62 protein-coding genes and 1 tRNA gene (1 of these 63 running past the window's edge) are annotated in these 44,652 nt (G+C 56.8%); 8 read left to right on the top strand and 55 right to left on the bottom strand.

The window, feature by feature from the left end:
- Positions 1-153 precede the first annotated feature (153 nt).
- The 8 genes from M0P56_RS11480 to M0P56_RS11445 form a co-directional block, all read right to left on the bottom strand.
- Positions 154-230, bottom strand: a tRNA-Met gene (locus M0P56_RS11480).
- A gap of 158 nt (positions 231-388) precedes the next feature.
- A complete protein-coding gene (locus M0P56_RS11475) occupies positions 389-1,432 on the bottom strand; it encodes a L,D-transpeptidase family protein (protein WP_291510157.1) in 1,044 nt (347 codons plus the stop codon).
- Positions 1,429-1,587: a hypothetical protein gene (locus M0P56_RS11470; RefSeq protein ID WP_291510164.1), complete on the bottom strand. Its 159-nt coding sequence runs from the start codon at positions 1,585-1,587 to the stop codon at positions 1,429-1,431. The genes M0P56_RS11475 and M0P56_RS11470 overlap by 4 nt, the downstream gene beginning before the upstream one ends.
- Before the next feature lie 79 nt (positions 1,588-1,666).
- Positions 1,667-2,932 (bottom strand): serine--tRNA ligase, encoded by a 1,266-nt coding sequence (serS, locus tag M0P56_RS11465; protein WP_291510156.1) that lies wholly within the window; start codon positions 2,930-2,932, stop codon positions 1,667-1,669.
- On the bottom strand, positions 2,925-4,256 hold the full coding sequence (locus M0P56_RS11460; protein WP_291510155.1) for a replication-associated recombination protein A: 1,332 nt from the start codon (positions 4,254-4,256) through the stop codon (positions 2,925-2,927). Before M0P56_RS11460 ends, serS begins: the two co-directional genes overlap by 8 nt.
- 27 nt (positions 4,257-4,283) lie before the next feature.
- On the bottom strand, positions 4,284-5,357 hold the full coding sequence (locus M0P56_RS11455) for an OmpP1/FadL family transporter (RefSeq protein ID WP_291510154.1): 1,074 nt from the start codon (positions 5,355-5,357) through the stop codon (positions 4,284-4,286).
- 18 nt (positions 5,358-5,375) lie between these two features.
- On the bottom strand, positions 5,376-6,068 hold the full coding sequence (gene lolA, locus M0P56_RS11450) for an outer membrane lipoprotein chaperone LolA (protein ID WP_291510153.1): 693 nt from the start codon (positions 6,066-6,068) through the stop codon (positions 5,376-5,378).
- Positions 6,040-8,349, bottom strand: a complete 2,310-nt coding sequence (locus M0P56_RS11445) for a DNA translocase FtsK (protein WP_291510152.1) — start codon at positions 8,347-8,349, stop codon at positions 6,040-6,042. The genes lolA and M0P56_RS11445 overlap by 29 nt, the downstream gene beginning before the upstream one ends.
- Before the next feature lie 261 nt (positions 8,350-8,610).
- Here M0P56_RS11445 and trxB point away from each other — a divergent pair, with 261 nt between their 5' ends.
- Both trxB and M0P56_RS11435 read left to right on the top strand, forming a co-directional pair.
- Entirely contained in the window at positions 8,611-9,579 is a 969-nt protein-coding gene (gene trxB / locus M0P56_RS11440; protein ID WP_291510151.1) for a thioredoxin-disulfide reductase, read from the top strand.
- Positions 9,580-9,582: 3 nt separating this feature from the next.
- Positions 9,583-10,161, top strand: coding sequence for a Smr/MutS family protein (locus M0P56_RS11435; protein ID WP_291510150.1), 579 nt, complete (start codon positions 9,583-9,585; stop codon positions 10,159-10,161).
- 16 nt (positions 10,162-10,177) lie between these two features.
- Here the strand turns inward: M0P56_RS11435 and M0P56_RS11430 are convergent, their stop codons facing one another.
- From M0P56_RS11430 to ispD, 5 genes are read right to left on the bottom strand one after another with little or no spacing between them, the layout of a single operon-like run.
- Positions 10,178-10,387 carry a heavy-metal-associated domain-containing protein gene (locus M0P56_RS11430; protein ID WP_291510149.1) on the bottom strand — a complete coding sequence of 70 codons (210 nt, stop codon included), beginning with the start codon at positions 10,385-10,387 and terminating at the stop codon, positions 10,178-10,180.
- Between the two features lie 55 nt (positions 10,388-10,442).
- Positions 10,443-10,913: a heavy metal-responsive transcriptional regulator gene (locus M0P56_RS11425; RefSeq protein ID WP_291510148.1), complete on the bottom strand. Its 471-nt coding sequence runs from the start codon at positions 10,911-10,913 to the stop codon at positions 10,443-10,445.
- Positions 10,914-10,969: 56 nt separating this feature from the next.
- Entirely contained in the window at positions 10,970-12,058 is a 1,089-nt protein-coding gene (gene truD / locus M0P56_RS11420; RefSeq protein ID WP_291510147.1) for a tRNA pseudouridine(13) synthase TruD, read from the bottom strand.
- Positions 12,051-12,530 (bottom strand): 2-C-methyl-D-erythritol 2,4-cyclodiphosphate synthase, encoded by a 480-nt coding sequence (gene ispF / locus M0P56_RS11415; protein WP_291510146.1) that lies wholly within the window; start codon positions 12,528-12,530, stop codon positions 12,051-12,053. The genes truD and ispF overlap by 8 nt, the downstream gene beginning before the upstream one ends.
- A gap of 4 nt (positions 12,531-12,534) precedes the next feature.
- Positions 12,535-13,245 carry a 2-C-methyl-D-erythritol 4-phosphate cytidylyltransferase gene (ispD, locus tag M0P56_RS11410; RefSeq protein ID WP_291510145.1) on the bottom strand — a complete coding sequence of 237 codons (711 nt, stop codon included), beginning with the start codon at positions 13,243-13,245 and terminating at the stop codon, positions 12,535-12,537.
- Between the two features lie 152 nt (positions 13,246-13,397).
- On the opposite strand from ispD, the gene mfd reads away from it, so the two are divergent.
- The 4 genes from mfd to gorA all read left to right on the top strand — a co-directional run bounded on the left by mfd (position 13,398) and on the right by gorA (position 20,252).
- Positions 13,398-16,847, top strand: coding sequence for a transcription-repair coupling factor (mfd, locus tag M0P56_RS11405; protein ID WP_291510144.1), 3,450 nt, complete (start codon positions 13,398-13,400; stop codon positions 16,845-16,847).
- A complete protein-coding gene (gene serB / locus M0P56_RS11400; RefSeq protein WP_291510143.1) occupies positions 16,844-17,962 on the top strand; it encodes a phosphoserine phosphatase SerB in 1,119 nt (372 codons plus the stop codon). The genes mfd and serB overlap by 4 nt, the downstream gene beginning before the upstream one ends.
- A gap of 137 nt (positions 17,963-18,099) precedes the next feature.
- Positions 18,100-18,843: a glutathione peroxidase gene (locus M0P56_RS11395; protein ID WP_291510142.1), complete on the top strand. Its 744-nt coding sequence runs from the start codon at positions 18,100-18,102 to the stop codon at positions 18,841-18,843.
- A 59-nt stretch (positions 18,844-18,902) separates the two neighbouring features.
- Positions 18,903-20,252, top strand: coding sequence for a glutathione-disulfide reductase (gorA, locus tag M0P56_RS11390; RefSeq protein ID WP_291510141.1), 1,350 nt, complete (start codon positions 18,903-18,905; stop codon positions 20,250-20,252).
- 53 nt (positions 20,253-20,305) lie between these two features.
- Here gorA and M0P56_RS11385 read toward each other — a convergent pair whose 3' ends face one another.
- The 8 genes from M0P56_RS11385 to radC form a co-directional block, all read right to left on the bottom strand.
- Positions 20,306-21,118, bottom strand: coding sequence for an S-methyl-5'-thioinosine phosphorylase (locus tag M0P56_RS11385; RefSeq protein ID WP_291510140.1), 813 nt, complete (start codon positions 21,116-21,118; stop codon positions 20,306-20,308).
- Positions 21,118-21,666, bottom strand: a complete 549-nt coding sequence (locus M0P56_RS11380; protein ID WP_291510139.1) for a hypoxanthine-guanine phosphoribosyltransferase — start codon at positions 21,664-21,666, stop codon at positions 21,118-21,120. The genes M0P56_RS11385 and M0P56_RS11380 overlap by 1 nt, the downstream gene beginning before the upstream one ends.
- A 7-nt stretch (positions 21,667-21,673) precedes the next feature.
- Positions 21,674-22,051 (bottom strand): DsrE/DsrF/DrsH-like family protein, encoded by a 378-nt coding sequence (locus tag M0P56_RS11375; RefSeq protein ID WP_012536107.1) that lies wholly within the window; start codon positions 22,049-22,051, stop codon positions 21,674-21,676.
- A gap of 111 nt (positions 22,052-22,162) precedes the next feature.
- Positions 22,163-22,519: a YtxH domain-containing protein gene (locus M0P56_RS11370; protein ID WP_291510138.1), complete on the bottom strand. Its 357-nt coding sequence runs from the start codon at positions 22,517-22,519 to the stop codon at positions 22,163-22,165.
- 23 nt (positions 22,520-22,542) lie between these two features.
- On the bottom strand, positions 22,543-22,896 hold the full coding sequence (locus tag M0P56_RS11365; RefSeq protein ID WP_291510137.1) for a hypothetical protein: 354 nt from the start codon (positions 22,894-22,896) through the stop codon (positions 22,543-22,545).
- A 163-nt stretch (positions 22,897-23,059) separates the two neighbouring features.
- Positions 23,060-23,806 (bottom strand): phosphatase PAP2 family protein, encoded by a 747-nt coding sequence (locus tag M0P56_RS11360; RefSeq protein WP_291510136.1) that lies wholly within the window; start codon positions 23,804-23,806, stop codon positions 23,060-23,062.
- A 3-nt stretch (positions 23,807-23,809) separates the two neighbouring features.
- Positions 23,810-24,175 (bottom strand): diacylglycerol kinase, encoded by a 366-nt coding sequence (locus tag M0P56_RS11355; protein WP_291510135.1) that lies wholly within the window; start codon positions 24,173-24,175, stop codon positions 23,810-23,812.
- Positions 24,172-24,846 carry a DNA repair protein RadC gene (gene radC / locus M0P56_RS11350; RefSeq protein ID WP_291510134.1) on the bottom strand — a complete coding sequence of 225 codons (675 nt, stop codon included), beginning with the start codon at positions 24,844-24,846 and terminating at the stop codon, positions 24,172-24,174. Before radC ends, M0P56_RS11355 begins: the two co-directional genes overlap by 4 nt.
- Before the next feature lie 32 nt (positions 24,847-24,878).
- On the opposite strand from radC, the gene coaBC reads away from it, so the two are divergent.
- The gene (gene coaBC, locus M0P56_RS11345; RefSeq protein ID WP_291510133.1) at positions 24,879-26,132 is read left to right on the top strand and encodes a bifunctional phosphopantothenoylcysteine decarboxylase/phosphopantothenate--cysteine ligase CoaBC; all 1,254 of its coding nucleotides are present in this window, start codon (positions 24,879-24,881) and stop codon (positions 26,130-26,132) included.
- Positions 26,129-26,581 carry a dUTP diphosphatase gene (dut, locus tag M0P56_RS11340; RefSeq protein ID WP_291510132.1) on the top strand — a complete coding sequence of 151 codons (453 nt, stop codon included), beginning with the start codon at positions 26,129-26,131 and terminating at the stop codon, positions 26,579-26,581. Before coaBC ends, dut begins: the two co-directional genes overlap by 4 nt.
- A gap of 113 nt (positions 26,582-26,694) precedes the next feature.
- Here the strand turns inward: dut and rplQ are convergent, their stop codons facing one another.
- The 34 genes from rplQ to rpsL form a co-directional block, all read right to left on the bottom strand.
- On the bottom strand, positions 26,695-27,069 hold the full coding sequence (rplQ, locus tag M0P56_RS11335) for a 50S ribosomal protein L17 (RefSeq protein WP_291510131.1): 375 nt from the start codon (positions 27,067-27,069) through the stop codon (positions 26,695-26,697).
- Between the two features lie 30 nt (positions 27,070-27,099).
- Complete coding sequence (rpoA, locus tag M0P56_RS11330; RefSeq protein ID WP_291510130.1) at positions 27,100-28,119, bottom strand: DNA-directed RNA polymerase subunit alpha; 1,020 nt, start codon at positions 28,117-28,119, stop codon at positions 27,100-27,102.
- A 22-nt stretch (positions 28,120-28,141) separates the two neighbouring features.
- Positions 28,142-28,768, bottom strand: a complete 627-nt coding sequence (gene rpsD, locus M0P56_RS11325) for a 30S ribosomal protein S4 (RefSeq protein WP_291510129.1) — start codon at positions 28,766-28,768, stop codon at positions 28,142-28,144.
- 20 nt (positions 28,769-28,788) lie between these two features.
- Positions 28,789-29,184, bottom strand: a complete 396-nt coding sequence (gene rpsK / locus M0P56_RS11320) for a 30S ribosomal protein S11 (protein WP_291510128.1) — start codon at positions 29,182-29,184, stop codon at positions 28,789-28,791.
- Positions 29,185-29,201: 17 nt separating this feature from the next.
- Positions 29,202-29,558, bottom strand: a complete 357-nt coding sequence (gene rpsM / locus M0P56_RS11315) for a 30S ribosomal protein S13 (protein ID WP_291510127.1) — start codon at positions 29,556-29,558, stop codon at positions 29,202-29,204.
- 63 nt (positions 29,559-29,621) lie between these two features.
- Positions 29,622-29,735 (bottom strand): 50S ribosomal protein L36, encoded by a 114-nt coding sequence (gene rpmJ, locus M0P56_RS11310; protein WP_009568281.1) that lies wholly within the window; start codon positions 29,733-29,735, stop codon positions 29,622-29,624.
- Positions 29,736-29,744: 9 nt separating this feature from the next.
- Entirely contained in the window at positions 29,745-29,963 is a 219-nt protein-coding gene (gene infA, locus M0P56_RS11305; RefSeq protein WP_010639668.1) for a translation initiation factor IF-1, read from the bottom strand.
- Positions 29,964-30,620, bottom strand: coding sequence for an adenylate kinase (locus tag M0P56_RS11300; RefSeq protein WP_291510126.1), 657 nt, complete (start codon positions 30,618-30,620; stop codon positions 29,964-29,966).
- A gap of 2 nt (positions 30,621-30,622) precedes the next feature.
- The gene (secY, locus tag M0P56_RS11295) at positions 30,623-31,954 is read right to left on the bottom strand and encodes a preprotein translocase subunit SecY (RefSeq protein WP_291510125.1); all 1,332 of its coding nucleotides are present in this window, start codon (positions 31,952-31,954) and stop codon (positions 30,623-30,625) included.
- A complete protein-coding gene (gene rplO, locus M0P56_RS11290; RefSeq protein ID WP_291510124.1) occupies positions 31,954-32,391 on the bottom strand; it encodes a 50S ribosomal protein L15 in 438 nt (145 codons plus the stop codon). The genes secY and rplO overlap by 1 nt, the downstream gene beginning before the upstream one ends.
- Positions 32,391-32,573 carry a 50S ribosomal protein L30 gene (gene rpmD / locus M0P56_RS11285; RefSeq protein WP_291510123.1) on the bottom strand — a complete coding sequence of 61 codons (183 nt, stop codon included), beginning with the start codon at positions 32,571-32,573 and terminating at the stop codon, positions 32,391-32,393. The genes rplO and rpmD overlap by 1 nt, the downstream gene beginning before the upstream one ends.
- Positions 32,566-33,096: a 30S ribosomal protein S5 gene (rpsE, locus tag M0P56_RS11280; protein ID WP_291510122.1), complete on the bottom strand. Its 531-nt coding sequence runs from the start codon at positions 33,094-33,096 to the stop codon at positions 32,566-32,568. Before rpsE ends, rpmD begins: the two co-directional genes overlap by 8 nt.
- A gap of 12 nt (positions 33,097-33,108) precedes the next feature.
- Positions 33,109-33,462, bottom strand: coding sequence for a 50S ribosomal protein L18 (rplR, locus tag M0P56_RS11275; protein ID WP_291510121.1), 354 nt, complete (start codon positions 33,460-33,462; stop codon positions 33,109-33,111).
- An 18-nt stretch (positions 33,463-33,480) separates the two neighbouring features.
- The gene (gene rplF, locus M0P56_RS11270; protein ID WP_291510120.1) at positions 33,481-34,005 is read right to left on the bottom strand and encodes a 50S ribosomal protein L6; all 525 of its coding nucleotides are present in this window, start codon (positions 34,003-34,005) and stop codon (positions 33,481-33,483) included.
- Between the two features lie 13 nt (positions 34,006-34,018).
- Positions 34,019-34,414, bottom strand: a complete 396-nt coding sequence (gene rpsH, locus M0P56_RS11265) for a 30S ribosomal protein S8 (RefSeq protein WP_291510119.1) — start codon at positions 34,412-34,414, stop codon at positions 34,019-34,021.
- 9 nt (positions 34,415-34,423) lie between these two features.
- Positions 34,424-34,609, bottom strand: a complete 186-nt coding sequence (locus M0P56_RS11260; RefSeq protein ID WP_012536091.1) for a type Z 30S ribosomal protein S14 — start codon at positions 34,607-34,609, stop codon at positions 34,424-34,426.
- Positions 34,610-34,622: 13 nt separating this feature from the next.
- Complete coding sequence (rplE, locus tag M0P56_RS11255) at positions 34,623-35,165, bottom strand: 50S ribosomal protein L5 (RefSeq protein WP_291510118.1); 543 nt, start codon at positions 35,163-35,165, stop codon at positions 34,623-34,625.
- 14 nt (positions 35,166-35,179) lie between these two features.
- A complete protein-coding gene (rplX, locus tag M0P56_RS11250; protein WP_291510117.1) occupies positions 35,180-35,500 on the bottom strand; it encodes a 50S ribosomal protein L24 in 321 nt (106 codons plus the stop codon).
- Between the two features lie 9 nt (positions 35,501-35,509).
- Positions 35,510-35,878: a 50S ribosomal protein L14 gene (rplN, locus tag M0P56_RS11245; RefSeq protein ID WP_291510116.1), complete on the bottom strand. Its 369-nt coding sequence runs from the start codon at positions 35,876-35,878 to the stop codon at positions 35,510-35,512.
- Complete coding sequence (rpsQ, locus tag M0P56_RS11240; protein ID WP_291510115.1) at positions 35,875-36,150, bottom strand: 30S ribosomal protein S17; 276 nt, start codon at positions 36,148-36,150, stop codon at positions 35,875-35,877. Before rpsQ ends, rplN begins: the two co-directional genes overlap by 4 nt.
- Positions 36,147-36,344, bottom strand: coding sequence for a 50S ribosomal protein L29 (gene rpmC, locus M0P56_RS11235; protein ID WP_291510114.1), 198 nt, complete (start codon positions 36,342-36,344; stop codon positions 36,147-36,149). The genes rpsQ and rpmC overlap by 4 nt, the downstream gene beginning before the upstream one ends.
- Positions 36,341-36,757 carry a 50S ribosomal protein L16 gene (gene rplP, locus M0P56_RS11230; protein WP_291510113.1) on the bottom strand — a complete coding sequence of 139 codons (417 nt, stop codon included), beginning with the start codon at positions 36,755-36,757 and terminating at the stop codon, positions 36,341-36,343. Before rplP ends, rpmC begins: the two co-directional genes overlap by 4 nt.
- 12 nt (positions 36,758-36,769) lie before the next feature.
- A complete protein-coding gene (rpsC, locus tag M0P56_RS11225) occupies positions 36,770-37,432 on the bottom strand; it encodes a 30S ribosomal protein S3 (protein WP_291510112.1) in 663 nt (220 codons plus the stop codon).
- Between the two features lie 11 nt (positions 37,433-37,443).
- Complete coding sequence (gene rplV, locus M0P56_RS11220; protein WP_291510111.1) at positions 37,444-37,776, bottom strand: 50S ribosomal protein L22; 333 nt, start codon at positions 37,774-37,776, stop codon at positions 37,444-37,446.
- Positions 37,777-37,787: 11 nt separating this feature from the next.
- Entirely contained in the window at positions 37,788-38,063 is a 276-nt protein-coding gene (gene rpsS / locus M0P56_RS11215; RefSeq protein WP_291510110.1) for a 30S ribosomal protein S19, read from the bottom strand.
- A gap of 18 nt (positions 38,064-38,081) precedes the next feature.
- Complete coding sequence (rplB, locus tag M0P56_RS11210; RefSeq protein WP_291510109.1) at positions 38,082-38,906, bottom strand: 50S ribosomal protein L2; 825 nt, start codon at positions 38,904-38,906, stop codon at positions 38,082-38,084.
- A 16-nt stretch (positions 38,907-38,922) separates the two neighbouring features.
- A complete protein-coding gene (gene rplW / locus M0P56_RS11205; RefSeq protein WP_291510108.1) occupies positions 38,923-39,216 on the bottom strand; it encodes a 50S ribosomal protein L23 in 294 nt (97 codons plus the stop codon).
- Complete coding sequence (gene rplD / locus M0P56_RS11200; RefSeq protein WP_291510107.1) at positions 39,213-39,830, bottom strand: 50S ribosomal protein L4; 618 nt, start codon at positions 39,828-39,830, stop codon at positions 39,213-39,215. Before rplD ends, rplW begins: the two co-directional genes overlap by 4 nt.
- Before the next feature lie 10 nt (positions 39,831-39,840).
- Positions 39,841-40,473 (bottom strand): 50S ribosomal protein L3, encoded by a 633-nt coding sequence (rplC, locus tag M0P56_RS11195; RefSeq protein ID WP_291510106.1) that lies wholly within the window; start codon positions 40,471-40,473, stop codon positions 39,841-39,843.
- A 19-nt stretch (positions 40,474-40,492) separates the two neighbouring features.
- Entirely contained in the window at positions 40,493-40,801 is a 309-nt protein-coding gene (gene rpsJ / locus M0P56_RS11190; protein WP_291510105.1) for a 30S ribosomal protein S10, read from the bottom strand.
- Positions 40,801-41,991: an elongation factor Tu gene (tuf, locus tag M0P56_RS11185; RefSeq protein WP_291510095.1), complete on the bottom strand. Its 1,191-nt coding sequence runs from the start codon at positions 41,989-41,991 to the stop codon at positions 40,801-40,803. Before tuf ends, rpsJ begins: the two co-directional genes overlap by 1 nt.
- A 20-nt stretch (positions 41,992-42,011) precedes the next feature.
- On the bottom strand, positions 42,012-44,111 hold the full coding sequence (gene fusA / locus M0P56_RS11180; RefSeq protein ID WP_291510104.1) for an elongation factor G: 2,100 nt from the start codon (positions 44,109-44,111) through the stop codon (positions 42,012-42,014).
- A gap of 31 nt (positions 44,112-44,142) precedes the next feature.
- On the bottom strand, positions 44,143-44,613 hold the full coding sequence (gene rpsG / locus M0P56_RS11175) for a 30S ribosomal protein S7 (RefSeq protein WP_012536084.1): 471 nt from the start codon (positions 44,611-44,613) through the stop codon (positions 44,143-44,145).
- 26 nt (positions 44,614-44,639) lie between these two features.
- A protein-coding gene (gene rpsL / locus M0P56_RS11170) for a 30S ribosomal protein S12 (protein ID WP_010641426.1) crosses the window boundary here: on the bottom strand, positions 44,640-44,652 show its 3' portion. It continues 359 nt past the right edge of the window; 13 of the gene's 372 nt are visible here — the last part of the coding sequence; the start codon falls outside the window, past its right edge; the stop codon is at positions 44,640-44,642.

Here is a 44,652-nt window from a genome sequence, read left to right as displayed (position 1 = left end):
AGGATCAAACTCTCTCGTTCAATCCATCTTAAAACAATACTGCTCAGGGTATCTATCAGCACCTAAGCACTGATAATACCCCTGGGCCTAAACCCCACACATCTCCACTCGGCTGGGAAAGAACAATACCACGTAACCACGTACTGCGAATCTTGGTAGCGGGGGTAGGATTTGAACCTACGACCTTCGGGTTATGAGCCCGACGAGCTGCCAAGCTGCTCCACCCCGCAACAGGGTTTGTAACTATATCAGGCGATCTACTTTACTGTCAACACCCAATGTATTTGCTGCTCTCTCTGGGTCCTCTGCCCCGCCGAGAGGACGAACTATACACGGGGGTATGGGGGCACGCAAGCGCTTTTTTTGCCCCCGGAGAGGAAGCGCCTGTTCAGGGCGCTGGGGTGGCGATGGGGGTCGGCGCAGGTGGCGGCGTCGCGGTATTGGCATTCTCACCATAGGGCGCAAAATCATAGGGCTGGGCAGGCAATTGGGCGACCTCCGCGGACAGAGTAGGGGCGTTGATATTGATGGCCGTGGGTATGGTATTGGGCTTTTCTACCAGATCGATGACTTGCTGCCAGTTAATCGTCCAGCTTTGCTGAACCTGCTTTTCAAAAAGACTGATAGCATCGACCGCGCGTTGTTGCGCGTTGCCGCCTTTGTTATAGGCTTCTATGGGTGCAAAACTTTGCAGGTAGAGCTGGCCGTTGCCACTCGTCCCGACAATATATGGCTGATCTATGGTCGTCACCGGCGTGTTCACCTTTACCATTTTAAAGAGCTGGACTTCGTTTTCAGGATAGACGTGGAAGCAACCATGGCTGACCCGCATGCCCACCCCCCAAGGCTTATTGGTACCATGAATGAAAATCTGCGACCAACCCGTTTCCAGCGCCAGTTCACCCATGGGGTTGTCAGGGCCGGCGGGAAAGAACGCGGGTATGGGTTCTCCGGCCTTGGCGTGTTCCTCCTGTATGTTTTTGGGTACTGTCCAGGTGGGATTCCTGACTTTGGCAATGATGCGTGTGCTGCCCAGCGGATTCGGCCATTTTGGCCGGAAAATGCCTACCGGATAGGTATAAACCACGTTCTGACCCGCGGGGAAATAAAACAGTCGGCGCTCCGGGATATTGATGATGATCCCCGTCCAGGGTTTGGGGGGAAGAATATATTGGGTGGGAACCAGCACATGGGTTCCGGCGCCGGGAAGCCAGGGATCGACACCGGGGTTCGCGGCGCGGATTTCGTTATAGCCAACATCGTAATGGCGGGCAATGTCGAGCAGGGTATCCTGATGCCGGGCGATGACCACCTGAAGTTGGCCGACCATGTTGCTGCCGGCAGCGGGCAGGGGAAACTCCGCGGCAAAGGCAGTGCTGGAAAGCAGCATCGAACAACTGGCAAGAAGACTGGGGATAATGGGATATTTCATGGTGCAGTATTTTCCTGGACTTGTTGAATATGGGTAAGATCGATCTCGACATTACCGTCGGACCGGCGCAGACGCAGCCATTCCCTGCCCTGCGCAGTCCAAACGTCGAGAACAATGCCGGCTTGCCATGTGCCATCCGCCATGTGCAAACGCATTGGACGACGCTGCATCGCGGCCAACTCTAAGGCGCTGTGCAGTGCACAACTCACGGGTTCGTAAGCCGAATGCACGGGCTCAGGCCTTAACGACGCCCATCCCGCCGAGGTAGGGACGCAAGGCGGCGGGAATCCGGACACTGCCATCGGCCTGTTGATGATTTTCCAGAAGCGCAACCAGGGTGCGGCCGATGGCAAGGCCAGAGCCATTGAGGGTATGGGCGAGCTGAGGCTTACCATCTTCCGCGCGATAGCGTAACTGCAGGCGACGTGCCTGAAAGCTTTCGAAATTGCTGCAGGAGCTGATTTCCCGGTACTGATTCTGGCCCGGCAGCCAGACTTCCAGGTCATAGGTCTTGGCAGCGCTGAAGCCTAAATCTCCCGCGCAGAGGGCTACCACCCGGTAGGGCAGCTCCAGAAGTTGCAATACCTTTTCGGCATGGGCGGTAAGTGTTTCGTGGGCCTGAGCGGAATCTTCGGGACGAACGATCTGCACCAACTCCACCTTGTCGAACTGATGCTGGCGGATCATGCCACGGGTGTCGCGCCCATAAGCTCCCGCTTCGCGCCGAAAACAGGGAGTATAGGCACAGAAGCGTTGCGGCAGGGTGCCGACAATCTCACCGCGCAGAAGATTGGTAAGCGGCACTTCGGCAGTGGGAATCAGGTAATAGGGGTCGTCCCTTAAAGCGAAAAGGTCTTCTTCGAATTTGGGGAGCTGCCCAACGCCGAAGAGGGAGTCAGCGTTGGCGAGAAAGGGCGGCGCAATTTCGCAGTAGCCGTGTTCCGTCGTATGCAAATCCAGCATGAATTGCGTCAGGGCGCGCTCCAGACGGGCACCGAGGCCACGCAACACCACAAAGCGGGCGCCAGCGAGGCGGGCGCCCGCCTCGAAATCAATAATACCCAAGTCCTCGCCCAGATCGACATGGTCGTGAGGAGGGAAATCGAAGGCGCGGGGCGTGCCCCAGTGACGCAACACCACATTGTCACTTTCATCGCGGCCATCGGGCACTGAATCCTGCGGGATATTGGGCAGGCTGCTAGTCAGGTTCTCCCATTCGGCAAGGATGCCTTCCTGGGATTGTTCCAGGGTCCTGATTTCCTCGCCGTGCTGCGCCGCCGCGGCCTGCATCGCGCTGGTATCGAGCCCCTGACGGCGCGCCTGACCGATCTGTCTGGAGGCTTCATTGCGGGCGTTGCGCACTTCTTCAAGCTGAATCTGCAGGGTTTTGCGCTGCTGGTCGAGGGTTCTCAGGGCCGTCACATCCAGAGTGAAGTGACGGCGGGCGAGGCCTGCGGCTACTTTTTCTGGTCCGTTGCGCAGCAAGCTGGGATCAAGCATGGGGTTTCTTCTCTCGGACAGGTTGACGATGAGCATTTATCCAGCGTAAACGCTCCTGAATACGGGTTTCCAGGCCGCGGTCGCTGGGGTCATAAAAATGGGTCTGACGCAGGCCGGGGGGCAAATAATGCTGCTCCGGGGCGATGGCATCGGGATAGTCGTGATCGTATTGATATTCCTTGCCGTAATCCAGTGTTTTGAGCAGTTTCGTGGGCGCATTGCGCAGATGGAGGGGCACTTCTGCACTACCACCGGCCTTGACCGCGGCGCACACAGCATTCCAGGCATCGTAGATGCGGTTACTTTTGGGGCAGCTTGCGAGATAGACCGTGGCTTGCGCGAGGGCCAGCTCCCCCTCGGGCGAGCCGAGAAAGGCGTAGGCGTCCTTGGCGGCGAGGGCCATATCTAGAGCCCGCGGGTCAGCGAGGCCGACATCTTCAGAAGCCATGCGCACCAGACGGCGGGCGAGGTACAAGGGATCGGCACCCCCATCGAGCATTCGCGCCAGCCAGTAGAGGGCCGCATCGGGGTCGGAACCGCGCAGCGACTTGTGAAAAGCGGAAATTTCGTCGTAAAAAGCTTCACCACCCTTGTCGAAGCGTCGCCAGGATTGACCGCTGGCTGCGGCGACGATTTCGGCAGTGATCTGTGTGTTACCCGCCCGCACCGGGGCCAGTTGTACAGCGAGGTCGAGCAGATTGAGGAGACGACGGGCATCGCCGTCGGCAGCAGTCAGCAAACCCTTGCGTACTTCCGGGGACATCTCTATCGCCCGGTTACCCAGACCGAGCACACTATCAGCAAGTGCGTGATCAAGCACCGTGCCGAGTTCTTCATCACTCAGCGCCTTGAGAACGTAGACGCGCGCCCGGGATAGCAGGGCGTTGACCAGGGCGAAGCTGGGGTTTTCCGTCGTCGCGCCGATGAGGGTCACGACGCCTTCTTCCACATGGGGCAGCAGGGCGTCCTGCTGGCTTTTGTTGAAGCGATGAATTTCATCAATGAAGAGGACCGTGCCCTGGCCCAGGGACTGGGCGGCCTCGGCGCTGCTGACGGCGGCACGGATTTCTCGTACTCCGCTGTTGACGGCAGACAGAATCTGGAAGTGCTGGCGAGCAGCATGGGCGAGGAGTTGCGCCAAGGTGGTTTTGCCACTGCCCGGCGGACCCCAGAGAATCATGGAGTGCAGATGCCCGGCCTGCACCATGGTCCGCAACGGACCTCCCTTGCCGAGCAGATGGTTCTGCCCGACGTAGGCGCCCAGCGTCTGGGGACGCATACGGGCCGCCAACGGGCGAGGGTCGCTACCGGACAATGCTGCCATAGGCGTTCTGCTCGGGCAGCCTATCCCTTAAAAGTCCCGGGAAATGGCGGCGCCAAAGTTGAGGGTGCTGGCTTTGTAGTTACCACCATAGATAGGATTGTCGGAGGTCGTAGATCCGGAAAGGGCATAAGAAGCACCCAAATCATAGTGCCAAGCACCAACGCCAATACCCAGTCCAAAGGCGGCCAGATTACTGCTCGTGCCAGGTACTGCCGCATTTATGCTGGCGCCATTAGTAGGACTACCTTCGTGAGCCAAACCACCGCGGAACTCCAGATTCTGGTTCAGATGATAGCTGAGCCCGATACGATAGGCCATGGAGGATTTCCAGCCGAGGCTACCATAGCCGGGTAACTGGGCGTTACTCCAGTCATTCCAGTCCACATCCAATTCAGTGGCAAAGCGCGGGGTGAAGCGATAGCGGACACCTGCCTGCACGCGACTGGGGAGGTCAATACTGCCGCCGCCTGAAGAAATGTTGGCCGTCGAGCGGTAACTGAGTCCCGCATTGAGGCGCTCCGTGGTGTAGAAAAGCCCGACGTTACCGCCGACACCCCCACCATTGCCGGAGTGAGGGCCAAAGGTTGCACTGAGCGTCTGGTAATAATCCAGACCCACCCCAACGCTCAGATTAGGCAGCAGCAAGTAGGCAACACCCGGATTCACATCAATGATCCGCAAGTCATTCTTCAACGGCAGGGATTGTGTGGGAAAAGTCCCGGCAGGCCAGGTGTTGTTGATATTGAAGGGCGAAGTGATACCGAGACCGACCGCCAGCGGGAGGTCATTAAAACGATGGGTCACAAAGAGATTGGGCAGAATCTGCAGATTGCTGCTGGCGTCGTAAGTAACATTGCTGTTATTCACTGTGTAAGTAGGGCGCATCGCGAGTATATCCAGGCCCACCCGAGTACCCGGGAAGAAGACCATGTCCGCAGGATTGTCGGCAAAGCTACTGACGGGCCCGCCATCGGCTACCGTGGCGCCTGCTTCCGAAAGTCCCACCACGGAGGTCGGCGCGGCAAAACCTGCGGCATGGGATTGCGCAGCCACTAACAGGCCGAGGGTAACAAGGGCGAGGCGGGTCTTCAAAGCCGACATACAGTACTCCAGAAAAAATTATTGCGAGAGAACATCCACACCGGCCGGCGGAGTGAACTGGAACTCCTGCGCCGAAATGGGGTGATTGATTTTAATATGCTCAAAGCGGAGGACGGTCTGTTGCTGAAACGCATCTTCCATGCGCATCTGGCGCAGTGCGCCCTGCGCATCAAAACCCATGCGCAGAGCCGTGAAGCCTTGATCCTGACCCGTTCTGGGATGGAGCAGGAGCCAGTGGAGACCGTCTTTTTGACCTAGGTCAGCAATCTTGAAGCGCTGGCGGAGGTCATCGCTGCCAGCGATCAGCGCCGCAGGGGTCGATCCGAGGGCTTTGCCGAGAGGTTGTACCGTGGCCTGTTCCAGAGCGGGTTCGTAGAGCCAGACCTTCTCACCGTTGGATACAATGGTTTGCCCGTTGTTACCGCTATAGTCCCATCGAAATTTGCCGGGGCGGGAAATCCACAGCTTACCACTGGTACGCTTGACGATCTGGCCGTCATGGTTGGTTACTTCCTGATTGAACTGGGCCGTGATGGTATGGGTTTTCTGGAAAAAATCCTGCAGCATCGCCAGACCCGTGGCGGCGGCCGCGTACTGGATACCGCCCAAAATCAGCAGCGCCACCAAAAACCAGCGAGCCAAACGTAAGACCGGTAATGGGCCGCGCGTAAAGCGCAAATAGTCAGTCCCGACCGGGCGGTGCTGCTGCATAGATTTCTCTGCTCCCGTTACTTTGCAAGGGACCGACCACACCAACCCGCTCCATCTCTTCGATCATGCGGGCGGCCCGATTATAGCCCACCTTGAGTTGCCGCTGCACGTAAGAGATGCTCGCTTTGCGACTGCTGGTAACGATGGCTACCGCCTGATCATAGAGGGGATCAGCATCTTCCTCGCCTTCGCCCTCCATGCCCTCACCATCGCCACTGTCGTTGCCCTGCAAAATACGCTCGTCGTACTGTGGCGCGCCTAACTGACGCAGGGACTCTACTACACGATGAACTTCCTCATCGCTGACAAAGGCCCCATGCACCCGCAACGGATAACCGGAGCCGGGCGGCAGATAAAGCATGTCACCCTGGCCCAGCAAGGTTTCCGCCCCCATCTGATCGAGAATGGTACGCGAGTCGATACGCGACGAAACCTGAAAGGCAATGCGGGTGGGGACGTTGGCCTTGATCAGGCCGGTGATGACATCCACTGATGGACGCTGTGTCGCCATAATGAGGTGCAGGCCGGCAGCGCGCGCTTTCTGGGCTAGGCGGGTAATCAAGGTTTCCACCTGTTTACCGACCACCATCATCAGGTCCGCGAACTCATCAATGATCACCACGATAGCAGGCAGCACACTCAGCGCGACGGGCTCGCCATCCATATCTTTATCCGGACCCGGCAGGGGATGTCCCGAAGCCACCGCGTCCCGCACTTTCTGATTATATCCGGCTAGATTGCGCACTCCGGCAAAGGCCATGAGCTTATAGCGCCGCTCCATCTCCGCCACGCACCAGCGCAAGGCGTTCGCGGCCTCCTTCATATCCGTTACCACCGGCGCCAGCAGATGGGGGATGCCCTCATAGATGGACAACTCCAACATCTTGGGGTCCACCATAATCAGACGGACGTCGTCAGCAGTCGCCTTAAAGAGAATACTGAGAATCATGGCATTGACGCCCACAGACTTGCCGGCGCCGGTGGTTCCGGCCACCAGCAGATGGGGCATCTTCGCCAGATCGGCGGACACCGGCTGACCACCGATATCCTGCCCCAGTGCCAGCGTTAGATGGCTTTTGCTCTGGGTAAAACTGTGACTGGAAAGCACCTCGGAGAGACGCACCGTGCGCCGCTTGAGGTTCGGCACCTCGATGCCCATGGTGGCCTTACCGGGAATGGCTTCTACCACACGTACCCGCGCCGCCAGCACGCGCGAAAGGTCTTTACTGAGACCGGCGATCTGGCTGACTTTGACCCCCGGTGCCGGCTCTATTTCAAAACGGGTAATCACTGGTCCGGGATGGGCCGCCACCACGGTTGCCTGCACCCCGAAGTCGGCCAGCTTTTCTTCCAGCATGCGCGACTGCTGCACCAGCACTTCGGGCTGCAACTGTGAACCAGGGTCTTCCGCATCTGCCGGATCGAGCAAGGCAAGATCGGGAAGACCATCAGCGCGCGGCGGCCCTACGGGTGCGGGCAATGGTAACTGTCGACTACTTTTAACGGCAGCGCCAGCCGATACTGCTCCGCGCTTTTTGGTGGAGAAGAAGCTCGGTGCTGCTGCCGGGGATGGCTTTTGCGCTGCGGGCCCAGGCGCCGTAACCGACACCGCTTGGGCTGGTACACGCCGTCGCAAAGGCCAGCGCAGGCGCCAGTGTGGTCGCGGCAAGGAGAAATGCAGGGCGCTGATATATGCCGCCATAGCGCGCGGTCCCAGGCCGGTGAGCAGAAACACACCGAGAACAAACAGCGCCAGAAATAGCAATGCACTACCACCCACACCAATGAAAGGTTGAGTAAGGACACCGATTTCCTGACCGAGAATGCCGCCCGCGCCGGCCCCGGCAACAGGCCACCAGTCCGCTGGCCAAGTCAGCGCGAGGAAGCTGCTCAGACCCAGCGCGATGGCGACAGCCCCCAGAGGCGCCGCCCAGCGGCCGGGATGCTGACGAAACCAGCGCCGCCACGTCTGCCAGACCCACGCTCCCAGCGCAACCGGGAGGAGCCAGGCGATCATGCCAAAAATCTGTACCAGAAAATCAGCGAGATAGGCACCAGTTTCGCCGCCCCAATTATGCACCGGGCCACCCTTGCCACTATTAAACCAACTGGGATCGGCCGGGTGAAAACTGAGCAGGGACATCGCCATAAAGGTCGCCACCGCAATCAGCACCAGCAACAGCGCCTCGCGGCGCCATGGTTTGGCGCGCGATAGTTGAACCGGCTTTGCAGGGGCAGCAGGCCGGGAGCCTCGAGACGCATTACGGGCAGCAGAACTCATGCTGGCACGCTAAACGACCCCTGCACGGGTGTCAAGGAGATGCCAAAGAAGAAAGGCAAAGAAATGCCATTGTTAGCAGCTTCTAATGGATCAGATGCAGGCGTTCATTTCACGATTCCCGATGCCACCTCCCTGTGGAAGGCGGGGACAACAGCGCGGGAATGGTGTTAAGCTTCCGGCCAGTAATTCGCATAAGTCTGGACGGGTTCCGCCGTGTGCGCAGCTCGTCCAATACCGTTCCACTCCGGCAGCGAGGTATCCATGAGCGATCCGAAAAGTGTCATCGATGAAAAACATTGTCGCCTACTCATCCTGGGCTCCGGTCCCGGTGGCTATACGGCGGCTATATATGCGGCACGCGCCAATCTGAGCCCGATACTAGTACAGGGCATGGAGCCCGGCGGCCAACTGATGACCACCACGGACGTGGACAACTGGCCCGGTGCGGCAAATGGCATCATGGGTCCGGAGCTCATGCAGGAACTGGAAAAACAAGCGCGGCGCTTTGATACCGAGGTTTTATTCGACCACATTCATACCGCAGACCTGAGCCAACGACCCTTTCGCCTCAGTGGAGACCAGCATTGTTATACTTGCGATGCGCTGATTCTCGCTACAGGTGCATCTGCCAAGTACCTTGGTTTGCCCAGCGAAGACCAGTTTCGCGGCAAAGGCGTTTCCGCCTGTGCGACCTGCGACGGATTTTTCTATCGCGGACAGGCGGTCGCGGTAGTCGGTGGCGGCAACACTGCAGTGGAAGAAGCGCTCTATCTCAGCAATATCGCCAAGCACGTAACGGTCATCCACCGTCGTAACCGGTTCCGTGCCGAAAAAATTCTGCAGGACAAGCTGATGGCCAAGGAGAACGTCACCATTATCTGGGACCACTCTGTGGACGAGGTACTGGGTGACGACTCCGGGGTCACCGGCTTGCGGATTAAGCATGTGGAAAACGGCAGTACCCAGGACCTGACGCTGATGGGGGTGTTCATTGCCATCGGCCATCAGCCCAATACCAGCATCTTCAAGGGACAACTGAAGATGGACGAAGGGGGTTACCTGATTACCCGCGGCGGGCGCGACGGCATGGCAACAGCCACCAGCATTGAGGGTGTGTTTGCGGCGGGCGATGTACAGGACTATGTCTATCGCCAAGCAGTGACCAGCGCGGGCAGCGGTTGCATGGCTGCGCTGGACGCGGAGCGTTGGCTGGAGCAACAAGAGGACTGAAACATGAGGCGGCGGCGGCCAGATCAGCCGGAGAAGCAAGAGCCAGTGACCGATGCAGCAGAAGCAGATTGCTTCCTGCGGGCGGTGGCCGATGTCCGGCCCCTGCCAGCCCCGCCGCCTCCCCCACGTCCTGCACCACCACCGCCCCTACCGCTACAGCGGCACCAGGATGAGCTGGCCGTTCTCGAAGCACTCGGCCACGGCCTGAACGGCGATGAAGTATTGGAATCTGGAGACGAGTGGCTTTATTTGCGGTCCGGGCTGTCTCCGGCCCTGCTACGGGACTTGCGCCGGGGACGGTTCCGGATTCAGGAGCGGCTCGATCTGCATGGCTGTACCGTTGAAGAGGCTCGTACTGAACTGGCGACATTTTTGCGGGAAGCGCGGCAATGTCGCTGGACCTGCGTCTGCGTCATCCATGGCAAAGGACTGGGATCCCCTGGTCGTATTCCCGTCCTGAAAAGACTGGTGGGTGGCTGGCTGATGCGTCACCGGGAAGTACTGTCCTTTGCTCAGGCTCGCCCTGAAGAAGGGGGCAGCGGCGCATTGCGTGTTCTGCTGGGCTGGCCTCGTCGAGGATAAGCAATCCAACCATAGCTTAGGCCTTTAACCGGGCACTGTAGCCTTCTTCTTCAACAGCATGAATCAACGGACCTGGGAGCAGCCCATCTCCCTCAACCCAGGCTGTCGCGGCGTCGAAATCGACCGACACCTGCTGCACACCCGGGATATTTTGCAACGCTTTTTCCACCGCCATAACACAATGTTTGCAGGTCATGCCCTGTACGGACAATTCGAGACATTCCATGGGTAGCCATTCTCCTTGTTTGGTTATAACGTGTTTTACCAAAACACGCTCAGCGCTATGCCACGCTGTAGGGCGACTGGCTATCCTGCCGCTCCCAGCGCTCCCGAACAGGCATGGCACCTCCTGCGTCGGCCAGGGAGGCCAGAATCGGACAATTTGCAACGGAGCCGTGACCGGGACAACGCTCAGCCTGCTGCGCAAGGGCTGTGCGCATCCGTTGCAAATCAGCGATCTTGAAATCAATCTCGGCAAGTTTTTGCTCGGTGAGTGCTTTGACCTCACCCATGTCATTCTCGACACTGCTGCTGATATCCAGCAACTCCTTCACCTCTGCCAGAGAAAAACCGAGATTCTGGGCACGCCGGATAAAACGCAGACGAGCTTCCGCTTCGCCGTCATACAGACGATAGTTGGACTGGGTCCGCTGCACCGGCCGAATGAGTCCAATCCGCTCATAATAGCGCAAAGTCTCTGCGGCAAGCCCTGCTTCACGCGCCAAACGACCAATGGTCACTGGGGTTTCCATATTATATCTCTCTCCCTGATATAACGCTTCTGAGCATAGTGTCCATTGTAAAGCATCTAGTCAACACAAAGGTCAAGCCTCGCTGCGTCGGCCATTTCCTGCCCGAAAAGGCTCTCCACACAACTCGTAGCGAAGGCTCCGGCAGGGAGAAAAAAGCTCAAGACAAGAGTCTGTGTATCTTGCCAGTGGCTAGTCAGGTTCTCGGGACGCGCGCGCAAGGGACGCCGGGCAGCATCTAGTCCCTGTTCCGCAAGGCATTGTGCCCAGCGCAGGCCGTCACCCGCTGCACCAGCGATGATGGGTCGGGCACTTAGTGCCGATGCCTCTAGCACTGCGGCGACAGTGGCTGGTGCCAACCCACCACGGCCCGGCAGAGGACCGGTAGGATGCAGGTCCCAGTCGGCGGCACGCACCTGCAAATCCGTCAGACCATCGTCTTCCGCCAAAAAAATGCTGTGCGAACCCGCCAATTGCACGATTTCGCCCGGCAGAATCTCCGTCCAGTTAGCTTGCCGCACCCGCTCAGCGAGGACCAGATTGAACAGGGCGGCACGGGCAGCGGACCAGAGCAGGCCGCGCCGATGGCGGTCTACCCGCATCGGCTGCCCGGATAGCAATCGCGCAGCCTCCTGCAAATTACGATGCCCAAAGCGCTGGGCACCAAAATAGTTGGGGAACCCACCTTGTATGAGATGTTGCAGACGGGCATCCCAGAGACTGCGCTCTCCTGTGGTGGCGCGCAAAATGAGCTGGAAGTGATTGCCACGTAACACACCCCGACGCAATTTACGGTCGTGGCGGCTGATCTGCCGAAAGTGCAGACAGTCGTCTTCCAGACTGGCCCAGTCCGGATCAGGCCCCGGCGTGGCTGGCACCGTAAAACTCTGCTGGGTAATGGCATGGCGATCCTTGAGACCGGCAAAGCCCACATCGCGGACCGCCACACCCGCGCAACGCGCCAGGCGGTTGGCCACATCCTGGGTATTGAGGCCGCGCTTCTCCACCACCAGCCAGTGATGGGCGCCCAAACCGGATGCGGTAAAGGGCAGCAGTTCCGTGACCTGAAAGTCTTCTGGAGTTTGTCGCAATCCGGCGCTGAGCAAACCGCCCTCTGCGGGATAGATGCGCGGCGGACTTTCAGACATGCTGTATCAGAACGACGGCGTGGGCAGCAATGCCTTCACCCCGACCGGTATACCCCAGTTGTTCGGTAGTGGTCGCTTTGATGTTGACCACATCGAGCTCCACGGCGAGGTCAGCCGCAATATGGGCGCGCATCTGCGGGATATGAGCTGCCAATTTGGGACGCTGACAGACGATGGTCGCGTCCACATTGCCTACCGAAAAACCTTTCTCCTGTACCAACTGGTGACAATGCCGGAGCAGGAGCCGCGAATCTGCGCCCGCGAAACGGACGTCGGTGTCGGGAAAATGGCGACCGATGTCGCCCAGGCCCGCCGCCCCCAGCAGCGCATCGCAGATGGCGTGAAGGAGTACGTCAGCATCGGAGTGGCCAGCAAGGCCAAATTTGTAGGGGACCGTCACACCGCCGAGAATAAGGAGTCTACCGGTCACCAGCGCATGTACGTCAAAGCCATGACCAATACGCAGTTGCATGGGGTTATTCTTCATCACGCGCTGCAAGAACGGCGGCTGCCAGCACGAGATCATCCTGCATGGTGACCTTGATATTGTCACCATGCCCGTGAATCAAACGGGGGCACCAGCCCTGCCATTCCATCGCCGAGGCCTCATCGGTGATCTGCAGATTCTGTCCACGCGCCGCTTCCAGCGCAGCCAGTAGAGCACCGAGGGGAAAGGCCTGTGGTGTGAGGGCGCGCCACAATTCCTCACGATCTACAGTGCCCATGGAATGCGCATTCTCTGCACGCTTCAGCGTGTCGGCAACCGGTACGGCGAGAAGAGCGCCCTGGGGCGAATGCGTCAAACTGTCGAGCAGGAGCAACAGGTCTTCGCGACGCAGACAGGGCCGAGCGGCATCATGCACCAGCACCCAGTCGCCCCCCCCTGCCCCCTGCCGCAGCAGCGCCTCCAAACCAAGACGCACCGAATCCGCGCGCTGAGCACCGCCGACGACAGGGGGCAGGAGCGGCCCTTGCACAGGTCCCAATAACTCCCGCCAAGTACCGGTCGCAACATCCTCACCTGGCAGAACCAACTGAATGCCGGCAACACATGGCTCCCGAAGGAAGACCGCCAGAGTATGGGCAATGACGGGACGGCCGCGCAGCAGAACGTACTGCTTGGCCTGCGCCGCTCCAAACCGCTGTCCCCGCCCTCCCGCCGGGATCACTACCCAGACGCGCTCCATGTGAACCTCCCGACTTTCATAGACCAAAACTGTAAACCGAAGTATCCGCAGTCTTTCGAGAAGACGCAACAAAGCAGCACCCCGTTTTGCAGTTTCCACAGCACCCCTTTACACTAGGACCCTTCAGAGTCCCCACATAAGATCAGACATTCTTGGATCGAAGTCTTTCTCTCGGCACCCCGCCGCGCGCCGGGGCGGCACGCGCATTTAGTCAAATTTACGGTGCTGCGGATAGCTGGCTGGCGGCGCAGATGGCGCGTCAGTGGCAGCGCCCGCTGCTGATTCTGCTGCCGAATGCCCGCGACGTGGAGGAATGGCAGCGCGAGTGGCGTTTTTTTGCACCGGACTTACCATCGCCGCTGATTTTTCCGGATCGCGAAATCCTTCCCTACGATCGCCTGGCGCCGCCGGCAGATGCCACGGCCACCCGGCTGGCTACCCTCGCTACTCTGCCGGAATGGCGTGGCGTTTGTCTCGCCCCACTATCCGCCGTCCTGCAACGCCTGCCACCGCGCAGTTTCCTCGACCAGCACGCTTTTGTCCTCGCCGTCGGCGACCACCTCAGCCCAGAGGGTTTCCGTCAGCGTCTGATCGACGCCGGCTATCGCAATGTCAGTGAGGTTTCGGAGGCCGGCGAATTGGCCTGGCGCGGCGGGATCATTGATCTTTTTCCCAGTGGCAGCCCCTCGCCTTACCGCATTGAACTCTTCGACAGATTAGTGGAGAGCATCCGCGCCTTCGACCCGGAAACCCAGCGTACCCTGCAAAAAGTCGAGCGGGTCTCTCTGCTCCCGGCGCGGGAGGTGCCGGTGGACGCTGCCGCGCTGCAGGAATTTCGCAGCCAGTTCCGCGCCCGCTTCAGCGGTGATCCACAACGTGCCGAGATATACCGGGCGGCCAGTCGCGGACAAGTACCCCAAGGCGCCGAGCATTATCTCCCGCTCTTTTTTCCCGAGAGCAGTCATCTGCTGATGCACTTTCCCAAAGACGGTGTCATCTTTCTGCCCCCCGGCCTGGAGGCATCCGCCCGGCATATTCGCGAGGACTGGCGGGAGCGCTACGAGGAACGGGCTCATGACACGGCATATCCCATACTGCCACCCGACGAACTGCTCCTGCCCCCCAGTGAATGGGAGGATGTCCTGCGTGGTCGGGCTCTAGTATACGGGCAACAGGAAGGCGACGCGGAGCATCTGCCGACTGCACCCCTCCCCGGTCTCCATGGCAGCCCGGAATCGCCACTGGCCTCACTCGATACCTTTCTGCGCCACCTGCCGGCAGCAGGCCGGGTCATCCTCGCCGCTGAATCGCCGGGCCGCCAGGAAGCCCTGTCAGAACGGCTTGGCAAGAGCGGACTGCTCCCCACCCGGGTTCAGGACTGGCCGGAGTTTTTGGCGGGTACGGAACGGATCGCCATCACCGTGGCGCCCCTGGAACGCGGCTTGCTCATCAAGGAAAATGGCCTGGTCAGCCTGGCGCTGGTCTCCGAGGCGCAAATTTTTGGTGATCGCGTCTTTGCCCAGCGGCGCAGCACCAACGCCCGGCAGCGCAGCATTGAAGGCTTGGTCCGCGATCTCGGCGATTTACAGCCGGGTGACGCCGTTACCCATGAGGAATACGGCATCGGCCGTTTTCAGGGCATGGCCACGCCCTTTGCCGCGCAAGGCGACATCAATGAATACGTGGTCCTGGAGTACGCCAACGGCGATCTCGTCTACGTCCCGGCGGATCATCTGGATCGCATTGCGCGCTATGTCGGTAACGGTGCGACGGAGCCGGTGCTTTCCCGCCTGGGCAGCAATCACTGGGAAAAAGCCAAGGCCAAGGCGCGGCAAAAGGCCATTGACGCCGCCAGCGAACTGCTGGATATCTATGCGCGCCGCGCGGCGCGCACCGGCCGGGCTTTTGCCGCACCCGATGACGCCTACTGGGAATTCGTGTCCCGCTTCCCCTTTGAGGAAACCCCGGATCAGCAGCAAGCCATCGACGCCGTCATTGCCGACATGACCAGCCCCCACCCCATGGACCGCCTGGTCTGCGGCGATGTGGGCTTCGGCAAAACGGAGGTGGCACTCCGCGCGGCCTTTATGGCGGCGCACAGTGGTGCGCAGGTGGCGGTGCTGGTACCCACCACCCTGCTCGCCCAACAGCATTACGAGAATTTCCGGGACCGCTGCGCCGGACTGCCCCTGCGGGTGGAAGTGCTCTCCCGTTTCCAGAATGCCAAAATGCACAAGCAAGTGCTCGCCGCCGTGGCCGCCGGGGAGGTGGATATCCTCATCGGCACCCATCGCCTGCTGCAAAAGGATGTCGCCTTCCACGACCTGGGTCTGCTGATTCTGGATGAGGAGCATCGCTTCGGCGTACGCCAGAAAGAGCGAATCAAGGCACTGCGTGCCGAGGTGGATATTCTCACGCTGACTGCCACCCCTATCCCGCGCACCCTGAATCTCTCGCTGGCCGGCCTGCGTGACTTATCCATCATCGCCACCCCCCCCCAGCGCCGCCAGCCGGTACGCACCTTTGTGCAGATCTGGGATGAAGCGACAGTGGTCGAAGCATGCCAGCGCGAACTGCATCGCGGCGGCCAGGTATATTTTCTGCATAATGAGGTGCGCGACATTGAGCGTATGGCCAGCACTCTGCGCCGCCTGTTACCGGAAGCGCGCCTGCGCGTGGCCCATGGCCAGATGCCCGAGGGCGAACTGGAAGCAGTGATGCTGGATTTTTACCATCAGCGCTTCGATATCCTCCTCAGCACCACTATTATCGAGTCAGGTATCGACAATCCCCACGCCAATACCATCCTCATCAACCGTGCCGACAAATTCGGTCTGGCCCAGCTCCATCAATTGCGTGGCCGGGTCGGTCGTTCCCATCAACGCGCCTACGCCTACCTCTTCACCCCGGACCCCCGCGCGATGAGCGACGATGCCCGGCGCCGCCTCGATGCCATCCAATCTCTGGAAGATCTGGGCGTTGGCTTTGCCCTGGCCAGCCACGATCTGGAAATCCGTGGGGCGGGAGAACTGCTCGGCGAAGAACAGAGCGGGCATATGGATGAAGTCGGTTTCACCCTCTTCATGGAATGGCTGAGCGATGCGGTGGAGGCCATTCGTGCCGGACGTGATCCCCGCAGCCTGGAAGAACAGCGTACCAGTGGCCCGGAAATCCATCTCAACACGCCTGTGCTGATACCTGATGACTACCTGCCCGACGTGCACTTGCGCCTGCAACTTTATAAACGCCTCAGTGACGTGCGCAGCGATGCCGCTATCGGTGAGATCATGGTGGAGATGATCGACCGCTTCGGGCCCATTCCTGCACCGACCCGCACCCTGCTCTGCCAGACCCGGTTGCGTCTGAGTGCCATCCAGATCGGCATCGAACAAATCGACGCCGGTCCCGCTGGCGCCCGCCTGCAATTTGCCTCCGAAAATCAGGTGGCCCCTGAAAAAATCATCCAACTCATCCAGCAGCCTCACAGTATCTACCAATTGGACGGCGAACACCGGCTGCGCATTCGCCGCGATCTACCCGACGGCGAAGCGCGCTGTCAGGAATTATTGCAACTCGTTGACCAACTAAGGATTCAGCCATGAGCAGCACGCGCCTCGCTATTCTCAGCCCCGCCTCACGCGGCCCCATGAGCCTGCCAGCTAGCATGGGCCAACTGGTGGCGGATGTGGAAAGCCACCAGGAACTCTGGGGCTGCTGGCTGCAAAGCTGGAATTTGCCGGTCACCGTTAGTGAAATCGCCCCATTCCTCGACGAACTCGCGCGCCAGGCGCTGCATCAGGAACGAGAAGTGATCTGGGCTCCTATGAGCAGCGCCAGCAGTGCTGTACGTCTGGTGCTGCATGGTGCGGCACAACCCGAGGCACTGCGCCGGACACTGACCACCCTGCATCTGCAAAGCCTTATGCCGGGCCGCGTGCTCCATTGCCAGGGAGACGATCTGGCCCTCGTCCTGCACGGTCCCAGCGGCCCCTTGGGCGCCAGCAACCACCGTCTCATTGAAGCTCTGGAAGGCGTCTTTCTGGATGTTGCCGTGACTCCTCTCTGGGGCAAGGGTCATTTCCGATTATTGCTGGCCGATATGGACTCGACCTTGATCGGCATTGAATGCATTGACGAAATGGCCGACCACCTTGGTCTCCGGCGGCAGGTCGCCGCCATCACCGAGCGCTCCATGGCCGGCGAACTGGATTTTCAAACCTCCCTGCGCGAGCGGGTACGTCTGCTGGCCGGTACGCCAGCGAGCATCATCGATACCATCATCCGTGAGCGCTTGCGGCTCAGTCCCGGTGCCCGAGAACTGGTGGCAGCGGCTAAGGCCCAAGGGCTGGAGGTCGGTGTCGTGTCCGGCGGCTTTACCCAGTTTACCCGCCACCTGCAAGAGGCGCTGGACCTCGACTACGCCTTCGCCAATACCCTGGAGATCATCGACGGGCAAATCACCGGCCAGGTGCTCGGAGACATCGTCGATGCCACCGCCAAGGCCGATCTCCTCGACCTGCTGGCCATCAGTCTGGGCACCGATGCCAGCCATTGCATCGCTATTGGCGATGGCGCCAATGACCTGCCCATGATCCGCAAGGCGGGCGTTGGCATTGCCTACCATGCGAAAGCCGTCGTCCGCGCTCAGGCGGATTTTCAAATTCGCTATGGTGGTCTCGACACAGCATCTACCTATCTCGGCTGGGACAACGCCTGAGATCCGCACGCCGACAGCTGCCATTTGATACTTGATTTTGTTTTAGACCATGTCTATACTCAGCCCATGTTCAGCACAAGGCGATCGAATGCACATCGGCAATGGTGCCGCAACTGTAGCATAAACAGGAGACTGAGATGAAACTGACCAGCATAGAAGGCCAAAGCGTTCCCCAGGTCGTATTCCGCACCCGCGATGATAATCAGTGGCGCGATGTCAGCACCGACGAACTTTTCAAGGGCAAGACCGTGATCGTGTTCTCCCTGCCCGGCGCCTATACCCCAACTTGTTCCTCCAGCCATCTGCCGCGCTACAACGAACTTGCGCCGACCTTTCGCGAAAATGGCGTAGATGACATCCTCTGCATGTCAGTGAATGACGCCTTCGTCATGGATGCCTGGGCCAAAGAACTGGCTGTCGAAAACATCCACCTGATTCCCGATGGTAATGGTGAATTCACGGAAGGCATGGGCATGCTGGTGGACAAGAGCGAACTTGGCTTCGGCAAGCGTTCCTGGCGCTACTCTATGCTGGTGAAGAATGGCGTCATCGAAAAAATGTTCATCGAGCCCGACAAGCCCGGTGACCCTTTCGAGGTGTCTGATGCGGATACCATGCTCCACTACCTCAACCCGGAGGCACGCGACCCCGAGTTCATCACCGTCTTTACCCGCGAAGGCTGCCCGCATTGTGCCCGCGCTAAAGCACTTTTGAAGAGGCACGGTATGGCTTTTGAAGAGATCAAAACAGGTATGGGTACCGGCGTCAGTTCGCGGACGATTCGCGCGGTGAGCGGACGTTCGACTGTGCCGCAAATCTTTATCGGCGGCAAACACATCGGCGGTGCCGACGATCTGGAGAATTACTTCGGCGGGAAGTAAAGTCTTAACACCTACTCCAGGTGGTTACCCGCTCTACCCCCCCGCAAAACGGAGACGTTATGACGCAATCCTATGATCTCATTGTTATCGGTGGGGGCAGCGGCGGCATCGCCATGGCCAACCGCGCCGCCCGCTATGGGGCAAGCACCGCGCTGGTCGCCGCCGGTCCATTGGGCGGCACCTGCGTGAATGCAGGCTGCGTCCCCAAAAAAATCTTCTGGAATGCCGCCCACCTTGCCGGGCAAATGAAAATGGCGGAAGAATACGGCTTCGATGCCGTAACACCCCGCTGCCACTGGGAACTCCTGAAGCAGCGGCGTGACGCCTACATCGAGCGACTCAATGACCGCTATGCTCAGGGCCTGAATGGTAATGGCGTTACCTTGATTCGCGGGCATGCCCGTTTCTCCGGCGCGCATCAGGTCCGTGTGGATGACAACACACTAGAAGCCGAGCATATTCTGATCGCCACGGGCGGACAGCCGGTCTGGCCCGACATTCCGGGTGCCGAACTGGGCATCACCTCAGACGGGTTTTTTACCCTCGAAAAGGCGCCGCGCTGTGTTGCCGTGGTCGGCGCGGGTTACATCGCGGTAGAACTCGCAGGGGTACTCAACGCGCTCGGCAGCGACGTTTCTCTGGTTATGCGTCGCAAGCATTTCCTCAATGATTTCGAGTCGATGCTGCGCGAAAATCTCATGGATGCCATGCTCCATCAAGGCATCAATCTCCTTGCCCAACGCCAGGTCCGGGAAGTGGAAAAACGCGCCGATGGCTTGTGCCTGCACTTTCAGGACGGTGACTGCCTCGGTGGGCTGGACGCCATCATCTGGGCTATCGGCCGCCGCCCGAACAGCGCCGACCTTGACCTCGAGCTCGCGAACATCGCCGCTGCCCCGCAGGGTTTTATCCCCGTGGATGCTTTCCAGAATACCCAGGCATCCGGCATCTATGCTGTTGGCGACGTCACCGCTGGCCCGGCACTCACGCCCGTCGCCATCGCCGCCGGGCGTCGTCTCGCCGACCGCCTCTTCGACGCCCAGACAGCGCGTCATCTCGATACCCATCTGGTACCCACCGTGATCTTCAGCCATCCCCCCATCGCGACCATTGGGCTCAGTGAGGCAGCTGCCCAGGAGCAATACGGAGAAGAGGCGGTCAAAGTCTACCAGACAATCTTTACCCCAATGCTCCGCGCCTTTTCGGCGGAACCGGAAAAAGCCGCGATGAAGCTGGTCACGGTGGGCAGGGAGGAAAAGATTATTGGCCTACATGCCATCGGTGACGGTGTGGACGAAATGCTTCAAGGTTTTGCGGTAGCCCTGCACATGGGCGCGACCAAACAGGATTTTGATGACACCATTGCCATCCATCCCACCAGCTCCGAGGAATTCGTCACCATGCGCTGATGGCTTCCGCGATATATCGACAGAGGGGGATGTCATCGACACGAGCCATTGGATTACTTTTTGTGATGCAAATGGTTGAGCGCTTCTGGTCCCACGGAAGTAGTACAACTGCACTGCCGACTGTCCGCGAGCAAAGGCACCGCATTTTCCAACACTTTTCGCACCCGCCCCATTCCCTCGTGCATGACCGCATCAATAGCTTCCATGGTGATCGGTTCCGCCGACTTGCCCGCCGCCGGATTGACCACCAGCGACAAGGGCGCGTAGCACAGACCGATTTCCCGTGCCAACACCGCTTCCGGAGCCCCGGTCATCCCCACCACATCTCCACCGTCCCTTTCGATACGGCGAATTTCGGCGATGGTTTCCAGGCGCGGTCCTTGGGTAGCCGCATAGGTACCACCGTCAATAACCACGATATCCGCAGATCCCGCCGCCTGCAGCAGGCGCTCACGTACCTGCTGACAATAGGGCTGAGAAAAGTCGATATGAACCACCATGCTTTCCCCACCCTCAAAGAAGGTGCTGGGACGCCCACTGGTGTAATCAATTAGCTGTTCAGGCAGACAGAGGACGCCTGACTGCATGGCAGCAGTGATTCCACCCACCGCCGCCACCGCAATAACATGCGTCACACCGACATGGTGCAGCGCCCAGATATTGGCGCGATAATTGACCCTGTGCGGAGGGATCGTGTGCCCATAACCGTGGCGTGCGATAAAAACGACTTCTTGCCCACCCAACTGGCCAAAAGTCAGGGGGCCAGACGTCTCCCCGAAGGGGGTGCGGATCACCCGACGGTTGCGAATCTGCAAATTTTTGAGCTGAGTCAGACCGCTGCCACCGATAATGCCCACCACACCCATCAGCCGTCCTCCGGCAGAACAAAAATACCCGGTGCGTTCCGCCCCAGGCCGCGTGCATCCAGCCCGTAACCGAACACAAAGCGGTCCGGCACTTCCAGCCCCACATAGTCCACCTGTACATCAATCGCGCGAGGACGGACTTTCCGCACCATCACCGCCGTATGAATGGCCGCAGCGCCCTCCGCCTTGCAGTATTCCTGCAAGGCTTGCAGGGTGACGCCCTCATCAAGGATATCGTCCACCAGCAAAACCACAGCACCTGCCAGTGGTTCTTTGGGGCGCGTACGCCACTGCAAGGTACCACCACTGGTTTCCGCACCGTAGCGACCGACTTGTACGCAGTCGAGTACCAGGGGAAAATGCAGCTGAGGCATCAGTTGACCGACCACTACGACGGCACCCGTCAGCACACAAAGCAACACCACCGGACGCTGCGGCGACAAATGTTCTAGGTCTTTATTAATGGCAACGGCCATCCGCTGGATGGCCGTCTCCACCTCTTCCGCGCTAAACAGATGCTCAGCGGGCCCTAAATGGGTAGGTGTCATAATGGCGTTAGTAGGTAAAGGTAACCACGTCGTCGTCCATGGCCTGCTCAATGACATAAGCACCACCGACGATGTCCTGGATTTCGGGAATCAGGTCTTCCTTGGTGCATTCCCACAATTCAAGGGTCGGAGTGCAAACAAAGAATTTCACACCCGCCTCATGGGCATCCTTGATAAAGTCATAAACACTCTTGGGGCTGCCCGGCATAACAAACATTTTTTCCGCAACACCCTTCTTGGCCAGCTCGCCAGCGCGTGCGGTCAACACAACTTCAACCTCAAAGTCCATCGCGGCAGCCACTGTTGCCTGAAAGAAAGGCGCACCCAACTCCTGGGGGTTGGATGGATCAGTGTTCACCATAACCATCAACAATTTATCAGCCATGTATATCTCCTTAAAAAATTCGGCCCGCCCATCATAGCCGTCCCAGTCCGGCGCCGCGCCATGAAATGATTGATTACACCATAAAAAGTCACGGGACCATATCAAGCATTCTTAGATATCGGTTTCCTGTGCCTCAATACGGCGCGCCCGGCTGGCCCGGGTCAGGATATCCCGCTCCTCTGCCAATGCTCGCTTGGCTACCTGAATAGCCTCCAGCAGATCCTGGCGTTTGGACTCGACCAAGTCACTGCCCGCATCCATCAGGCGTGCGGTCTTTTCCTGGATTTCATCAATGAGCACACCGATACGTTCTTCGGCCAGCGACTCCATATTGCGCAGGCGATCCCGTCCCTTATCCATAGCGCGACGCAGTTCCTGGCGCGTCTCTGCACCACTGGCCGGGGCAAGCAGCAGGGCGCTGACCGCGCCAATCAGCACGCCAATAACAAAACCTTCTGCATTCTTCATTGTCGTCTCCTCGCTGTTTCCAGCTAATGTTTCCGGGAAAAATAACGCCATCCTGTGCGTAGCGCTCGGTACCACAATCCTAGCTCATGAACCGGCCGAACCAGGGCATCCGTCGTGTCCATGATCTCCTCACTGAGATACCTGAGAGTGGAATCCACCCGCCCCATCTGTATTCGCCCAGTCTGGGTGATGTGTTTGATGTCCGCCAAGGCTACCTTGATATCAAACACCAGCGGTCCGACGTCCTGTTCAACCCTGGCCAACAACCTTTCCAGGCGCAGGTGGACCCGTATCAGCACAGCCGTTGTCACCGCGATGATCAACAGAATAATAATCATGACAATAGCAATGATGGTTACTCCCGCACTGACACTCATCCTTTCCCCCAGAGCCTCCGTATATCGAAAGCAAATCCCTTAACGCAGAAAGAGCAAACACATCAATTATAACCCCATGGCCCACCCCGCCATCTTGCCTTATTATAAACTGCACCTGCAGCCTGGGTAAAACCGTAAGTACCGATGTGACGCGGTGGCTTTATCAGAATGCTAATACATGCCCCATCACGACCATTCCGGCGATACTCAGCAATCCCAAGGCCACTCTGCTCCAAATCTTGCGAGCACCAGTCAGCACATATCGTGGATGTCGGTAGCGATAAGTTTGCCAGCCCCCCCAGAGCAGGCCCAGCCATAATCCGGACAGCAACCAGGCCCCAAACACATCACTAGGCCAATCTACCCCCAGGATCAGGCGACTCCAGGAGATGGCTGCGACCAATACCGCAAGCAACGTCACCATCGCCAGACGCAGGCCACGATGCCGCACCATAACAAGGAGGTACAAAGCCAAAAGGCCATAGACCATCACACTGAGGCCCACGTGCCCGCTTGGGAACGCAGGCAACAGCATTTCTGTCGCCGTCGGAGGCCGGGCACGTGCCGTAGTCACTTTTACCAACTGAACGAGCACTGCGAATACTACGGCGCCTGAAACCAGCAGAATGCCATCGAAAAAACGCCATGCAGCGAAGCAGGCAACCGCCATCACTGCTACCAGCCAAGGCAGAAAATCTGGGCCGCCAAGCCGGGTCACCCCGACCCAGAACGGTTGCCAGACAGGGTCCCGGGACTGTAGAATCTCCGCCTCCCAACGGGCATCCAACAGCGCCCCCCGACGCAAGAGCACACCCGCGAGAAAATCACCAGCGTAAAGCCAGAGCAACGCTGCCACCCCCAAGCCGAGCAGCAGTAAAGTCAACAGCTCCCAGCGTTGTGGTCCGCGCAAATTTCAAAACCTTGTATGAAAGCGTCGCCACAACAACAACGCGGCAATCAATACTGCAGCGATGCTCAGCACCAGCACCGCCGCCGCGCCATAGTCCTTCGCGCGCGCTACCAGGGGGTGATATTCCGGGTTTACCAAGTCAGCCAGAGATTCTACGGCGCTGTTGAGCAGCTCTGCCGCCAGCACTGCACCCATGAGCAAAATACCAACCCCCCACCAGATGAGCGATGCCTGAGTCCAGTACAGAAGAATCACGCCCACCACAACTGCCAACAACTCTGTCCGAAAACTGGCCTCCTCACGGGCAGCGACCCACAGCCCATACCCCGCAAAAAAGGCACGCCGCCAGAGTGTACTGTTTTTTTTCACCAGCCCCCCTGTTCGCGCAGAGATAAGGGTTCGCCGTCGCCGACTATAAAGTGATCCAGCAAGCGCAGGTCAACCAGTTGCATGGCCTGATCCAGACGCCGGGTGAGGGAAAGATCCGCCACACTGGGTTCCGCCACGCCGGAAGGGTGATTGTGCGCAACGATGAGGGCTGCCGCATTCAACTCCAGGGCGCGCTTCAGCACTTCGCGAATATGCACGGTAGCGCCGTCTATGGTCCCCAGGAACATCTCCTCAAAACGCAGCACCCGATGGCGATTATCCAAAAAGATCACAGCAAAAACCTCACGGCAGCGGTCGCGCAAAGTGGCAGACAGATACTGTCGCACCCGCTGCGGCGAATCAAGGCTGTCTCCTCGCTGCCATTCCTCGGCGAGATGACGCTTACCCATTTCCAGCACCGCCTGCAAGAGCGCGTATTTGGCATCCCCGAGCCCTTTGTGCACACAAAAATCTTGATGAGACGCGGTAAGTAATGCCCGCAGGCTACCAAAATTCTGCAGCAAGTCCCGGGCCAGATCCACCGCACTTTTACCCACCACACCCACCCGCAGAAATATCGCCAGCAGCTCTGCATCCGACAGAGTCGCTGCCCCTTTTTGCAACAGTCTTTCCCGCGGACGTTCGTCCGTTGGCCAATCAGTGATGGCCATACGCTCCCTCCTTCCCTTACACTAGGAATGTGATGATGGAAAACGTATTCAACACGACAGAGCCCCTCGCTGGCAAACGAATTCTTTTGGGTGTAGGTGGCAGCATCGCCGCCTACAAGAGCCCGGAGATCGTGCGCGCCCTGCGCCAGGCAGGAGTAGAGCTGCGCGTGGTCATGACACGGGGCGCTGCTCAGTTTGTAACGCCGCTCACTTTGCAAGCCGTGAGTGGGGAGCCCGTGCGTAACGACCTCTTTGCCGCCGCCGAAGAGGCTGCCATGGACCACATCCGCCTGGCACGCTGGGCCGACGCCCTCCTAATCGCACCCATCTCCGCCAATGGAATGGCTCGTCTCGCCCAAGGCTTGGCCGATGACCTGCTCAGTACCCTCGTTCTCGCCAACCGTGCGCCGCTCTTTCTCGCACCCGCGATGAACAGTGCCATGTGGGCACACCCTGCGACGCAGCGCAATGTCGCCCAGTTGCGGGCGGATGGCGCCCACTTTTTGGGTCCTGACAGCGGCAGTCTCGCCTGTGGTGAGGAAGGTACCGGACGACTGTTGGCACCAGAGCGCATGGTGGGTGAACTACGTCTCGCTCTGGCCAAGAAAACCCTGCGTGGGCAACGCGTCCTCATTACCGCAGGGCCAACCTGGGAGGCGATCGATCCCGCTCGCGGTCTAAGCAATCGCGCCAGTGGCCGTCAAGGTTTTGCCATCGCCCAGGCCTACGCGGAAGCAGGGGCGGATGTGTTGCTGATTACCGGCCCAACCCATGAGCAAACGCCGCCGGGAGTAAGCCGCCAGGATGTTCTCTCTGCACAGGACATGCTCGCGGCCTGCCTGCAGGCACTGGACACGCCCACGGATATCTTCATCGCCAATGCTGCCGTCGCAGACCACAGGCCGAGTCAGTTCAGCGCGTATAAACTAGGCAAAACGGATATCGCAAACCCTTTGCCTCTCAGCATTAATCCCGATATTGTCAGCATGGTCCATCAGAACCCTCGGCGACCACGCTATATAGTCGCTTTTGCCGCCGAGACCCACAACCACCTCGCCGCCGCAAGCATCAAGGCGCAGCGCAAGGGGGCGGACATCATCGTAGTCAACGATATTAATTCTGCCGATATCGGGATGGGTGCTACCGAGAATGCCTGCAGTATTTTGCAGGGCGAACGGGTACTGCAGATCCCCCGTTGCAGCAAAATGGATCTCGCGCGCCATCTGGTGTGTCACCTCAGCACGTTTTTTCCACCTTCCGTTACGGAGTCCGAAGACCTTACATGAACAATCTGCAAATTCGCATTCTTGATCCACGCATCGGCCAGGAATGGCCCCTCCCCCATTATGCCAGCGCCGACGCCGCAGGCATGGACCTGCGCGCCTGCCTGGACGCCCCGCTGCAACTGGCTCCCGGGCAGGCAGACCTGGTCTCCGCCGGGTTTGCCATGCATATTGGCGACCCGCAGGTTACCGCGCTGTTACTGCCGCGCTCGGGTCTCGGACATCGCGGCCTGGTACTGGGTAATCTGGTCGGTCTCATTGACGCGGATTATCAGGGACCACTGAAGATTTCCCTGTGGAATCGTGGCACTACAGAGATAGTCATTGAACCAGGTGAGCGCGTAGCGCAAATGGTGCTGGTGCCGATTATTCGCCCGAACATTACAGTGGTTACCCGTTTTACCACGAGCGAACGGGGCGTCGCAGGCTTTGGCAGCACCGGACGTCAGTAGACGCCAATATGTCAGGAGCCGTTATACCGCCAAGCTTCTCCGCATATCCTAAAAATAGTTAATAAAAAACCGGCCTCGCGCATCAGGCCGGTTTTTTTCAGAACCATCTCTGACTATTCAGTAGTGGCTGCTTGCCGATCTACAAGCTCAACAATAGCCAACGGCGCATTGTCACCAGCCCGAAAGCCGTACTTAACAATACGCAGATAACCGCCTGGACGCGCCAGATAGTGTGGGCCGATATCATCAAACAACTTGACCACCGCCTGGCGATCACGCAAACGCGAAAACGCAAGGCGCCGCTTGGCCACTGTCGCATCCTTCGCCAGCGTGATCATCGGCTCCGCAAAACGCCGCAGCTCTTTCGCCTTGGGTAACGTGGTAACAATTCGCTCATGATGAAACAAGGATACCATCATATTGGCAAACATCGCCTGCCGATGACTACTATTACGATTTAACTGTTTACCACTCTTACGATGACGCATAACCCCATTCCCTCTACAAAATTTCTAACGTTAACTGCTGATAGAATCCGCATCGGCAGTTCGCCCAGGCACCGGTGGCAAATTCTCCGGCGGCCAATTGTCGAGTCGCATCCCCAACGTAAGGCCATGCGCCACTAAAACTTCCTTTATCTCGTTGAGAGACTTGCGTCCGAGGTTCGGTGCTTTCAGAAGCTCCTGCTCCGACTTCTGAACCAAATCTCCGATGTAAAAAATATCCTCGGCTTTCAAACAGTTCGCCGATCGTACCGTAAGCTCCAAGTCATCGACCGGGCGAACCAACAATGGCGTAAGACTCTCATTGGCCTGCGCCTGCAACGCCGCGGGTATTTCCTTCGCTTCCGCACCGGCTAACACACCGAGCTGACTGCGGAAAATACGGGAAGCCTCTTGCACCGCCCAAATCGGGTCGACCACGCCATTCGTCTCGACATCGAGTATCAGACGGTCCAGGTCAGTACGCTGCTCTACCCGGGCACTTTCCACCAGATAGCTTACGCGCAGTACAGGACTGAAACTCGCGTCCAGGGCCATCACGCCGATGCGCTTTTCATGACTCTGTCGACGCGTGGCTGCTGCGTCATACCCCCTGCCCTCGTCAATACGCAAATGAAGCACCAGTTCAACGTCACGGGTTAAAGTGGCAATCACTTGATCCGGATTGGCGACCTCAATGCCGTGTTCAGATACGATATCTGCACCCGTCATTTGACCCGGGCCACGCTTACGCAGCGTCACCACCGCGTCTCCGCGCCCATGCGCACGAACTGCCAACATTTTCAAGTTGAGCAGAATATCCACGACATCTTCCTGCACCCCTTCGATGCTGGAATATTCATGTAACACCCCTTCAATCTCGACTTCCGTAACCGCCGCACCTTTGAGAGACGATAACAACACTCGGCGCAACCCACTACCCAAGGTGTGACCAAAGCCACGCTCCAAAGGTCCGAGGGCAATACGCGCACGGTGTGCTGAAACTTCTTCCACATCGACGCCCTGCGGACGCAACAGCTCTCCTACCTCAGTCATAAGCGTTCCTCAACCCCCGGTCTTACTTAGAGTACAACTCCACGACGACCTGTTCGTTCAAATCCGGAGCGATATCTTCTCGCACCGGTACCGCTTTGATAGTGCCCTTGAGTTCGGCAGTGTCCATACTCACCCATTCCGGAAAACCACGGCCAGCCACAGCCTCTACCGCAGAGACAATACGCATGTGCGCCCGAGCCCCTTCCGCAACGCTCACCACGTCACCGGCGCGGACCTGATAAGACGGGATATCCACACGACGTCCATTCACCAAAATGTGACCGTGGCGAACCACCTGCCGCGCCTCAGCGCGAGAGGCTCCGAACCCTAAACGATAGGCCACATTGTCAAGACGCAACTCCAGAAAACGCAGTAACAACTCGCCGGTAACGCCCCGCGTCTGACTGGCACGCTGGAAATAGCGACGGAACTGTCCTTCCAGTACGCCATAGATACGACGGATTTTTTGCTTTTCACGTAACTGACCGCCGTACTCACTGACACGTCCGCGTCGCTGCCCATGCTGCCCTGGGGCGTAGGCTCGTATACTCACTGGACATTTATCAGAAAAACACTTCTCGCCTTTGAGAAATAATTTTCCACCTTCGCGCCGACACAAACGACAACTCGGACCGGTATATTTAGCCACAGATAACCTCCACCTAAAAATTAAACACGCCGCTTTTTAGGCGGACGGCATCCGTTATGGGGAATCGGCGTCACGTCGCGAATGCTCGCAATACGGAAGCCGATAGAATGAAGCGCACGTACCGTACTCTCTCGACCCGGTCCCGGTCCCCGCACTTCGACATCCAGATTCTTAACACCATATTCCTGCGCCTTTTTGCCCGCATTTTCCGCTGCCACCTGTGCAGCAAAAGGTGTACTTTTACGCGAACCGCGGAACCCCGACCCTCCAGAGCTGGCCCAGGTTAAAACGTTACCCTGACGATCACTGATCGTGATAATCGTGTTGTTGAATGACGCATAAATGTGCGCGACACCATCAAGAACGTTTTTTTTGACCTTCTTTCGCACACGGGAGTTTGCTTGTGTTTTCGCCATTGTTAGAATCTTCCTGCTTAACGCGTAATGGACTTAGCGGGACCCTTGCGCGTACGCGCATTGGTCTTTGTCCGCTGGCCGTGAACGGGAAGCCCGCGGCGATGACGTATGCCGCGATAACAACCCAAATCCATCAGACGTTTGATATTCATGGTGACTTCGCGGCGTAAATCGCCTTCCACCAGGAACTTCGCAACCTCTGAACGTATGCGTTCCAGCTCAGGCTCGCTGATATCCTTGACTCGCATATCAAAGGCGATTTCCGCAGCGCTCAAAACATACTGCGCACGCGCCCTACCAATGCCATAAATATAGGTCAAGGCAATTTCTATTTGTTTATTGTTCGGAATATTTACACCAGCGATGCGGGCCATCCGCAATTCCTCCAAGAGACTGAGTGGGTTGACCCCACAGACCAAACCGTTTCGTCTGCCGCCTTAACCTTGGCGCTGTTTATGGCGGGGCTCAACACAAATCACGCGAACCACACCATTACGACGAACAATTTTGCAGTTACGACAAAGCTTCTTAACCGACGCACGAACCTTCATGACTATCCCCTATTTGGCACGATAAATGATGCGACCCTTGGTTAAATCATAGGGCGTCATCTCTACGGTAACCTTATCCCCAGGTAAAATGCGAATATAATGCATCCGCATTTTTCCGGAGATATGTGCATTAACGACATAACCATTTTCCAAGCGCACCTTGAACGTCGCACTTGGCAAATTCTCTATTACCTCACCCTGCATTTCCAGGGTATCTTCTTTCGACATTTAGCCTGCTGCCCCTACCGCTTTCACGATTCTAGAGAATACTTCATCGGCTTCGCCCTCCCCACTCACCAGGCGATAGGTTGGTCGTTCGTGATAATAAGCGATCAAAGGCGCAGTCTCCGCCTGATAGACAGCCAGCCGTTTACGAATTATGGCAGGTTGATCATCATCACGTTGCAACAACGCACCCCCACAGAGATCACAGACCCCATAAGCCGCGGGTGCGTGGTAGCGTATGTGGTAGATCGCCCCGCATTTCGAACACACCCTGCGCCCGGAGAGACGTTCCACAATTCCTTCGTCGTCTAAATCTAAATGCAGCACCGCACCGATTTCATCTCCATGCGCAGCCAATAACGTATCAAGCGCATGTGCTTGATGAATGGTCCGAGGAAATCCGTCGAAGACCACCCCTGCCGCTGCATCTGGAAGACTTAACCGCTCCCCAACTATACCGATGATAATCTCATCACCCACAAGCGCGCCAGATTCCATTACGGCCGCCGCACGTAGTCCGATTTCTCTACCGGACTGAATCGAGGCGCGGAGCATATCACCAGTGGACACATGAGGCAAGTCCATCAACTGAGCAAGCCTCTGGGCTTGGGTACCCTTACCGACACCAGGCGCACCAAGAAAAATCAGATGCTTTGCCACTATCACCGCCCACTTAGAGGGTTTTTACGAATCAACCCTTCGTACTGATGCGTCAACAGGTGACTCTGAATCTGCCCCATCAAGTCCATCATCACCACTACGACAATCAGCAGACTGGTACCACCAAAATAGAACGGCACGTTGTACTGAACAATGAGAAACTCTGGTAGCAGGCAAACCAAGGTCAGATATATGGCGCCCCAAAGCGTGAGCCGAGTAAGGATACGATCCATGTATTTCGCCGTATGTTCACCAGGGCGGATACCCGGCACAAAGGCTCCCGACTTCTTCAAATTATCTGCGGTGTCCCGAGGATTAAACACCATCGCGGTATAGAAAAATGCAAAAAACACTATCGCCGTGGTGAATACGACCACATACAACACCGAACCTGGACTTAAGGCCTGTCCAACGCGCGCAAGCCATTCCATTCCCGGCACATTAGCGAACCACCCAGATAATGTTGCCGGCAAAAGGATGATGCTAGAAGCGAAGATCGGCGGAATTACGCCTGACATATTCACCTTGAGCGGCATATGCGTGCTTTGGCCCCCATATATCTTGCGGCCTACTTGGCGCTTTGCGTATTGGATGGGAATACGTCTCTGCGCACTCTCCATAAATACCACAAATCCGGTCACGCCAAGCGCAAGGACGAAAAGAGCTACCACGAAAAGCGGCTGAAACTGCCCGGTTTTGGTTAGCTCAAAAGTTGTCCCTATAGCCTCGGGGAGGCCAGCGACAATACCCGCAAATATGATCATGGAAATGCCGTTACCGATCCCCCGCTCCGTAATTTGTTCTCCAATCCACATCAAAAAGACTGTGCCGCAGGCGAGCGATATGGTTGTCGTGAACAGAAACAGTGGACCTGGATCAATCACCACAGGAAGATGTCCGGCGTGCATTTTCTCAATCGCGATAGCGATTCCCAAGCCTTGCATCAGAGCAAGTATGACCGTGCCATAACGTGTATATTCCGTTATTTTTCGCCGCCCCGCCTCCCCTTCTTTTTTTAACTCTTCCAGCTTCGGGAAAACCGACCCTGCCAACTGGAATATAATCGATGCGCTGATATAGGGCATGATCCCTAAAGCGAAAACTGTCAGACGGGAAAGCGCGCCACCTGAGAACATGTTGAACATGCCCAGGATGGTTCCCCGCTGCTGATCAAAGAACGCCGCCATGGCGGCCGGATCGATTCCCGGCACCGGTATATGCGCTCCAACACGAAAAACGAGGAGCGCGCCCAGCAGAAAAAGAATGCGGTTACGTAACTCATTGATCTTTCCGCCACCCTGCGCGGCGCCGCCAATGCTACGTAACCCGGCCATTAACCTTCTACCTTTCCGCCGGCGTTTTCAATGGCTGCGCGGGCGCCAGCGCTTACGCGCAGGCCACGCACAGTCAAAGCCTGCGTGACTTCGCCGGTCAAAATAACCTTAATCGCATCCGGCGTGCCACGAACGATGCGCCGAAGCAGCAAGCCTTCAATATCTACCACGCCGTCAATTGCCGCGGACTCCAGTTGAGACAACGTCACCTCAACGACGCGCGCTCCCAATGCGTTACGAAACCCGCGCTTGGGAATACGCCTTTGCAAAGGCATCTGCCCACCTTCGAAACCCACCTTATGGTAACCACCGGAGCGGGCATGCTGACCTTTGTGACCACGACCAGCTGTTTTTCCTAAACCGCTTCCGATACCACGTCCAACGCGGCGACGGTCTTTTTTCGAACCCTCTGCGGGCGCAATCGTATTTAATTTCATCACAGCTCTTCCCACCGAAGTAGATAGGGGATTTTATTGACCATTCCACGAATCTCCGGGGTGTCCAAACGCTCTACCGAATGATTTGTATGACGCAGCCCTAATCCCAGCACGACACGACGATGCTTCTCAGCGACGCCAATCAGACTTTTTACCAGAGTAATACGCAAATGCTTACTCATCGTGCCCCCCTTCACCGCGGATTTCTTTCAGGCTTTTTCCACGTTTCATAGCGATAGCTTGAGGACTAGCCAGTTTATTAAATGCATCAAAAGTCGCGCGGACGACATTGATAGGGTTATTGGACCCAAGCGATTTAGCCACCACGTTCCGCAGCCCTACCGCCTCACAAACCGCACGCATCGCGCCGCCGGCGATGACGCCGCTACCTTCCGGCGCCGGCCGCAGAATGACGCGCGCGGCACCATGGCGCCCCTCTACCGGGTACGGTATTGTACCGCCCTTCATCAAGGGTATACTCGTCATCCAACGACGGGCCTGGTCAGTCGCCTTTTGAATCCCCGCCGGGACCTCTTTAGCCTTTCCACGGCCGAAACCAACCTTACCGTCTCCATCGCCCACCACCATAAGTGCCGCGAAGCCGAACTGCCGTCCGCCTTTAACCACCTTAGAAACGCGGTTGATATGAATAAGTTTTTCCTGCATTCCATCGTTGGGCTGCGTGTCGCGATTTTCCCGTGCCATCTTAGCTCTCCATCAGAACGACAACCCGCCGTCGCGGGCTGCGTCGGCCAAAGCTCTCACCCGACCATGGTAACGATACCCGCTCCGGTCAAATGCCACCTCCTTAACGCCCACGGCCAGTGCCTTCTCTGCAACCCGTTGCCCGATAGTTGCGGCGGCTGCAACATCTGCGCCGCGTGGCATTTGTGCGCGAACTTCACCCTCTAGGCTCGATGCCTGCGCAAGAACCTTTCCCTGGCTGTCATCAATCACCTGGGCATAAATATGCTTGCCCGAACGAAAAACACAGAGCCGTGGTTTGGCCTGCGATGCAATGCGAGCCCTGGTTTTACGGGCCCGACGGAGCCTCGACGAATTTTTATTCATAGTAGTAAGCCTCAGCCATTATTTCTTTTTCGCTTCTTTACGTCTAACATTTTCACCGGCGTAGCGCACACCCTTACCCTTGTAAGGCTCCGGAGGACGATAGGCGCGAATATCTGCAGCAATCTGACCAACTTTCTGCTTATCGATGCCCCGAATGACGATTTCCGTCTGTGTCGGTGTTTCGATGGTGATATCGTCAGGCACCAGATAATCCACCGGGTGGGAAAAACCAAGACTCAAACTGAGCGTTTTACCCTTCGCTTGGGCCCGATAACCGACACCGATAATTTCCAATTTTTGTTCAAAGCCGTGTGAAACACCGTGTACCATATTGTTCAGAAGCGCCCGCATCGTTCCCGCCTGGGCGTTTTTGTCTTCCGCCCAGGTCAGTGACGCCACACCGGCATCCATCTGCAATTCTACAGCGGGGTGAAAAGGAACGGAAATCTGGCCTTTTGGACCTTTCACCACCAGCCGGTGTTCCGCAATATGGACTTCGACGCCCTTGGGTATAGACACTGGCTGTTTCGCTACACGAGACATTTTCGTCCTCCCCTTAGGATACAACGCAGAGAACTTCACCACCGATACCCGCAGTACGCGCCGCGCGATCAGTCATAATTCCCTGAGAAGTCGAAATAATTGCAATACCGAAGCCATCACGTACTCGTGGCAAATCTTCAGCACCACGGTAAACACGAACGCCAGGCCGACTGACCCGCCGAATCTCCACAATGACACCGGCACCCGCGTAGTACTTCAAAGTTAGGTTAAGAACGGGATGCCCGTCTAACACATCTTCTTTCACATCCAGGATGTAACCCTCTTCCATCAACACTCGCGCAATGGCGCGTTTCAGCTTGGAAGCAGGCATCTGCACTTTCGCCTTATTTACCTGTTGCGCATTACGAATGCGCGTCAGCATATCAGCAATAGGATCCGTCACGCTCATCGTGTTTCCTCACCAGCTCGCTTTAACGATACCGGGAATCGACCCAGCCGATGCGTGCTTACGAAAGCACAAACGGCAGAGGCCAAACTTCCGATAGTAACCGCGTGAACGCCCGCACAATTTGCACCGGTGATACGCACGCACCTTAAATTTCGGAGTCCTCTCAGACTTCGCGATCAATGATTTCTTTGCCACGCGTCAAACTCCTTCAAGACCGGAAGGGCATCTTGAAGGCTTTCAAAAGCCCAAGGCCCTCTTCATCATTCTTGGCGGTGGTAGTAAATACCACGTCCAACCCGCGCAAACGATCGATTTTATCATATTCAATTTCAGGGAATATGATCTGCTCTTTCACGCCCATCGTATAATTTCCACGCCCATCAAACGACCGCGGTGAGAGACCGCGAAAGTCTCGAATACGGGGAATCGCCACACTGACCAGGCGATCCAAAAACTCATACATAACGATCCCGCGCAAGGTCACCATACATCCTATCGGATAGCCATCGCGGATTTTAAAAGCCGCTACAGACTTTCGTGCACGCGTGACCACCGGTTTCTGACCTGCAATCTTGGTCATATCGCCAACAGCCGCCTCGAGAATTTTTTTATCGCCGACTGCCTCACCCACACCCATGTTGAGCGTGATTTTTCGCAGTTTCGGAACTTCCATAACGCTGCTGAAGCCGAAATCCTGCATCAGTTTGGGCGCAATGGACGTTTTATACAACGAATGCAAACGTGCTTCCATATTATTTCCCTTGCTTAACGGCGGCCAACAACTTCGCCGTTGCTCTTAAAAACACGTACCTTCTGGCCGTCCTCAAGTACCTTATAACCAATTCGATCCGCGTTGCCAGTCGCAGCATTAAAAATTGCCACGTTAGATACATGAATTGGCGACTCTTTTTCAACGATACCGCCAGCTTTGCCCATGCGATCAGGACGAACGTGACGCTTTATCATGTTCACCTTTTCGACCACCACTCGTGATTCTTCTCGTAACACTTTGAGCACTCTACCGCGTTTGCCCTTGTCTTTACCGGCAAGAATCACGACTTCATCATCCTTACGTACCTTCAACATGGTCATCCCCTACAGCACTTCCGGCGCCAATGAAATTATCTTCATAAAGTTAGCCCCGCGCAGTTCGCGTGTTACCGGGCCAAAAATGCGAGTACCGATAGGTTGCAGCTGGTTGTTTAAGAGCACCGCTGCGTTACTGTCAAAGCGAATCAAAGAACCGTCTTCTCGCCGCACACCCTTACGCGTGCGGACGACGAGGGCATTGTAAACATCGCCCTTTTTTACCTTACCGCGCGGGACAGCATCTTTGATACTCACCTTGATAACATCGCCGATATCCGCGTAACGCCGGTGTGATCCGCCAAGAACTTTAATACACATTACTTCGCGGGCACCACTATTGTCTGCAACGTTCAGCCTGGTCTGCATCTGTATCATGCGTTATCCCCTTCCACAATGCCCTCGGCAATCACTTTCACCAAACGCCAGCTCTTAGTTTTGGACAACGGACGACATTCTTCGATTTTCACCGTGTCCCCGATACGACAGGCATTTTCCGCGTCGTGGGCATGAAACTTCTTGGATCGACGAATATATTTTTTATAGAGCGGATGTTGAATACGGCGTTCAACATTTACCACAATGGTCTTATCCATAAGGTTGCTGACTACCGTACCAACCAAACTACGTGGGTTTTTCGCCTCGATCATGCGTGCACTTCCTTCTTCACGGTGATGGCTGTCCGCACGCGAGCGATATCACGACGTACCGTGCGCAAACGCGACGTTTTAGCTAATTGCCCAGTTGCGTGTTGCATACGCAACCTGAACTGCTCCTCAAGAAGAAGCATCAATTGCGCCTGGCAACCCGCCAAATCAAGTTGTTGAACTTCCTGAGCTTTCATCCCATCACCCGTCTACTCACAAATATCGTCTGTATAGGAAGCTTAGCTGCACCCAGCGCGAACGCCTCACGGGCAACCTCTTCAGTCACACCTTCCATTTCATAAAGCACTTTGCCAGGCTGAATCAATGCCACCCAATATTCTGGATTGCCTTTACCTTTTCCCATGCGTACCTCGGCCGGCTTTTTACTGATCGGCTTGTCCGGAAAAATACGTATCCAGATACGGCCGCCGCGCTTTACGTGGCGGCTAATAGCGCGGCGGGCCGCTTCGAGCTGACGGGCCGTGATACGACCGCGAGCAACGGCTTTAAGACCAAACTCGCCAAAGCTTACTTTGTTCCCACGAGTAGCAATGCCACGATTGCGACCTTTGTGTTGTTTACGAAATTTTGTACGTTTAGGCTGCAGCATCGGAAACTCCCGTCACTTCTGGCGGGCAGCGGCCGTTTGCGCCGTGCTCCACTCCAGGATTTCGCCCTTAAAAATCCACACCTTTACGCCGATTATGCCGTAGGTGGTGTTGGCTTCCGCGAAACCGTAGTCAATATCAGCGCGCAACGTATGCAGCGGAACGCGACCCTCCCGATACCATTCGGTACGGGCAATTTCTGCACCGCCAAGACGACCGGCGCAGTTGATACGCATGCCTAACGCACCAAAACGCATGGCGTTGGTGACCGCGCGTTTCATCGCGCGCCGAAACATAATGCGGCGAACGAGTTGCTGCGCAACACTCTCAGCTACCAACTGCGCGTCCAGCTCGGGCTTACGGATTTCTTCCACATTAATATGGACAGGAACCCCCATACGCTTCTGCACGTCATGACGAAGTTGTTCAATATCTTCGCCTTTTTTGCCAATAACAATGCCGGGTCGGGCGGTGTGCACGGTAATACGCGCACTGCGCGCGGGGCGCTCAATAATAATGTCAGAGACTGCGCCACCGGCAAGTCGTTCACGGATAAACTGACGGACCTTGATGTCCTCCAATAATTTCTCTTGGAAGTCGCCTTTACCATACCACCGGGAATTCCAATTCTTAATGATTCCCAGACGCAGTCCGATTGGATTGGTTTTCTGTCCCATATGTTCCTCAGTTAACTCTCTGCGACGACAACGGTGATATGGCTGGTGCGCTTGAGTATCCGCGAGCCGCGCCCTTTCGCTCTAGCCGCAAAGCGTTTGAGCACCGCACCACCGTCAATCATGATCTGCTCGACAACCAGAGTGTCGACATCAGCGCCTTCGTTATTCTCGGCGTTAGCAATAGCAGACTCCAGGCACTTGCGAATCGGGAGCGCGGCCTTTTTCGTGGTGAAGCGCAGGATTTCCAGCGCTTTACCCACCGGCTGTCCGCGTACCAGATCAGCGACAAGACGCGCTTTTTGCGGGGACATCTGAAGACCTTTTAGCACTGCTGACGATCTCATCACACTCCCCTTTAGCGCTTAGCTTTCTTGTCGGCAACGTGACCCTTGAAGGTCCGCGTCAGAGCAAATTCGCCGAGCTTGTGGCCAACCATATTTTCGTTCACAACCACCGGAATATGCTGGCGGCCGTTATGGATGCTAATGGTTAATCCAATGAAGTCAGGTGTAATCGTCGAACGGCGCGACCATGTCTTTATCGGACGACGGCTGCTGCTCGCCTGAGCACTCTTTACTTTACGGTCCAGATGTTCATCAATGAACGGACCTTTTTTAATCGAACGTGGCACGTGAAATCCCCTTAACCACTAACGCGAACGACGACGCACAATCATATTGCTCGTACGTTTGTTTCTACGGGTACGATGCCCCTTAGTCGGCTGACCCCACGGCGACACCGGATGACGACCACCAGAGGTGCGCCCTTCTCCTCCACCATGCGGGTGGTCCACCGGGTTCATCGCGACACCACGAACCGTTGGCCTTACACCACGCCAGCGCGTCGCACCGGCTTTACCCAATTGGCGGGAGCCATGCTCTTCATTCCCAACCTCACCTATCGTAGCGCGGCAGGATACATGAATTCGCCGTACTTCGCCAGAGCGCAAGCGCACTTGGGCATAAACTCCGTCACGGGCCATAAGCTGAGCAGATGCACCAGCAGAACGAGCGATCTGCCCACCCTTACCTGGCCGCATCTCAATGTTGTGCACCACGGAACCGACAGGAATACCGCGGAGTGGCATGCAATTACCCGGTTTTATGGGCGCCTGCTCAGCGGAGAGCACCGCATCACCGACGGACATGCCCTTTGCAGCGAGAATATAGCGACGTTCGCCGTCAACATAACAAATCAATGCAATGTGAGCCGACCGATTGGGGTCGTACTCTAAGCGCTCTACCTTACCAGGTATGTCCACTTTATTGCGTTTGAAATCTACCAGACGATAGTGAGACTTGTGTCCACCGCCCTGATGACGCCGAGTAATACGCCCACGATTGTTGCGACCGCCACTATGGGACTGTGACTCAACAAGAGCCGGATACGCATTTCCCTTGTGGAGGCGTGAGTCGACTGTTTTTACCACGAACCGCCGTCCCGCAGAAGTCGGCTTGGTTTTAACTAGTGCCATGTTTTATCCCTCCTCCTCAGGCGACGCCGTAATCTATGCTGCTGCCCTCGGCAAGCCGTACATAGGCCTTCTTCCAGGACGAGCGGCGGCCAATATGGCTACCCATCCGCTTTTCCTTACCCGTATAGTTACAAGTCTGAACAGAGAGAACCTGAACCTCAAAAAGTTTTTCGACCGCCGACTTGATTTCCAACTTAGTAGAATCGCGCGCGACCTTAAACACAAACTGATTCGCCTGCTGCTGCACCATCGTACTCTTTTCACTGATAATAGGCGCCAGCAAAACAAGATACTTACGCTCAGCGTTCATCCGTACACCTCACCTAACCGAGCTGCCGCCTCGGTATCCAGCAACACTCGACCATATTGGAGCAGATCTGCAGGCCCGATATCTTGCCAACCGGCGATACCCACTCTCGGGAAGTTTCGCAAACCTAGAAAAAGATTTAGCGGCACCTCACCCATAACGAGCAGGAAATTATCACCACCCGCACGGCTCAACCAGTCTTTTGCCAGGCGGCTACGTGGCTCAGCTAGATCTTCCTGTTGAATAATCTGCAGACGGCCTTGTCGCAATAATTCCGCTAGTGCCGTACGCATCGCCCCAGCCCACATCTTCTTGTTAACTTTTTGCGTATAGTTTTCGTTTCCACCAGGAAATGCTCGTCCACCCCCACGCCAGATCGGGCTGCGAATACTACCAGCGCGCGCCCGCCCCGTACCCTTCTGTTTCCACGGCTTGCGTCCACCACCACGCACTGCCGCCCGATTCTTCTGGACGGCGTTCGCCGAACGCATACCGGCCATCTGGGCCACCACAACCTGATGTAACAACGCCTCATTATAAGGCACTGCGAATACACCATCAGCGACCTCGACATCGCTACTTTTCCCGGTGGTTACTTCCAAGCTTTGCACTTGCATTATTTTTCTCCTAACCACGCACGGCAGGACGAACAATCACGTCCCCGTCACGGGCACCGGGAACAGCACCCTTAATCATGAGCAGACGACGATTCAGATCAATACGCACCAACTCCAGATTGAGCGTTGTGACCTGCTCGGCACCCAAATGCCCTGCCATTTTTTTGCCCTTGAATACTCGTCCAGGCGTCTGGCGACACCCGATGGAACCAGGTGCGCGGTGCGCCCGCGAGTTACCATGGCTGGCCCGATTACTCCGGAAATTATGGCGCTTGATGGCACCAGCGAATCCTTTGCCTTTGCTAACTCCAGAAACATCCACGCGCTGGCCTTCCGCAAAAATGTCGAGGCCAATGTCCGCACCGCAGGCATAAACAGCATCATCCGCCATACGAAACTCTCTTAAAATTCGCCCCGGGGCTACTCCGCTCTTGCGAAAATGTCCCGCCAAAGCAGCGGTTACCCGCTGTGGACGGCGTTCACCGGTTGCCACCTGCACTGCCTTGTAACCGTCAGTGGCGATATCTTTAACCTGTGCCACCGTATTCGGTGCCACATGAATGACGGTTACCGGCAGCACACGTCCGTCTTCTGTGGCGATGCGCGTCATACCAACTTTCCGTCCGATCAGGCCCATTACCATTGTATCGTCCTTTAAATAATTACAGCTTGATCTCGACATCTACACCGGCCGCGAGATCAAGCTTGATCAGGGCATCCACTGTCTTGTCGTTGGGATCCAGAATGTCGAGCAACCGCTTGTGGGTACGCTGTTCAAATTGATCACGTGCGTTTTTATCGACGTGCGGCGAGCGTAAAACCGTAAAGCGTTCAATTTTTGTAGGAAGAGGAATTGGCCCACAAACACGCGCACCGGTCCGGCGCGCCGTTTCAACGATTTCCGCAGCAGAAATATCAAGCATGCGAAAATCATACGATTTAAGGCGAATGCGAATTTTAGAGCTGTCCATTACTCGACCACCTTTGAGACCACGCCAGCGCCAACGGTACGGCCGCCTTCGCGGACTGCGAAACGCAGACCTTCTTCCATCGCGATCGGTGCAATCAACGCCACCTTAAACAGAATGTTGTCACCCGGCATCACCATTTCTACTCCTTCCGGCAACTCCACCGCACCCGTTACGTCGGTGGTACGGAAGTAAAACTGCGGACGATAACCATTGAAAAATGGTGTATGACGACCACCTTCTTCCTTGGACAACACATATACTTCGGCCTCAAAACGCGTGTGCGGCTTGATGCTGCCGGGCTTGGCCAGCACCTGACCGCGCTCTACATCATCTTTCTTGGTGCCACGCAGCAGCACGCCGACGTTGTCTCCAGACTGGCCCTGATCCAGAATCTTGCGGAACATTTCGACGCCAGTGACAATGCTCTTGGCCGTGTTGTGAATGCCAATAATCTCAATTTCATCGCCAATCTTGACAATTCCACGCTCAATACGACCCGTCACCACCGTGCCGCGGCCGGAAATCGAGAACACGTCTTCGATCGGCATCAGGAACGGTTTATCGATGGGACGCTCCGGCATGGGGATGTAACTGTCCATGGCATCCGCCAACCTAAAGATAGCAGGCTCGCCGATGTCGCTCTGGTCCCCTTCCAGCGCCTTCAGCGCGGAACCAATGATCACCGGAATGTCGTCGCCGGGGAACTCGTACTTGGAAAGCAATTCCCGCACTTCCATTTCCACCAGCTCCAGCAGTTCGGCGTCATCCACCATGTCCGCCTTGTTCAGGAACACAACAATAAAGGGTACACCCACCTGGCGAGCAAGCAGGATGTGTTCGCGGGTCTGCGGCATGGGCCCGTCCGCTGCCGAGCACACCAGAATAGCACCGTCCATCTGCGCGGCGCCGGTGATCATGTTCTTCACGTAGTCGGCGTGTCCTGGACAGTCAACGTGCGCATAGTGGCGATTTGCGGTTTCATATTCTACATGCGAGGTCGCAATCGTGATCCCGCGTGCCCGCTCTTCCGGCGCATTGTCAATCTGATCATAGGCGCGAATCTCACCACCAAACTTCGCCGACAACACCTTCGTCAGCGCCGCCGTTAATGTGGTCTTGCCATGGTCCACGTGACCAATCGTTCCCACGTTCACATGCGGCTTCGTCCGCTCAAATTTCCCTTTGGACATCTTGAACTCTCCTGTTACGACTAGCGCTGACTTTTCTTGACAATGGCCTCGGCGACATGGCCGGGGACTTCCATGTACTTCTCAAACTGCATGGTATAGGTAGCCCGGCCCTGAGAAAGCGAACGTACTGTCGTCGCGTATCCAAACATTTCCGCCAGAGGAACTTCGCAGCGGATCATCTTCGCCCCCGCCTCGTCTTCCATACCTTGCATCATTCCGCGGCGACTATTGATGTCACCGATGATGTCACCCATATATTCTTCCGGAGTTACCACCTCGACGGCGAAAATAGGTTCCAACAATACCGGATTAGCCTTCGCCGCACCCGCTTTGAAGCCCATCGACCCCGCGATCTTAAACGCTGCCTCCGAAGAGTCGACGTCATGATAAGAACCGTCAAAAAGGGTGACTTTGACGTCCACCACAGGGAAGCCGGCAATGATACCATTTTCTAGTGCTTCTTCAACACCCTTTTCTGTTGGGTTGATAAACTCTTTAGGTACGGTGCCACCGACGACTCCGTTCTCAAAGACGAAACCGCTTCCCGGTTCAAGAGGCTCTAGACGCAACCAAACGTGTCCGTACTGTCCGCGCCCACCTGACTGCCGGACAAATTTGCCTTCTGACTCGACGGTTTTACGGATCGTCTCGCGATACGCCACCTGGGGCGCCCCCACAGTCGCTTCGACGCCGAACTCGCGTTTCATGCGGTCGACGATGATCTCCAAGTGCAACTCACCCATACCAGAAATAATGGTCTGCCCAGATTCTTGGTCGGTACGCACCCGGAACGATGGATCTTCCTGAGCGAGCTTACCTAAGGCGATGCCCATCTTCTCCTGATCCGCCTTGGTTTTAGGCTCGACTGCAACATGAATCACCGGCTCGGGAAATTCCATCTGCTCCAAAGCGATCGGCTTGCTCAAATCACAGAGCGTATCTCCGGTGTAGGCAGTTTTCAGGCCGACGGCAGCGGCAATGTCTCCCGCGAACACTTCCTTGATTTCGTGACGCTCGTTAGCATGCATCTGCAGTACGCGACCAATACGTTCTTTCTGGCCACGTCCTGGATTGAGCACCGTAGAACCAGCAGTGAGCACTCCCGAATAAACCCGGAAGAAGGTGAGCTGTCCGACAAAGGGATCCGTCGCGATTTTGAATGCTAGCGCAGAAAACGGCTCGCTGTCGTCGGCCGATCGAACGATTTCCGCTCCGCTATCAGGATGGGCACCTGTCACCGGCTTGATGTCCGCGGGCGACGGCAGGTAGTCTAGCACAGCATCCAACGCTGCCTGCACCCCTTTGTTTTTAAACGCACTTCCGCACAACACCGGTACTACGGACCCGGCAATCGTCGCCTTGCGTAAGGCCACCTTCAATTCCGCAATGCTAATTTCCTCGCCTTCAAGGTATTTCATCATTACGTCTTCGTCGGCGTCAGCGATGGCCTCTACCATGAAATGACGCGCCGCTTCGGCATCGGCTTGCAAAGCAGCAGGGATATCTTCTTCCGTAAACTGGGTGCCCTGCAACGCATCATCCCAGTTGATGGACTTCATCTTCATCAGATCGATGACACCGCTAAAGTGATCTTCTTCACCAATGGGTAGCTGAACCGGGATCGGATTACCCCGCAGCTTGGTGGCAATCTGCTCAACAACCCGCTTGAAGTTCGCACCCTGGCGATCCATCTTGTTCACGAAGGCAATACGGGGGACACCATATTTATTCGCCTGTCGCCATACCGTTTCAGACTGGGGCTGCACACCACCTACCGCACAAAATACCGCCATAGCACCGTCGAGCACCCGCAGTGAACGCTCCACTTCAATGGTGAAATCGACGTGGCCTGGCGTATCAATAATATTGATACGGTGTTCCGCGCGCTGCCCGTCCATACCCTTCCAAAAACACGTGGTCGCCGCGGACGTAATGGTAATACCGCGCTCCTGCTCCTGGGCCATCCAGTCCATGACCGCAGTACCTTCATGCACTTCGCCAATCTTATGAGAGACGCCGGTGTAGAATAAAATGCGCTCAGTGGTAGTCGTTTTGCCGGCATCAATGTGCGCCATGATACCGATATTGCGATAACGTTCGATGGGGGTTGTGCGAGCCACGTTTCAGTCCTTGTGCGTAAGGTGCAACCAATTACCAGCGGAAATGAGCAAAGGCCTTATTGGCTTCTGCCATACGGTGGGTTTCCTCGCGTTTACGAACCGCATTACCGCGATTTTCGGCCGCTTCGAGAATTTCCGCCGCAAGACGATTGCCCATGGACTTTTCGTTACGCTTACGCGCCGAGTCGCGCAGCCAGCGCATGGCCAGGGCCATCCGTCGATCCGAACGGATTTCTACAGGCACCTGGTAGGTGGCACCCCCGACGCGGCGGCTTTTTACTTCTACGACAGGCCGCACGTTGTCGATAGCTTTGCGGAATATTTCAAGCGCGTCGCTTTTGCTACGCTCCGCCACCATTTCCAGAGCGCCGTAAACGATTTTTTCAGCGGTACTCTTTTTGCCATCGCGCATCATTACGTTGGCGAACTTGGCAATCACTTCTTCTTTATACTTCGGATCCGGCAGGACAACCCGCTTGGGTACTTCACGACGTCTTGGCATGGCGCAACAACTCCTTCAATCAATACTTACTTGGGACGC

It is taken from the genome of Acidithiobacillus sp., from assembly GCF_023229925.1.
In the GTDB taxonomy this organism is placed as follows: Bacteria; Pseudomonadota; Gammaproteobacteria; order Acidithiobacillales; family Acidithiobacillaceae; genus Acidithiobacillus.
The sequence above is the reverse complement of the archived record's forward strand: the minus strand, read 5'-3'. Positions and strand labels throughout refer to the sequence as shown.

Coding starts and splice junctions, on each gene's coding strand:
- rpsJ (WP_291510105.1), bottom strand. CDS start 40,801: ATGGACAGCTCTAAAATTCGCATTCGCCTTAAATCGTATGATTTTCGC.
- rpmC (WP_291510114.1), bottom strand. CDS start 36,344: ATGAAAGCTCAGGAAGTTCAACAACTTGATTTGGCGGGTTGCCAGGCG.
- rpsE (WP_291510122.1), bottom strand. CDS start 33,096: ATGGCACGGGAAAATCGCGACACGCAGCCCAACGATGGAATGCAGGAA.
- infA (WP_010639668.1), bottom strand. CDS start 29,963: ATGTCGAAAGAAGATACCCTGGAAATGCAGGGTGAGGTAATAGAGAAT.
- rplF (WP_291510120.1), bottom strand. CDS start 34,005: ATGTCTCGTGTAGCGAAACAGCCAGTGTCTATACCCAAGGGCGTCGAA.
- M0P56_RS11460 (WP_291510155.1), bottom strand. CDS start 4,256: ATGGCAGCATTGTCCGGTAGCGACCCTCGCCCGTTGGCGGCCCGTATG.
- M0P56_RS11365 (WP_291510137.1), bottom strand. CDS start 22,896: ATGAGTGTCAGTGCGGGAGTAACCATCATTGCTATTGTCATGATTATT.
- M0P56_RS11380 (WP_291510139.1), bottom strand. CDS start 21,666: ATGACACCTACCCATTTAGGGCCCGCTGAGCATCTGTTTAGCGCGGAA.
- rpoA (WP_291510130.1), bottom strand. CDS start 28,119: ATGACTGAGGTAGGAGAGCTGTTGCGTCCGCAGGGCGTCGATGTGGAA.
- rpsK (WP_291510128.1), bottom strand. CDS start 29,184: ATGGCGAAAACACAAGCAAACTCCCGTGTGCGAAAGAAGGTCAAAAAA.
- M0P56_RS11470 (WP_291510164.1), bottom strand. CDS start 1,587: ATGCGTTTGCACATGGCGGATGGCACATGGCAAGCCGGCATTGTTCTC.
- rpmD (WP_291510123.1), bottom strand. CDS start 32,573: ATGAGTAAGCATTTGCGTATTACTCTGGTAAAAAGTCTGATTGGCGTC.
- radC (WP_291510134.1), bottom strand. CDS start 24,846: ATGGCCATCACTGATTGGCCAACGGACGAACGTCCGCGGGAAAGACTG.
- M0P56_RS11455 (WP_291510154.1), bottom strand. CDS start 5,357: ATGTCGGCTTTGAAGACCCGCCTCGCCCTTGTTACCCTCGGCCTGTTA.
- rplB (WP_291510109.1), bottom strand. CDS start 38,906: ATGGCACTAGTTAAAACCAAGCCGACTTCTGCGGGACGGCGGTTCGTG.
- rplX (WP_291510117.1), bottom strand. CDS start 35,500: ATGTTGAAGGTACGTAAGGATGATGAAGTCGTGATTCTTGCCGGTAAA.
- M0P56_RS11425 (WP_291510148.1), bottom strand. CDS start 10,913: ATGGAAACCCCAGTGACCATTGGTCGTTTGGCGCGTGAAGCAGGGCTT.
- M0P56_RS11430 (WP_291510149.1), bottom strand. CDS start 10,387: ATGGAATGTCTCGAATTGTCCGTACAGGGCATGACCTGCAAACATTGT.
- rplV (WP_291510111.1), bottom strand. CDS start 37,776: ATGAGATCGTCAGCAGTGCTAAAAGGTCTTCAGATGTCCCCGCAAAAA.
- serS (WP_291510156.1), bottom strand. CDS start 2,932: ATGCTTGATCCCAGCTTGCTGCGCAACGGACCAGAAAAAGTAGCCGCA.
- rpsH (WP_291510119.1), bottom strand. CDS start 34,414: ATGAGCGTGACGGATCCTATTGCTGATATGCTGACGCGCATTCGTAAT.
- rplE (WP_291510118.1), bottom strand. CDS start 35,165: ATGGAAGCACGTTTGCATTCGTTGTATAAAACGTCCATTGCGCCCAAA.
- rplN (WP_291510116.1), bottom strand. CDS start 35,878: ATGATACAGATGCAGACCAGGCTGAACGTTGCAGACAATAGTGGTGCC.
- M0P56_RS11475 (WP_291510157.1), bottom strand. CDS start 1,432: ATGAAATATCCCATTATCCCCAGTCTTCTTGCCAGTTGTTCGATGCTG.
- rpsC (WP_291510112.1), bottom strand. CDS start 37,432: ATGGGACAGAAAACCAATCCAATCGGACTGCGTCTGGGAATCATTAAG.
- rpsQ (WP_291510115.1), bottom strand. CDS start 36,150: ATGATCGAGGCGAAAAACCCACGTAGTTTGGTTGGTACGGTAGTCAGC.
- secY (WP_291510125.1), bottom strand. CDS start 31,954: ATGGCCGGGTTACGTAGCATTGGCGGCGCCGCGCAGGGTGGCGGAAAG.
- rplR (WP_291510121.1), bottom strand. CDS start 33,462: ATGAATAAAAATTCGTCGAGGCTCCGTCGGGCCCGTAAAACCAGGGCT.
- M0P56_RS11370 (WP_291510138.1), bottom strand. CDS start 22,519: ATGAAGAATGCAGAAGGTTTTGTTATTGGCGTGCTGATTGGCGCGGTC.
- rpsG (WP_012536084.1), bottom strand. CDS start 44,613: ATGCCAAGACGTCGTGAAGTACCCAAGCGGGTTGTCCTGCCGGATCCG.
- lolA (WP_291510153.1), bottom strand. CDS start 6,068: ATGCAGCAGCACCGCCCGGTCGGGACTGACTATTTGCGCTTTACGCGC.
- rplD (WP_291510107.1), bottom strand. CDS start 39,830: ATGCAAGTGCAAAGCTTGGAAGTAACCACCGGGAAAAGTAGCGATGTC.
- rplW (WP_291510108.1), bottom strand. CDS start 39,216: ATGAACGCTGAGCGTAAGTATCTTGTTTTGCTGGCGCCTATTATCAGT.
- M0P56_RS11445 (WP_291510152.1), bottom strand. CDS start 8,349: ATGAGTTCTGCTGCCCGTAATGCGTCTCGAGGCTCCCGGCCTGCTGCC.
- ispD (WP_291510145.1), bottom strand. CDS start 13,245: ATGGAGCGCGTCTGGGTAGTGATCCCGGCGGGAGGGCGGGGACAGCGG.
- M0P56_RS11395 (WP_291510142.1), top strand. CDS start 18,100: ATGAAACTGACCAGCATAGAAGGCCAAAGCGTTCCCCAGGTCGTATTC.
- M0P56_RS11375 (WP_012536107.1), bottom strand. CDS start 22,051: ATGGCTGATAAATTGTTGATGGTTATGGTGAACACTGATCCATCCAAC.
- rplC (WP_291510106.1), bottom strand. CDS start 40,473: ATGGTAATGGGCCTGATCGGACGGAAAGTTGGTATGACGCGCATCGCC.
- gorA (WP_291510141.1), top strand. CDS start 18,903: ATGACGCAATCCTATGATCTCATTGTTATCGGTGGGGGCAGCGGCGGC.
- tuf (WP_291510095.1), bottom strand. CDS start 41,991: ATGTCCAAAGGGAAATTTGAGCGGACGAAGCCGCATGTGAACGTGGGA.
- truD (WP_291510147.1), bottom strand. CDS start 12,058: ATGTCTGAAAGTCCGCCGCGCATCTATCCCGCAGAGGGCGGTTTGCTC.
- serB (WP_291510143.1), top strand. CDS start 16,844: ATGAGCAGCACGCGCCTCGCTATTCTCAGCCCCGCCTCACGCGGCCCC.
- dut (WP_291510132.1), top strand. CDS start 26,129: ATGAACAATCTGCAAATTCGCATTCTTGATCCACGCATCGGCCAGGAA.
- M0P56_RS11385 (WP_291510140.1), bottom strand. CDS start 21,118: ATGGGTGTGGTGGGCATTATCGGTGGCAGCGGTCTGACTCAGCTCAAA.
- coaBC (WP_291510133.1), top strand. CDS start 24,879: ATGATGGAAAACGTATTCAACACGACAGAGCCCCTCGCTGGCAAACGA.
- rpsM (WP_291510127.1), bottom strand. CDS start 29,558: ATGGCCCGCATCGCTGGTGTAAATATTCCGAACAATAAACAAATAGAA.
- M0P56_RS11435 (WP_291510150.1), top strand. CDS start 9,583: ATGAGGCGGCGGCGGCCAGATCAGCCGGAGAAGCAAGAGCCAGTGACC.
- rplQ (WP_291510131.1), bottom strand. CDS start 27,069: ATGCGTCATCGTAAGAGTGGTAAACAGTTAAATCGTAATAGTAGTCAT.
- rpmJ (WP_009568281.1), bottom strand. CDS start 29,735: ATGAAGGTTCGTGCGTCGGTTAAGAAGCTTTGTCGTAACTGCAAAATT.
- ispF (WP_291510146.1), bottom strand. CDS start 12,530: ATGCAACTGCGTATTGGTCATGGCTTTGACGTACATGCGCTGGTGACC.
- rplP (WP_291510113.1), bottom strand. CDS start 36,757: ATGCTGCAGCCTAAACGTACAAAATTTCGTAAACAACACAAAGGTCGC.
- rplO (WP_291510124.1), bottom strand. CDS start 32,391: ATGAAATTAAATACGATTGCGCCCGCAGAGGGTTCGAAAAAAGACCGT.
- trxB (WP_291510151.1), top strand. CDS start 8,611: ATGAGCGATCCGAAAAGTGTCATCGATGAAAAACATTGTCGCCTACTC.